The sequence below is a fragment of the Ensifer sp. SSB1 genome (genome assembly GCF_016652895.1).
Classification (GTDB): domain Bacteria; phylum Pseudomonadota; class Alphaproteobacteria; order Rhizobiales; family Rhizobiaceae; genus Ensifer.
In genome coordinates this window covers 1-55,362 of record NZ_JAEPRP010000006.1, presented here as the reverse complement: position 1 = coordinate 55,362, position 55,362 = coordinate 1, and the positions used below count along the sequence as shown (strand labels likewise).

Below are 55,362 nucleotides of genomic sequence, written 5' to 3'. Positions count from 1 at the left end.
CACTTGTCTCAACCATGGCGCCGCGCAAGCCGTTAGGCCGCTCAAGGCGCTCTCTCGATTTTTCGTTGGCGCGACTGTACCAGCGCAAGCCCCATTCGCCAAACTGTTTTTGACTGTGCTGCCAAGGGTTAAGGCCAGATGAGGCCGACTCAGCGACAACGATCGCAATCAGCGCCCCCGCAATTGCACGTCAACGCCACCGCTCAGCGGCTGATACCTGGCACTAAACACACCGTCGACGCCGGCAAGCCGGTGCAAAAATCCGGCTGCCACATCGAGATCGCATTTTTTTGCCAAAAGGTATTTGCATTGGCCGCGCTTTTGTTTATAAGCCCGCCACACCGACGCAACGGGCAGCGCCCGACAGCGACCTTGGGGAATAGGTTAACGGTAGACCAGCGGACTCTGACTCCGTTAGTCCTGGTTCGAATCCAGGTTCCCCAGCCAACGGTTTTATCTCGCAGAATTGAAGAATGAACGGATCGGGCTGATCTCCGCCTTGCCGTGTGCGTGATATTGCGACTGGCTCCCCTTGATTTTCAACGGTTCCCTGAGACGCGCCGCCCGTCGACGCTATCTGCGAAATGCGCGAGCAGGCCGGTATTGCGGGCAGCCGCCGGCGCGGAGCCCTCGTGACCGATGACGGCGTCTTCACGCACACGACAAGGTATCACCTGACATCACAGATACCCTGATCGACGCGGCAGACGACGTCTTGCGAGCGATCCTGCGACGCCCATCGTTTGAGCGACACAGTCTTTCATGGCCCTGGTGGTGGCGGGGCCGTTTCCTTGCGTGGACCAGAAAAGTGGAAAACCCGGACTTAGGTCTGGCGCGTTCACGCAAAGGTCCTAGCGGCGTTGCTCGTGCCCAATTCACCGGCCATCCTCACTTAGCGCCAACCCCGAATCGGACAGCCTTCCGTCATTGGCGCCAGTGATCCCAGAGCGCACGCCCCATACGCTCTGGGGTCCACCCCAGATGGGCCCTACCGCGCACTCACACCAGCACTATTGCGCCTAGCGGCCTCAAAGGAGGACCTAACATGACTGAAAACATCCGCCGCCATATGGAGCCCAGTGAAATTCCCACCTTCGTAGACGAGGTGATTGAATCCGGGTGCGACATCACCGCCGTGGGGCACGACAGCTACGTGATTGGGGATGCAGGCGAACAGGATAGCGCGATCGAGGCGCTTGACCGCATTCAAGAGAAGTACGGCAACCCCGATCCCCTGAAGCTGGAGATTGTGAATTACCTCTGGTCGGTTGGGCGATTTTTGGAGCTTGCGTCAGAGAACAGCCGGCACTAGTGGGCGAGGAGCGGCGACGAGGCCTATTCATCGCGGTGGAGAAAGGACGTCCAAAGCCCTTCGAGGATTGTCAGGGCGTGATACAGCGCGAGAAGACCGAGTACCGCGCTGACGGCCAAAAACCCAAAACCGACGATCCACACGCAGCCTTCCGTCGTGCAGGGATCATTGTTTTCGAGGTGCCACCACGCCGCCGGTACAAGCACCAGAACGGCCAGGATGATCGCCAATCTGTATCTGGTCGGCAAGGGGCTGCGCTCCATCACGGGGTCTCGTAGGAGCAGACCTCAACTAATTCCATCGGAAGGCAGCCAAATTGCCTCATCCGCGATGTATGACACCGCGGACCAGCAACAGGAAGACAACCCAGGCGCGCAAGCCTATGCGCTGGCCGACCAGATGGAAAGGCCGCTGTTGGCCATGTGCGGACGATGCTTCCTGGCTGCCCAAAGTCCGGCAACAGGCGCATAATCTCGCTCCATCCAAGCGATCAAGCGGAGGACGGCTCATGTTCGATGCTGGCAGAAAGACGGATGCTGAGTATGCAATCGAGTACATCCAGGAAAACCCGGAAGCCGGTCTTTGTTGCGAGGATCGGCACTGGTGGATTACGCCGAATGCGAACGAGACCGATCAGCAGGTCCTGTTCCTCGACGCCTCAGAAGCGGAACGACTGAAAGACGATGCACGCCTTCAAATCGTGCCCGACATCGCCCATCCGGGCCGGGCTCTCTGGATCATGCGGAAGATGACGTAGGCGACCGCTGGCCGCGCTAGAGCAGGCCGCGCCTCGCCAGATTGCGCATCAACGACGCCGCGCCGAAGCTCCAGGGCGCGCATTCGGTCGAAAGCCTGACGGTGTTGGTCAACCGGCCGAGTTCGGCGTTGGCGATCGTCACCACGTCGCCGAGCCTGTGGGTAAAGCCCTGCCCCGGTTCGTCGCGGTCTTCGACAGGGGCAAAGAGCGTGCCCATGAACAGCATCACGCCATCGGGATATTGGTGGTGCGGGCCGATGGTCTGGGCGACGAGATCGAGCGGGTCGCGGCTGATTTCCGTCATCGAACTCCGGCCCGTGAGACGGTAGCCGTCCTCGCCTTCGACGACCAGGGTGAGCTCGGCTTTGCGCACATCGTCGATCGTGTACGTTTCGTCGAGGAGACGGATGAAGGGGCCGATGGCGCAGGAGGCGTTGTTGTCCTTGGCCTTCCCGAGAAGCAGCGCGGAGCGGCCCTCGATGTCGCGCAGGTTGACGTCGTTGCCGAGGGTGGCGCCTTTGACCTGGCCGCTCGATGAAACTGCGAGCACAATCTCCGGCTCCGGATTGTTCCAGCGCGAGGCGGGGTGCAGGCCGACATCGGCGCCGGGACCTACCGCCGAGAGCACCTGGGCCTTGGTGAAGACTTCGGCATCCGGGCCGATGCCCACCTCCAGATATTGCGACCACACGCCCTCCTCCTGGAGCGCTGCCTTGACGCGGGCTGCTTCTTGAGATCCGGGCTTCAGGTTGCGCAGGCTGTCGCCGATGACGGCAGTGACGCGGCTGCGGATCGCTTCGGCCCGGGACGCATCGCCCGCCGCCCGCTCCTCGATGACGCGCTCGATCATCGAACGCGCGAAGGTTACCCCGCAGGCCTTCACCGCCTGCAGGTCGCAGGGCGCGATGAGATGCAGGATCGATGCGCCGGCCTTTTGCTCGATACACGCGTCAAGCGGGGCGAGACGCGCGCCGGACACGGAGCGCAAATACGCAACCGGATCCGGCAGCTCAAGCAGGTCGCGCACGGTCGGCGTCTCTTTCGAGGTGATGTCGACGAGAGCGCCGTCGCGGATCGTGACAAGCGACGGCCCGCCAAGATCGGGGCGCCAGACGCGGCCGACAAAAGTGCCCTTGCTAAACGCTGTATCGCTCATGCCGCCTCATCCTCCATGCGCGCTCTATTTCTTGCAGCCGAAACCATGGCTGTAAAGCCGACGGCCGCGCGCAAACGTCCCTTGGGTTGTAACGACCGGAACATTGCAAATTTTCACGCGTTTACGGTTATGTCACGCGCCCTCCGGGCGCCCTTGTCGCTTCGCGACGGCGCGAAATCCGCTGCCCACGGCTGCCCGGGAAGGTTCAGGAGCAGCCGCCTGAGGCCAGGAGGACGCCAAGAAAAGGATGAACGCAATGAACCAGCACGAAGAGTTCAAGGACAAGCCGGTGATCGATCCCGTGACCGGGCAGCCTCTGCCGCAGACGCCAACGCCGATGAGCGATGTGCCTCCGGCCCGTTCGCGCAGCAACTGGCCGATCGTCATCATCCTGCTCGCCGGCCTGGTGCTGGCGCTGATCGCATGGTTGCCGGCTGAACTGAGCCGCGATACGGCCAATACCGCAGCGCCGCCGCCGACAACGGATCAGCCGGCGACCGGCCAGGCAACGCCGGATACGACGGCACCGGGTACCGCGACACCGGGCACGACGAACCAGGCAACGCCTCCTGCGGATAACAGCGCGGCACCTTCCGGCGCAACGACCACCCAGCCGGCACCCGAATCGACGCCGCAGCCGGCACCGGAGACGCAAGGCTCGACCCCGAACTCTACACCCGGTACCACGCCCAGCATGACCCAGCCGGCACAGTAACGGCTAGCTGACGCCAATGGCTGGAGGGATTTCTGCTGGCCCTTGGCGGTCAAGACAGTCGCTCAGGTTCGCTTGATCGATGCCGCGATCATGGCGTCCCAGCCGGCGGCGGCGCAGTCGGCGATCGCCAGCAAGGTTTCTCGCGTCGCCCCGTCGCGGGCTTCGATCGACATGCCGTGCTGGAGCGAGGCGACATAGGCCGCGATTGACGCGCACGGCGTGCCCTCGGGCAGATCGCCCTCCGCAACAGCGCGCACGAAGCGCTGCTCCAACGCGACCTGCTTCTCAAGCCGGCGCAGCTTTAACGCCTCGCAGACCTCCGCATCCCCACCCGCCATCTGCGGCGCCGAGAGCACGACCATGCAGCCGCGCGGTTCGCCGCCGCGGGTGAAATTGTCGGCGGTTCGTCTCAAGAGGTCATGTACCGCTGCCTTGGCAGTCGGCATCGTTTCCAACTCATCCCAGATGCCGGCGCCGTCTGTCCGGCCATAGAGATCGACCGCCTCGATGAAGAGCTGCGCCTTGCTGCCGAAGGCGGCGTAGAGGCTTGGCGGCTTCAACCCCATCGCCTGGGTCAGATCGGTCAGCGACGTGTTGTCGTAGCCCTTGTCCCAGAAAAGCTGCATGGCGCTCGCGCGCGCCTCCTCTCGGGAAAAATTGCGTGGACGGCCGCGGGACATGGAGGCAACTTCCTTTCTGTATCGATCAATACATAAATCGCTTGACAGCGGCTGGCAAGTCGTCTCTCCATATATGTATCGATCACTACAAATATGGAGAGACCTGTGACGAGTTTGAAAAACAAGGTGGCCCTGGTAACGGGCGGCAGCCGCGGCATCGGCGCGGCGATCGCAAGGCGCCTGGCGGATGAAGGCGCAACCGTCGCGGTGACCTACAGCCAGTCCAAGGAGAAGGCCGAGGCGCTGGTGGCGGAAATCACCAAGGCCGGCGGCAGCGCGCTGGCAGTCCAGGCGGACAACCGCGATCCGGGCGCGGTCGAGGCCGCTGTCGGCGCGATTGCCGAGAAACACGGCCGCATCGACATCCTCGTCAACAATGCCGGCGTGTTCGACGCCGGAACGGTGACGGAGGTGACCGCAGAGGATTTTGACCGGACGATCGACATCAACGTGAAGGCAGTGTTTCTGGCGACGCGCGCCGCAGCCGCCCATATGCCAGAGGGCGGACGTGTCGTCTCGATCGGCAGCAACCTCGCCGCCCGCGTTCCCTGGCCGGGCATGAGCCTCTATGTGCTCAGCAAGAGCGCCCTTATCGGATTTACAAAGGCGGTGGCGCGCGACCTCGGGCCAAGAGGGATTACCGTGAATGTCGTCCATCCCGGCTCGACGGATACGGACATGAACCCTGCCGATGGTGAACACGCTGGTCCGCAGCGTGGGCTGATGGCGATCCCACGCTTCAACGAGGCAAGTGACGTCGCGGGCGTGGTCGCCTGGCTTGTAGGCCCTGACGGCCGCAGCGTCACCGGCGCCGAGTTCACCATCGATGGCGGCACCAACGCCTGAGACGATCTGCCAGAAAATGAAACGGCCGGAAACGATGCTTCCGGCCTTTTCACCTACTTGATCTTGAGGTGATGCATGTGCTTCAGGCCAGGAAGCGCTCGGGGCGATAGGGCGCGATATCGATGACCGTCTTTTCTCCGGTCATGGCTTCCGCCAGTGCCCGGCCGGTCACCGGACCGAGCGTCATGCCGTGATGCGCATGGCCAAAGGCAAGCCACAGGCCCTCGTGGCGCGGCGCCTTGCCGATAACAGGCATCATGTCCGGCGTGCAGGGACGCGCGCCCATCCACGGTTCCTCGTCGCGGCGTTCGGCAAGCGGGAAGAACTCACGCGCCACCCGCTCGGCTCGCGTCAATTGCACCGGCGTCTTCGGTGCGTCGCGCCAAGCAAATTCGGCACCGGTCGTGAGCCGGACACCACGCAGCATCGGCGCCAGGAAGTAACCCCTCTCGGCGTCGAGCACCCAGTTGTTGAGCTTAGCGCCCTCCTGCATGCCATAATGCATGTGGTAGCCGCGCTTGACTGCGAGCGGGAAATGATAGCCGAGCTTGCGGGTAACCGTGTCGGCCCAGGGACCGAGCGCCACGACGACCTCACGGGTTTCCAGCGGCCCCTCCGGTGTGGCGACGCGCCAGCCGGGACCTTCGAGCACATGTTCCGTCGTGGCGGCATCGCCGGAAACCAACCGTCCGCCGAGCGACTGGAAATAGGCAAGGTAGGCTTTGTTGAGGCTGTGCGGGTCACGGATCGACCAGGGGTCGCTCCAGCGCAGGCCACCGACGAGATCGGCCCGGATCGACGGTTCGATCGTCTTCAGTTCGCTGGTCGAGAGCTTCTGGTGGTTGACGCCGAAGCCGGCCGAGAGCTTTTCCGCTTCCTTGTAGGCGGCATCCCGTTGCTTCTCCGTGCGGAACACCTTCATCCAGCCGTCCTTGCGGATCAACTCGCCCGCGCCGGACGCCTCGATCAGGTCCTGGTGCTCGGTGATCGAGTGCTCGATCAGCGGCGCATAGAGATGGGCGATGCGCTGGTGTTGGGTAAATCCGGAGTGCCACCAGTAGCGCGCCAGGAACGGCACCAGTCCTGGCAGGGCACGGAAGTGGTAGTGGGCGTCGATGGTATTGTTCAACGCGTAGCGAAACAGCGCGCCGAAATCATGCGGGAAGCCATAGGGAAACACACCCTCGCGCTGGATCAGACCGGCGTTGCCATAGGAAGTTTCCTCACCGGCGCCGCGGCGGTCGAGAAGCACCACCGATTTGCCGCGCCGCGCCAGATGGATGGCGGTGGAAATGCCGACGATGCCGGCGCCGAGAACCACTACGTCAGTCTTCATATGCGGCTGCCCCGTTTTCCGATCAAGACAAGCCGCGGCTTCGCTCAAGCCACGGCGCCAAACGTCACTTCTTCTTCAGCGCATTCATGATCTGCTCGAGATAGCCGAGCAGTACGGCGGAGACGACGAAGGCGAGATGCATGATCGTCGCCCACATCAATTGTTCGCTCGAATATTGCTGCGTGTTCAGGAAGATCTGCAGCAGATGGATCGAAGAGATGGCGACGATCGAAGAGGCTACCTTGATCTTGAGGCTGCCGGCATCGAGCTTGCCAAGGAACGACACCTCGGCATCGCCCTCGTCAAAGCGGCTGACGAAATTCTCGTAGCCGGAAATCATCACCATGACGATCAGGCTCGCGACCAGCGCGGCGTCGATCAGCCCGAGCATCGCCAGGATCATCTGGGCATCATCGTAGACGAAGACCATGCTCGCGATTTTCAGGAACTTGTAGATGAAGGAGACGCCGTAAAGCGCAAGTGCCGCGACAAGACCGAGATAGAAAATGACGAGGAGCCAGCGGCTGGAGAGGATGATCCGCTCGACGAGCAGTTCCAGCGATTTCATGATGTTCGGTATCCTCAAGGCAAAAGCTGCGATTTCGGCATCAATAGCCAAGCGGACCTGCAAGGGCAAGCAAGACGACGCCTCGCGCCGAAGCAAGAAGGGCGACGTTGCCGCCGCCCGTGTCGAACCATTTAGGTTTGCGACCGCTCCTGTCAGCCTCGACGCACGAGACCAGCGACCAGCGAAATCACCAGGAAGGCGAGAAAGAGGAAGAAAAGGATCTGGGCGATACCCGCGGACGTACCCGCAATGCCGCCAAAGCCAAGTACACCCGCTATGATTGCCACAACGAGGAAGACAAGCACATAGTATAACATAGCAATTCTCCTTGCCTGCATTACTGCAAAGCAAACGCCACAACTATCACTTTGTTCCAAATTGCGTATGAGACGCGACCGGCGAGATTCTTCATTTCCACGGACCGGTAAGGAATTATTTACCACGATAGACAAAAGAGTCCCGAATCGGGACGATTTGTACCGGAAACGCCCGGAACCTTCGCGATACTCTGACGTTCTTCCCCCATGGAATACGCAGGGTCGAAATGAAGATGCCGACAGCACATATCTGGAAAACTGCGGTTGAGGCGGGCCGGGAGCGAACGGATCTCCCGGATGGAAATCTTCACATCGGTAAGACGATGCGCGATCTTTACGTCAACAATGGCGAGGGCCAGAGCTCGAAACTCGAGTATCTTCTCGAAGAACTTCGCCGGCGCGAACAGATGGCACAGAAGAAATAGCCAAAATCCGCAAAACAATTGAAAAGCCGCCGCGGCCAAGGCCGGGCGGCTTTTCTTGTTCGAACGTCTTCTTTATTTGGTCGACACTTCGCACGGGCCGGACGTTACACTCTGTCCTGTTGCCAGGCTTCCCTAGCGCCGCGACATCCACTCATCGATCTGACGCTCAGCTTCGTCACGAGCGACGCCGTAGCGGGCCTGAATACGGCCAGCGAGTTCCTGCCGGCGACCATCGATGACGTCGAGGTCGTCGTTGGTGAGCTTGCCCCATTGCGCCTGGACCTTGCCTTTCAGTTCGTGCCATTTGCCTTCGACGATATCCCAATTCATTGTTTTGCCTTTCGGTTGGTGGGGCCGCCACACACGGGCGGTCAGTAAACTCAGTTGCGGATGTTCGCATCGCCGTCGTGGCGCGCGGCGACGGCGTAGCTGCCGTCGTCGGCCTGCACCTTGACCTGCAAACGGCCCGGAGGGGTGACGTGCCATTCAATGGTCGCGTCCTCGACAAACAGAGCCGGGTCGACCTCGGCGCAGGCACCATAGGCGTGCTTGAAGGCCCCGGCGGTCGCCTCGATCGCCGGCGAAAGCAATTCGCGGCATTCGTCGACGGTCTCGAACGCCTCGGTCGGCGCCGGCACTTCGCGGCAAGCGTCTGTGGCCTGCATGCAACCGACCAGGACCATGATGGCAGCGATATGTTCCATGGGCATGCTCCCCAACATCAAACTCGAGAACGGCAAACGGAGACGCATGCCCTTGTGTTCCGCCGGCCGAGATCAAAATTTTGTTGGAACCTTTTGCCCGGGCAATGCGTTCGCTGCGCCCTAATTCACTCTTTTGGGCGCGGACGAACGTCCCCGCTGCCGCCGTCACCGCCGCGCCAGGGTGTGATCATTCAACACAACTGCCGCCGAGAGATGCAATGCCCGAGCGGCGGCTATGGAACAAAACGCCGCAGTCGTCGTTTTCGCAACGATAACAAGTGCTGCGACTGCGGCGGAGCGATGGAGGATACGCTGGGAGGCAAGGACACACCACACCGAGCTCGCTCATTGCGAGCAAGTCAAAGCTGGCCAATGACGCGGCACGGGGTGCGACAGATGCCTCATTGTCGTCATTCTGTTCGTCATCAGTCCCGGCAAATCAAATTTCGAGCAACCGATTCTACGTTCAACAGAGCAACCTTCAGATAGGAACGCGTCATGAAAAAGATACTGATCGTAGCAAGCCTCATCCTCCCGCTGGCCGCCTGCACGCAAACAGAAAAGGGTGCAGCAATCGGCGCAACCGGTGGCGCCATCATCGGCGGCGCAGCAACGGGCAATGTCAGAGGCGCAGCCGTGGGTGCCGCGATCGGCGGTGTCGCCGGTGCGCTCATCGGCCACGCCAACGAGCCGGGCCGCTGCATCTATCGCGACCGCTACGGCCGCCGCTATGAGGCCGCCTGCTGATCGGCACGAACAATGGAGAAACGGGCCAAGGCCCGTTTCTCTCGTTAAAGCTAACACAGCTCAGGACGCGCGCTCAGCCGCCGCCGCTTCCGCCTTATCCAGCTTTTCAAGAAGATCGATGAAGAGGTCAGGGACAGGCTCCTGTTCCAAGGCCTGGTAGAGCGCCTTCAATCTGGCGCCGATCAGCCCACGGGCATCCGAGCCTTCGGCGACCGCATCCAATCCCCTGCCCGGCTCATGCGCTCCTTCGATCCCGTCATCCATGTTCTGCATCCACCGCCGCTTGCCGTCTTCCCGTTGATGTCCACCCACCCGCACAGAAGACCGCATCGCGAGTTTGCCGAATTTGCTCTAGGCTGCAAAACGTGTTCAAAACCATTCACGTATTCAGCCCGATCTCCCCTATCCTCAGAAAACAAACGAATCGTATTGCACCTAAGGAAGTCGTTGATGTCCCTTTCGACCCGGATCGCGCCACACCTGCCCTTTCTGCGCCGCTACGCCCGCGCCGTCACCGGTTCGCAAGCTGCAGGCGACGGATATGTGGCCGCCGTCCTCGAGGCTCTCATCGAAGACATCAGCCTCTTTCCGGATACGTCGAATGACCGAATCAGCCTCTACAAGCTATTCTGCTCGCAGTTCGAGAAGATTTCGATCGATCGAACCGAAAACGCCTCGCCTTTTGCCTGGGAACAACAGGCGGCTGCCAACCTCTCGCTGATCGCCCCTGCCCCGCGCCAGGCTTTCCTGCTCGTTTCCGTCGAAGGTTTCTCGATCGCCGATGCGGCGGAGATCATGGGGCTGAGCCAGGGCGAGTTCTCGAAGTTGCTGACGATCGCGTCGGAAGATATCTCGCGCCAGGTTGCAACCGACGTGCTGATCATCGAGGACGAGCCGCTGATCGCGCTCGACATCGAAGACATGGTGATAAGCCTCGGCCACCGGGTCACCGGTATCGCCCGCACCCATACGGAAGCGCTGGATCTCTATCGCAAGACATCGCCCAAAATGGTGCTCGCCGATATCCAGCTTGCCGATGGCAGCTCGGGCATCGATGCCGTCAACGAAATCCTCACCCAGGCGGCGGTGCCGGTAATCTTCATCACCGCCTTCCCTGAACGGCTGCTCACCGGCAAGCGGCCGGAACCGGCCTTTCTCGTCACCAAGCCGTTCAATCCCGACATGGTGAAAGCTCTGATCAGCCAGGCCCTGTTCTTCGACGAGCACGCACGGTCGGCCCGACGCTGATTTCTCCTTAGACCTGCCTATCCGGGGAGCTGGCGTTCCGGTGGCTGCTCGCCGATCTCTTCGACGATCGCCAGCACGATGAGCGAGAGCGGTAGTGCCAGCATGGCGCCGACCGCGCCCCACATCCAGGTCCAGAAGACAATGGCAATGAACACGAGGAACGGGTTCACCTCGAGCTCGTTGCCGAGGACGGCTGGAATCGCGAGGTTCTCCATCGCAAGGTGAACGACGAAAAAGGCTAGGGCCGGTGCCAATGCCAGCCACAGGACCTCATGTGTCATCAGCCCTGCCACGAGCAGGCTGAGCGTCATGACCGTCACGCCGAGATAGGGAATGAAGCTCGATACGAAGGCAAACAGGCCCCAGAGCGGCGGCATGGCAAGACCGCCCACGAGCGCAATGATCATGGTCACCGTTCCGAGCGCCAGATAGATCAGGCTGGCGATGGAGAAGTAACGCGCGAGCGCATCCTCTATGCCGTTCATGATGCGGATGGCGCTCAGCCGCCGCTCACGACTGGCGAAAGCGAGAATCACGGCCTTGCGTAGTTGCAGTCGGCCGAGCAGAAACAAACCGAGCGCCGCCAGGAAAATCAGGGTCTGCACGAGGGCCGGCGTTAGCCCCGCTGCGGTGGTGGCGAGCATGGGGCCGGCATTCTTCATGACGGTATCGGCAATCGCATCGTTGCCGACGCCGCGCGCCACTGCCAGCCGCAACCATTCATACCGCTCGATAAACGGCATGACGCGTGCAACGACGCTTTCGGCAAGCTTCGGAGCCTCGGAGGCAAGCGCCGTCAAGGGGCCGAGCAGCGCATCCACGAGCCAGGACAGACCGGTGACAAAAATCATCGCCAGAAGAAGGCCACCGAAAATCGGAGGAAGGCCGTAACGCGCCAGTCCGTCGGCCGTTCGCCCGAGAACGATGCCGACAACGATCGCGAGCGTGATCGGCAGCAGGATCGTCTCCATGGCGTAGACCGCGGCGCACGCCGCTATCACGAAGAGGCCGATAATGCTCCAGGCGACCATGAGGTCGATACCGTCGCGACGCGGTTCCGTCGACGGCGCCGCGGTCGCGACCGCCGCCTCCTCTTCGACGACGCGCCTGGCGCGTTTTTTCTCATAGGAGGCACCGGCTCGCCGCAAGGTGTCCACGATCATTCCTCGCTTTCCTTCAGCCAGGCCAGCGCGAAATGCTTCCGCGTTTCCGGACAAGAGATGGGGGCGCCGGGGCGGTCGCTCCGGTTGCGAATGCGATTCACCGTTTGGATCATGCTCGATCAATGTCGTTCGGGCGGAAAGACGTGCAGCGTCAGCGACAGCAGGCCGAGCCCCAGTATGATGACGAGCAAGGTATGAGCGACACCCGCGGCCGTGTACGGAACGAGACCGAAGCCGATCAGGACGACTGCGAAAAGAAGGACACAGACCCTTGGCAGCCAATAGAGCATAGACAGTCCTCCCAATTGAGTTGGCCCGATTTTTTGGCCGGTTTGTTGGATCGGACAATTAACGTGCGGGCTGGTCGATTGGTTCCCCGCGCGCTCCTGCAGCACAACGAATAACGCCGCCGGACGGGAGCCGGCGGCGCAGAAAGAAAGCGACGGGTAAACCCGTACCGCGGGCCTTAGGCGGCAGCGGCGACGACGATGACTTCGACGAGGTATTCCGGGGTCGCGAGCTTGGCTTCGCCGGTGGCGCGGGCCGGGGTGTGGCCCTGCGGTGCCCAGGCGTCCCAGACCGAGTTCATCTTCGGGAAGTCAGCCATGTCGGCGAGCCAGATGGTGGCCGAGAGGATGCGGGTCTTGTCGGTGCCTGCGAGCGCCAGCAGACGGTCGACTTCGGCAAGCGCCTGCTTGGTCTGCGTCACGACATCGTCACCGGCATTGCCGACCTGGCCGGCGAGGTAGACGGTGTTGTTGTAGACCACGGCCTGGCTCATACGGGGGCCGGTTTCGAAACGCTTGATTTCCATGATCGTGTTCCTGAGGTTGGGCCGAACGGTCGTCGGCCGAAAAGCGGCTGCCCGCCGCCCAGAGGCGAGAAGTGAAGGCGGCGCGACACCTCTACACTATCGCGCCCTCAAGTCAAAGAAGCCGGACAGTGGGCTGCCCGGCTTCCATTTTTTTCATTTGAGCGGCGAAGGATCAGGCCGCCTGCTTCTTGGCGAGGCGAGCCTTGATGCTCTCTACGTCCGCACGCGGCGTCGCTGCAAACAGCGTCTTGGTATAGCTGTGCTTCGGATCCGCAAAGACCTCGTCGCGGCTGCCATATTCGACGGCTTCGCCGAAATACATCACCATGACGTCGTCGGCGATGTAGCGCACGACCGAGAGGTCGTGGCTGATGAAGACGTAGGTCAGCTTGAACTCGTCCTGCAGGTCGGCGAGCAGGTTCAAGACCTGTGCCTGAACCGAAAGGTCGAGTGCCGATACCGGCTCGTCCAGCACCAGCAGCTTCGGGTTCAGCATCAGCGCGCGCGCAATGGCGATACGCTGGCGCTGGCCGCCGGAGAACATGTGCGGATAGCGGTTGAAGTGCAGTTCGGTGAGACCGACCTTCTTCAGCATCGCCATTGCCCGCTCCCGACGCTCGTCGGCCGGCGTGTTGGTGTTGATCACCAACGGCTCCATCAGGATGTCGCCGATCTTCTGGCGCGGATTGAGCGAACCGTAGGGGTTCTGGAAGACGATCTGCACCTTGCGGCGCATCTCCGAGGTCATGTCGCCCTTGGCGATGTCGATCTTCTTGCCTTCGATCAAAAGATCGCCCGACGTCGCCGGATCGATCAGGGTGAGAATACGGCCAAGGGTTGACTTGCCGCAGCCGCTCTCGCCGACGATCGCCAGCGTCTTGCCCTGTTCGACGCTGAAGCTCACGCCCTTCAGCGCGTGAACCGTCTTCGCCTTCTTCATGAGGCCGCCGGGGATATGGTAGTCGCGCACCAGATTGCGCGCTTCGAGGATCACGCTCATTGGGCCGCTCCTTCGTCCACGAAGAGTTCCGAGATCGTCGGCAGACGATCGCCGGTCGCATTGTCAGGCAAGGCCGCCAGAAGTGCGCGCGTGTAGTTGCTCTTCGGGTTTTCGAAGAGCGTCAGCACGTCGGCCTCTTCCATCTTGCGGCCCTTGTACTGCACGACCACCCGGTCGGCGGTTTCCGCAACCACGCCCATGTTGTGCGTGATCATGATCAGGCCCATCTTGTGCTCGGCCTGCAGCTTCATCAGCAGGTCGAGGATCTGCTTCTGGATCGTCACGTCGAGCGCGGTGGTCGGCTCGTCGGCGATGAGAAGCTTCGGATTGCAGGCGATCGCGATCGCGATCATCACGCGCTGGCACTGGCCGCCCGACATCTGGTGCGGGAAATGGCTGAGCCGCTCGGCCGGATCCGGGATGCCGACCGCTTCGAAGAGTTCGATCGCGCGCTTGCGGCGACCGGCCTTGTCGAGACCCATGTGGATGCGCAGCACTTCCTCGATCTGGAAGCCGACGGTGAAACACGGGTTGAGGCTGGCAATCGGCTCCTGGAAGATCATGGCAATGTCCTTGCCGACGATCTTGCGCCGCTCATTGGCCGACATGCCAAGCAGGTCGCGACCGTTGAAGGTGAGCTTGTCGGCGGTGACCTTTGCCGTCCAGGGCAAAAGGCCCATGGCGGCCAGCATCGACACGGACTTGCCCGAGCCGCTCTCGCCGACGATCGCCAGAACCTCGCCTTCGTGAACCTTCATCGAGACGCCGTTGACGGCACGGAAGGGACCGGAGGCCGTCTGGAATTCGACGACCAGGTTTTCGATTTCGAGAAGCGCCATGATCAGGACCTCTTCAGCTTGGGATCGAGCGCATCGCGCAGGCCATCACCCATCAGGTTGATCGCCAGCACCGTGATCAGGATCGCGATACCCGGAAGCGTGACCACCCACCAATGGCTGCTGATGAACTCGCGGGCTTCGGCGAGCATCGTGCCCCATTCCGGTGTCGGCGGCTGAGCACCCATGCCGAGGAAGCCGAGGGCTGCAGCGTCGAGGATCGCGCTCGAGAAGGAAAGCGTCGCCTGGACGATCAGCGGCGCCATGCAGTTCGGCAGGATCGTCTTGAACATCAGGCGGCCGTGGCCGGCACCGGCAACCTTGGCGGCGACGACGTAGTCACGGGTCTTTTCGCTCATGACGGCAGCGCGGGTCAGGCGCACGAAGTGCGGCTGGAAGACGAGCGCGATCGCGATCATGGCGTTGACCAGGCCCGGGCCGAGAACCGCCACCAGCACCAGGGCGAGCAGCAGCGACGGGAAGGCGAGGATGATGTCCATCACGCGCATGATGACGGTGTCGACCCAGCCACGGAAGTAGCCGGCGATGACGCCGAGCGCGATGCCGCCGACGAGCGACAGGGTCGTGACGATGACACCGACGAACAGCGAGAAGCGCGTGCCGTAGATCAGGCGGGACAGCATGTCACGGCCGACGGCGTCGGTGCCGAGAAGGAAGCCGGCGCGGCCGCCCTCCTGCCAGATCGGCGGGACCAGAACCGCATCACGGTACTGCGCCACCGGATCATGGGGTGCGACCCACGGCGCAAAGATCGCCAGCAGGACGAGGAGCAGGAAGAACACGAGGCCGATGACGGCGCCGCGGTTCTCGGAGAAATAATACCAGAATTCGGCCAAACGCGCCCGGCGGGACGGATCGGTCGAAACGGTGCTTGTTGCAGCAGCTTGAGACATGACGCCCTCCTTAGTGCCGGATGCGCGGATTGATGAGACCGTAGAGCAGGTCAACGATCAGGTTGACCAGCATGATCACCGCGGCGATGACCAGGAGGCCACCCTGGATAACGGCGTAGTCGCGACGCGACACCGAATCCACCATCCACTTGCCGATGCCCGGCCAGGAGAAGATCGTTTCGGTCAGGATCGCACCGGCGAGCATGACGCCCACCTGCAGGCCGATGGTGGTGACCACCGGGATCATCGCATTGCGCAGCGCATGGACGCCGACGACCCGGAAGGTCGAAAGCCCCTTGGCACGTGCCGTGCGCACGTAATCTTCGGAGAGGACTTCCAGCATCGCCGAGCGTGTCTGGCGCGCGATGACCGCAAGCGGAATGGTGCCGAGAACGATCGTCGGAAGGATCAGGTGACTGACCGCCGACTTGAACGCGCCCGCCTGACCCGACAACAGCGAGTCCACCAGCATGAAGCCCGTGACCGGCGGGAAGAAGTACATCAGCGAGATACGACCCGAGACCGGAGTCCACTGCAGCATGCCGGAAACCAGCATGATGAGCAGCAGGCCCCACCAGAAGATCGGCATGGAAAAGCCGACGAGAGCGGTTCCCATCATCGCCTGGTCTACGGCCGAACCGCGCTTGATCGCAGCGATGACGCCGGCAGGAATGCCGAGGATGACCGCAAACAGGATCGCGCAGAGCGAAAGCTCGACGGTCGCCGGGAACAGATCGAAGAACTGGTCGATGACCGGCTTCTTGGTCACGATCGAAGTGCCGAAATCACCATGGAGCACGCCCCAGAGGTAATCGAGATATTGCACCACGATCGGCCGGTCGAAGCCGAGTGCGTGTGAGATTTCCGCATGTCGCTCCGGCGACATGACGCGCTCGCCCGAAAGCAGCGCGACCGGATCGCCCGGAAGAAGGCGAATGAAGGAGAAGGCGATGATGGAGACCCCGACGAAAGTCGGAATCAGGACAGCCAGTCGCCCCAAGAGAAATCGGAACATTTTAAACCCCGCGCCATGTTGCCGCGGCATTGTATCCCGCCGCTGGCACCACTGCATGCTTTCCCACTCAACGGCGAAGCGTGCAGCAAGTCGAAATGCCACAGCGACCTTTTGCGCTCCAGCTGGAACTCGGGTCGCTATAGTGGATGCAAAGAGGGGCGCTTGCCTTCGGCAAACGCCCCCTTAAGGATCAGTTAACTAAATTACTCGGTGATGTCCACGCCGTCGAAGGCAAAATCACCAAGCGGGCTCTGAACGAAGCCCTCGACGTTCTTGCGCATCGGTACGACCGAGAGCGAGTGGTCGATCGTCGCCCACGGCGCTTCGCGCTTGAAGACGACCTGCGCCTCTTCGTAGAGCTTGGTGCGCTCTGCGGGGTCAGAGGTTTCCTTCGCCTTCTTCACGAGAGCGTCGAATTCCGGGTTGCACCACTGTGCACGGTTGTTGCCGCCGACAGCGTTGCAGCCGAGAAGCGTGTCGAGGAAGTTGTCCGGGTCGCCGTTGTCGCCGGTCCAGCCGAGGATGACGGCACCGTCACGATCCTTGGCCTTGGACTTGTCGAGGTATTCGGCCCATTCGTAGGAGACGATCTCGACCTTGACGCCGATCTTGGCGAAGTCCGACTGCATCAGTTCAGCTGCACGGCGAGCGTTCAGCATGTACGGACGCGATACCGGCATTGCCCAGAGCTTCATCGACAGGTCCTTGACGCCTGCGTCTTCAAGCATCTTCTTAGCGACTTCAGGCTCGTAGGTGTCGTCTTCGATCTTGTCGTTGTAGGACCACATCGTCGGCGGGATCGGGTTGACAGCCGGCTGGGCTGCGCCCTGGAAGACGGCATCGACGATTGCCTGCTTGTTGATTGCCTTGTTCAGCGCCTTGCGCACTTCCGGCTTGTCGAACGGAGCCTGGGTCGTGTTGTAGGCGAGGTAGGAGACGTTGAGGCCAGCCTGTTCCATCACCTTCAGGTTCGGGTCAGCCTTCATCTTCGAGACGTCGGCAGCGTTCGGGAACGGCATCAGGTGGCATTCGCCGGCCTGCAGCTTCTGGTAGCGGACCGAAGCGTCGGTGGTGATTGCGAAGACGAGGTCATCGATCTTCTGCTTGCCACCCCAGTAATCCGGGTTTGCCTTGTAGCGGATGACCGCATCCTGCTGGTAGGCGACGAAAGCAAACGGACCGGTGCCGAGCGGCATCTGGTTCATCTGTTCCATCTTGCCCTCGGCCTGCAGCTTGTCGGCATATTCCTTCGACAGGATCGAAGCGAACGGCATCGCGATGTTGGCGAGGAACGGAGCTTCCTTGCGCGTCAGGGTGAACTTGACCGTTAGGTCGTCAACCTTCTCGACCGACTTGATGACTTCCGGGAAGCCCATGCCGGCGGCATATTCCCACGAAGTGCCGGTGATGTACTTGTTCCACGGGTTATCAGCCTTCAGCTGGCGCTCATAAGAGAACACCACGTCATCGGCGGTGAGCTCGCGGGTCGGCGTGAAGAACTCGGTCGTCTGGAACTTGACGCCCGGACGCAGCTTGAAGGTGTACACAAGACCGTCGTCGGAGATGGTCCAGCTCTCGGCGAGGCCCGGCTCGACTTCGGTCGTGCCCTTCTTGAACTCGAGCAGGCGGTTGTAGACCGTGTGCGCAGCCGCGTCGAACGTCGTGCCGGCGGTGTACAGGCCCGGGTCAAAACCCTCAGGCGAACCTTCCGAGCAATAGACGAACGTCTTCGACCAGGCAGAGCCGGCCATCAGCGTGGCAAGCGCCGTCGCTGCAAAGAGAGTAGTGAGCTTTTTCATGAGCTTTGCTTCCCAGATTTGTTTTTGTTCTCGTGTTTTCCTGACGCGGAATGCCGTTGCCCCCCGGTCAAGGCCGGATGGAACGACATTTGGCGTCGCATTGCAATAAGTCGCCGCATAAATTTGTCCATGCGAAAAATTCACCCGCAAGTAGAGCCGGGATAGCTGTCCACTGTTTTAGAATTGACTGACGAATCAATGCGCCGCGACAGCTTCGAACGAAGCCTTTCCGGCTGCTTCCGCGAGGTTTGCCACACGCCCTATCAGTACCTCCAGCGGGGCTTCGATCGCCCCGGATGCCCGTTCACATTCTAGCGCGAATGGTTGGCTGGAGAAATATGAGAACATTGACCGCACGGGCCTGCGATTCGGCCCCGACAGGTTTCCGTCAATCCCAAGATACTATGGTAGAAATCACCATCGGGATTGTGCAATAAAATGTATACAAAATTCGGGGGAGACAATCGACGTGCCCAGACGTCCTTGGGAGGGACCGGCAGCCGCCTTTCGCAATTCGCCGTCTTCCGGCTGGTGCGCCGAGGGACGGGTATGACCTTTGCTGCCAGCAATGCCGGCGCCGATCTTGGCCGGTTGATCGCTCCGGTGTGTCGGATAGACTGCCGAGCGACGACAGGGGGATAGCCATTCCGTGGCGGCTTTGCTGGAAAATCACAGGCGGTACGATCTTCGCGACGAGCTCGAGAAAGCGCTGAACCGCGTCGACTTCTTTCGCATCTTCCACACCATGGCGCTCCGGTTCGGCTTCAGCCATTTCGGCATTCTGCAGCTCGGCAACGAGAACGACGCCTGCATGCTTTCCACCCGTCTGGTGCTGCATGACCTCCCGTCGGGGCTTGCCGAGGAATACGACAAGCGCCACCGCTTCGGTGACTCGCTTTTCTACAAGACGCTGCACAGGTCGGCGATTTCCTCCGTCTGGCGGACGGACGACCCTGGGTTCGGCAACGGCCAGAATTTGCTCGTGCAACTTGGCTTCGATCTGCTTCTCAGCGTGCCCGTGCACGCAGCCGCGACCGGCGCGCGCTACGCCGTGCTTTTTCTCGGCGATGGCGACGACATCGGCCGCGCCGAACATGTCGAAGTTGCCTACGACGCGGTCTCAGCCTTCGACTATTTCCACCGCATCGCGCTGGCCAACAAGGCCGGAATGGGCCTGACGCCGCGCGAGACCGAAATCCTCAAATGGATCTCGCACGGCAAGACGGCAAGCGAGATCGCCCTCATCGTTTCCGTGTCGGAGCACACAGTGAATTCTCACACCGCGACGATCCTGAAGAAACTCGACGTCGTCAATCGCACGCAGATGGTGGCGAAAGCGATCCGGGAACAGATCATCCAGTGACAGCCGATGCGTGGCATCCCATGATGCCACGCCCAATGAACAGGACGCCTGCAAATCAGCAAGGGTATCGGTCATGACGCGAAAAGCTCACATCCTGCTCGTTGACGACGATCCGACGGAGAACCTGATCCTGCGTGCGCTGATCCGCAAGGTGAGCAACGTCGAGATCGAGCTGCACTATTGCCAGACGATGGAAGGCGCGCTTGCGTTCTTGCGCTCGGGCAAGCCGGTGTCGATGATCCTGCTGGACAACCGCCTTCAGCCGCAACTCGATTTCCGCGAGACGGTACCGGCGCTCCGGCACCAGGGCTACATCGGACCGATCGGGGTGATTTCAGGGTCGCTGGCCGATCCCTATTTTCAGAATCTGGAGGAATACGGCGCCGATTTCCGTATCGACAAGGCGGAAATCGACCCGACCGCGATCGATTTCATATTGCGGGAATATCTGCCGCAGGCGTGAGACCCAGCGATCTCCGCTACAGCGCCGCGCGACTTATCAGACACGCAAAAGTCGCTGTAGCACTTTGATTTGCGGCATGCCTTTGTCCTTAAATCGAGGTCGCTTTAAGGAGACATACAGTCGTTCCGGGATTGTCAGGCGGCAGTCGTCTGCGGACGCTTGGTCTCTTCGAGGCCGAGGAGGAAGTTGATCTGCGGACGCGCCTTGACGAGGTCGTCGATCGTGTAGCCTTGAAGCACTTCGAAGAAGGCGTTGAGCGCCTTGCGGAGCGCCGCGTTCAAGCCGCAGCTATCGACGAGCGGACAATCGATTTCACCCGCCTCAAAGCACTCAGCCATCGCGAAGCTGTCTTCCGTGACCCTGACGACATCAAACAGCGTGATGGCCGATGCCGGCTTCGGGAGACGTACGCCACCGTTGCGGCCACGAACCGTCTCGACCAGGCCAGCCTTGGTCAGCGGCTGCAAAATCTTGAAGAGAAACAACTCCGAAACGCCGTAGGCCCTGGCGATTTCGGGAATGCGGCTGAGCTTTTCTCCGTTGGCGGCGCAGTACATCAACATGCGAACCGCGTAGTTCGTTTGCTTCGTCAGACGCATCATTCACTCCGGCATCGAGAGGTTCACGAGTTCATCATATAGGACGGATCGTAGTTTGGAACAATTCCAAAAAGCTCGAAAAATCACTTCTTCTTGAGCATTAACCGTTTCCCGATTGACTGTTTACGGCGCTGCGGTCAGAAAGATGAGCGATTTTGTTAACTTAACGCAAACAAGAAAATGGAGGAAGCGATGTCCGTTTCAAGAGCAGCGATGGGCGTTTTGTCCCTGACGGCAACCCTGCTTACGACGAGCGCCGCCTGGGCAGATGGTGAAGTCAATATCTACTCCTATCGGCAGCCCGATCTGATCAAACCGTTGCTCGACGCCTTCACCAAGGAAACCGGCATCACCACCAACGTGCTCTTCCTCGACAAGGGCCTCGTGGAACGCATCCAGGCCGAAGGCGCAAACTCCCCGGCCGACGTGATCCTGACCGTCGACATCAGCCGCCTGACCGAAGCCAAGGATGCGGGCGTCACCCAGCCGGTCGTCAACGAGACGATCAACAAGGACATCCCGGCGCATTTCCGCGATCCTGAGGGCAACTGGTTCGGCCTCACCACCCGCGGTCGCGTCGTCTATGCGTCCAAGGAGCGCGTCGCCCAGGACGACATCACCTATGAGGAACTTGCCGATCCGAAGTGGAAGGGGAAGATCTGCACGCGTGACGGCCAGCACTCCTACAATATCGGCCTGTTCGCCTCGATGATCGCCCACCACGGCGAAGCCGAGACCGAGAAGTGGCTGACGGGCCTCAAGAACAACCTCGCGAAGAAGCCGGATGGCGGCGACCGCGACCAGGCCAAGGCGATCCTCGCCGGCGAATGCGATCTGGCACTCGGCAACACCTACTATGTCGGTCTGATGATGACCAACGAGAAGGAGCCGGAACAGAAGGAATGGGCGGCCGCCATCAAGGTGCTCTTCCCCAATGCGAAGGATCGCGGCACGCACGTCAACATCTCGGGCATGGCGCTCGCCAAGAATGCCCCGAACAAGGACAACGCGCTGAAGCTGATGGAATACCTGTCGGAAGGCGAAGCCCAGAAGATCTATGCCGAGCAGGTATTCGAATATCCGGTCCTGCCGGGCGCCGAACCGTCTGACGTCGTGAAGTCCTTCGGCACGATCAAGCCGGACGAACTGCCGCTCGCCGACATCGCGGCGAACCGCAAGAAGGCGTCGGAACTGGTCGACAAGGTCGGTTACAACGACGGTCCGCAGGACTGATCAACAAGCCGGATCACAAGACAGGAACAGCGGGCCAGGGCCCGCTGTTTTCGTTTCGAGATGCCGCATGCCCGGCAAGCGCCAGAAGTTACTGCGCCTTGGCGCGCAACTCCGCAGCGTAATCGAGGATCGCCTGGCGTCGTTCCGGCGTACCGGGATGGGTCGACAGGATGTTGGTGCTGCCGCGATCGCCGAGCTTGTCTTCGAGCAGGTCGAAAAAGCGCGCGGCGGCCGTCGGGTCTCGCCCTGCCTTCTGCATCAGTTCGACCGAGTGCCTGTCTGCTGCACTTTCAGCACCGCGCGAATAGGATAGCGAAAGCAGACCGGCGCCCTGTACCAGGACATCCTCGACACCCGAACCAATATCGCCGCCGATCATCATGATGAGACCGGCAACGCCGGCCGCCCGATAGATCTGGCGCAGACTATGCTCGAGTTCGACATGGCCGATCTCGTGCGCCAGCACGCCGACGATCATCTCGGTGTCGTCGCCAACAAGCTCGGTGAGTTCGTCGGTGACGACCAGAGTGCCGTCCGGAAGCGCAAACGCATTTGGCCCGACCACCCCGCCCTTGCGGAAATTGAGCGTATATCCGGCTTCGCCGCGGCTTGACTGCATGGCAATCGCCCTGAAGCCGTCGCGGATCCTGTCCTGCCGCTCGCTCGTCAGCTGTGTCTTGTCGAACAGCGTCCGATCCATCGTTTCCATCGTGCCCTTCGACATGATCTCCGGCACGATCGGAGGGGTCACGAGGACCGCGACCTCGACGAGCGCAGGCACCGCGTAGCGGTAGATGGCCATGCCGCAAAGCACGGTGGCGGCGACGACGGCGAGGAGACGCGGACGGAAGCGTTCCCATTCATGGATGTGGTCGACCCTGCCTTTCAGCCTCAGAAAATTATCGACCGCTTCGTTATCCGGTGTTTCGAACAACGAACCGTCCGCAAATGCGACGCGACGAGGAACCGCTCCGACGCGGTCGGAAATATCGACGGCAGCAAAGGCACCACTTGCGAGTTCGGTGCTCGCGTCGTCCACAGCCCTAAGGCTGCCGCCCTCTTCCAGGAGTCGCGAGGGCACCGATCGGCTCGAACCGGCCGGATGCCACTCGCCACGGGCGATCTCGATGCTGCTAGAAGCCAAAATCGAACCCTTCGAAATCCATGAATTCCGCGCCAACCGCCGACGCTTGCGCCTCGATATCGCTCATCAAAGTTCCGACGGCACCAAAGACGGTCACGCCCGTCAGGGTCCATTTGTAGCGCGCCATGCGGACAACCGCCCAAGGCCGCAGCAGGCCCAGCGTCAGGATGGTGACGACGAAATTTGAAATGGCGATCCACGTGTAGCGGCCCCGGGAAAGGCCGCTGAGGAATCGATGTTTCCCGTCAAAAATCGTCGATCCCCAGACGGCGTTGCGCACGGCTGCACTGTAGAACAATGCGACGATCGCATAGAAAGACATCGTTCCCACGTAGCCCGCGCCCACGATTACCCATTGCCACATTCGGACGTCACCGGAGTCTGCCAAGACTGAAGCGAACAGATCAGGTGCGGCGCGAAAGGTTCCCGTCACAATCGCCATGACAAGGAGGCCAAGCGCCAGCGCAAGTCCCACGCCCAGGAACATGCCGCGATAGAGCGGGCCAAATGGGGGATTGGTCTCAAAGGCCCTGCCGCCAAAGCGCAAGTTCGTTCCGACGTAGCGCCCGACCCACCGGCTCGCGAGCGGCGTCAGCAGACCCAAGGTAACAACGGAAAGGAACCCGCCCAGGATGAACGCCTTGAAGGCACCCCCGGTCGTGCCGACAAAGTCGAAGCGGACGTTGCGGTAGCTCGTCACCCGCGCGCTGAAGCGCAATCCGCGTGCGGCCAACCAGGGAACGAAGAAGAGCGAAAGCAGGAAGAGGACGATGCCGACGATCGGAACGAATGTCAGCAGGAGATTGTAGAGGATCAGATAGCCGAAAACGATCACCCGCCCGATCAGGATCTGCTTGCCTTTGGCATGGTATTCAAAGGCTCGACCGAGCAGAACCGTATTTCCGTAAAAATACCTATTGCGCCGAACCTTCGCCCAGGCGGAATAAATGCCAACCGTGACGATCGTCAAAAACACGTTGACGATCCAGATGCCGAAATATTCCTTGGCGCTGCCCATGAATGAGAAGCGGTGAAAATCGATCGACACGTCGCGCGTCGGCGCTGCTTCAAGCGCCGTCGTTTCAGACACGACCATGATGGCCCCCCCCTCTGACCACTCCTTGTGCACCGGCCGCGCCGCAACGGCACTCCGGCTGCACATGATCCAACACAATTCGTCTGGTGCGCCCCCGCCCACCAAGCTGCCGTTGGAGCAGCGGTCAATTCACGACCCTTGCCCACGACTCGCAAATTAGTTGTGCCGTATCGCCGAATGCAACAAAAAAGGGCCTCCCGAAGGAGGCCCCGAGGCGGGAGGATATCGTGTCCCGTTACTTCATCGTCGGCATGACGAACTCGGCACCGTCCTTGATGCCCGAGGGCCAGCGCTCGGTGATGGTCTTCGTACGGGTCCAGAACTTGATCGAGTCCGTGCCGTGCTGGTTGAGATCGCCGAAGGACGAGGACTTCCAGCCGCCGAAGGAATGGTAGGCGAGCGGAACCGGGATCGGAACGTTGACGCCGACCATGCCGATGTTGATGCGCGATGCGAAGTCGCGGGCAGCGTCGCCGTCGCGGGTGTAGATCGCAACGCCGTTGCCGTATTCGTGCTTCATCGGCAGGTCGAGGGCTTCCTCGTAGTTCTTGGCGCGAACGACCGAGAGAACCGGTCCGAAGATTTCCGTCTTGTAGATGTCCATGTCGGGCGTGACATGGTCGAACAGGCAGCCGCCGATGAAGTGGCCGTTTTCATAGCCCTGGAGCTTGAAATCGCGGCCGTCGACCACGAGTTTCGCGCCCTGCTCGACACCACTGTCGATCAGGCTCCGGATGCGCTGTTCGGCTTCCTTGGTGACAACCGGGCCCATGTCGGCCTTTTCGTCGGTGTAGGGGCCGATGCGCAGGCTTTCGACCATCGGGGTCAGCTTCTGGATCAGGCGGTTGGCCGTTTCTTCACCGACCGGTACGGCAACCGAGATCGCCATGCAGCGCTCGCCGGCCGAACCGTAGCCGGCGCCCATCAGCGCGTTGGCGGCCTGGTCGAGATCGGCGTCGGGCATGATGATCATGTGGTTCTTGGCGCCGCCGAAGCACTGGGCGCGCTTGCCGTTCATCGCCGCCGTGCCATAGACGTAGCGGGCGATCGGCGTCGAGCCGACGAAGGAAACGGCGGCAATATCCGGGTGGGTGAGGATGGCGTCGACCGCGCCCTTGTCGCCGTTGACGACGTTGAGGATGCCGGCCGGCAGGCCGGCTTCGATCATCAGTTCAGCGAGGCGGATCGGAACCGACGGGTCACGCTCGGACGGCTTCAGGATGAAGGCGTTGCCGCAGGCGATCGCCGGAGCAAACATCCACATCGGGATCATCGCCGGGAAGTTGAACGGCGTAATGCCCGCGCCGACGCCGACGGCCTGGCGGATTGAGTACATGTCGATGCCCGGGCCGGCACCTTCGGTGAATTCGCTCTTCTGCAGATGCGGAATGCCGATGACGAATTCGCAGACTTCCAGGCCGCGGACGAGGTCACCCTTGGCGTCTTCGACAGTCTTGCCGTGTTCGCGCGAGAGGATCTCGGCAAGCTCGTTCATGTGCGTGTTCAGGAGTTCGACGAACTTCATGAAGACGCGAGCGCGGCGCTGCGGGTTGGTGGCAGCCCACTTCGGCTGCGCCGCCTTGGCGCTTGCGACCGCTGCCGCCAGCTCCGCGTCGCTGGCGAGCGCTACCGTGCCCTGCACTTCGCCGGTTGCCGGATTGAAGATGTTGCTGACGCGGCCGCTGGTGCCGGCAACGCGCTTGCCATCGATGAAATGACCGATTTCGTACATGGTTGGTTCCTCCAGACCTTGATTGTGGCGGCATGATCGCACTACGATTTCAACAAATCAATTTCCGATATTCAGCAACCGTTGTGCAAAAATCAAAGTCCACGGCTGCAGACCGAGGTCTCGACACTATGAACTGGGACGATGTCAGAATGTTTCTAGCCGTGGCGCGCACCGGACAGATCCTTGCGGCGTCAAAACGGCTTGGCGTCAACCATGCCACCCTCAGCCGCCGGGTGACGGCGCTTGAGGAAACACTGAAAACGCGGCTTCTCGTGCGCCGGCCGAACGGCTGCGAATTGACGGCTGAAGGAGAGATCTTCCTGGCGGCAGCCGAACGGATGGAGACCGAGATGCTGGCGGCGCAGTCGCAGATCGGCCGGATCGACACGGCGATCGCCGGCACCGTCCGCATCGGCGCGCCCGACGGTTTTGGTGTTTCCTTCCTGGCGCCACGCCTTGGGCGGCTGACGGCCCGCTATCCGGAACTAAAACTGCAGCTGGTGCCGGTGCCGCGCTCCTTCTCGCTGTCGCAGCGCGAGGCCGACATCGCGATCACCATCGAGCGCCCGGAACAGGGACGCCTCGTCTCCTCGAAGCTTACCGATTACACCCTCGGCCTTTATGCCTCGTCGGCCTATCTTGAGAAACATGGCACGCCGCAAACGATCGACGATCTCAGGGAGCATCGCCGCATCGGCTATGTCGAAGACCTTATCTTCACCCCGTCGCTGAATTTTTCCGCGGAGATCATGCGAAGCTGGGATGCCTCCTTCGAGATCTCCAGCGCCACCGGGCAGACGGAAGCGGTGCGTTCCAGCGCCGGCATCGGCATCCTGCACAACTACATCGCCCGCCACACACCGGAACTCCAGCGCATCCTCCCGGAGACGACCATCCGCCGCGCCTACTGGACGACCTATCACGAAAGCGCCCGCGACCTCGTTCGCGTGCGCACCGTGGTTGCCTTCCTGCAGGAACTGGTGACGGCAGAACACCAGATTTTCGTCTGACAGACAGGTTTCGAAAGCTGGTGGCTAGAGGGAGATGCCGGCGTCCCGCAAACCATCGGCGAGCCGGCCGAGCACGCCGGGATCACGATAGGGCATGGCCCGCTTGAGGTGCTCGATCGAGAAATCCGGGTTAACCTCGAATACCTCGTGCCAGTAGCGTCGCGCATCCTCATGCCGCCCGGTTCGACCATAGAGGCAGGCGAGATAAAACCGCGTCATGTCCGATCGCGGCGCCAGCGTCAGACGCCGCTTGAAAGCAATCTCCGCCTCATCGAACCGGCCGAGATTGAGCAGCGTCCGCCCCAGAAAATGCAGCGAAAGGTCGAACTGCGGGTCAAGCCTATGGGCCCGGGTGTAGAACGGCAGCGCGGCTTCGAACTGCCCCTGGAAATCCCTGATCGTACCGAGCGCGGTGTGCCCGCTTGCGGAATTGGGGTCGAGTTCGATCACCCGCTGCGCTGCCCGCTCGGCTTCATCGAAACTCCTCTGCCAGCAGAGCGCGAGCGAGAGCGCGTGATAGCCATGTGGCTCGTTGTCATCGATATCGACGGCCTTCTGTGCCAGCTCCAAGGCCCGCGCGACGTTGTCGACGGTGCCGCCGTTCCACCGATTGATGTAATCCGTAAGTGCAATGATCGAGAGGGAGGCGTAGGCTGCGGCCAAACCCGGGTCGATGGCGATGGCACGCTGCAGCATGTTGCGTGCGTCGGCAGATGAGGCAGCCTCGAACCGCAGAATGGCCTGTCGCGACCGCACGAGCATGTCATAGGCTTGCGGATCGACCTTGTTGCGGCTCTCGCGTCGCTCTTCCTCGCCGGCCGTCAGCTTCACTTTCAGCGCGGTGACGATGGTGCGGGTCACTTCGTCCTGAACTTCGAAGATGTCTTCGATGCCGCGGTCGTAGCGCTCGGCCCAGAGATGGCCGCCCGTCGTGCCGTCAATCATCTGGGCGTTGATGCGGATGCGGTTGGCGGCGCGGCGCACGCTGCCTTCAAGCACGTAGCGAACGCCGAGATCGCGGCTCACCTGACGGATATCCGGCGACTTGCCCTTGTAGGCGAAGGAGGAATTGCGGGCGATGACGAAGAGACCGGAGACTTTCGAAAGGTCTGTGATGATGTCCTCGGTGATGCCGTCGGCAAAGTAGCCCTGTTCCGGATCGCCGGACATGTTGTCGAACGGCAGCACGGCGATGGAGGGCCGACTCGGGATCTGCGGCGGCGCCTCGGGAACAACCCTCACGGGCACATCTGCATATTCGTCCGGCGACCAGCTCCAGATGTGCACCGGGCGTTCGATATTCTTGACTTCATGGTGGCCGCTATCGATGAAATCGAGGTCGATGCGGCCCTGCACATATTCGTGCACCCCGTCCGAAATCGCCACGCCGCCGGGTCTGGCGAGCGCTTCGATCCGCGCCGCGACGTTGACGCCATCGCCATAAAGGTCGCTGTCGGCGACCATGATGTCGCCCATGTTGACCCCGACGCGCAGCACGATCGCCTGTTCCGCCGGAACGTCCCTGTTTGCAGCCGTCATGGCCCGCTGGAGTGCTGCGGCACATTCGACGGCATTGACGGCGCTGGAAAACTCGACGAGCACGCCGTCGCCCGTCGTTTTGAAGACCCGCCCCCGATGGGTGGCGACAAGCGGCTCCAGCACCTCTTTCCAGCGTGCCATAAGCTGTCTGTAGGTATTCTTCTCGTCACGCTCCATCAGCCGGCTGTAGCCGACGACGTCAGCAGCCAGGATGGCGGCGAGCCTGCGCATGATGGATTCGTTGGCCATGGATTGCGGCGCCTTCCGAGAATCCCTTCTCGAAATTTTATCGATGGATGGCCCTGATGTCTATTCAGACTGAAGGCAGCCGGCAGCAGTCTTCACACCCGAGGAGAATGGGCGGTTCCCTCCCCGGCGCACCTTAGAGAGTTCGCGCAACCGGACTGGCTCTCGTCCGGCTGCCAGCCGGGCCGAATAACCCGATATGGGTATCGGCGCCGCAGGAACAGAGCGCAGTGTCTCGGCGTTTCTGCTCGATGGGAGAACCCCGTGCGTTGACTGCGGACGGCCGCAACCAACAGATGGCCCGCCCCGCAGACGCTTCGCACTCGGATTCGAGGAAGGAGGATGGAACGATGCTTGTCGCTGTTACGGGCAGGCCAATCCTGCCGGGTGAATTCATCAAGATCGAAGACGTCTTCAAGGATGCGATACGCGAGAGAAATCTCCCGCGCCGCTCATCTGAGGCGACGGCGCTGGCAGTGCGGCTGATCGAGCTCTACCAGAACGGCGTAGAGGACGCGGTGGCGTTGAGGGCGATGGCCAAGCTGTTTTGAGAGCGCGCGTGGTTCGCGCCGAACGTTTGGCAAAATGCCCCGACATCAATGAGATAGGGAAGAAATGGTACGGTTGGTGGGAATCGAACCTACGACCTCAGGTGCCACAAACCTGCGCTCTAACCAACTGAGCTACAACCGCACTGCTAGCGACTTGTGTGTCGCTTGGCGGCTCACATACGGAGACTTCCGTCGCTTTGCAAGCCTTAACTTGAGATTATCCCGCAAAAAGACCGGATGGCAACCCATCCGGTCTTTTTGAATTTCGGCGCACCCGCCGGTCCCAGGGGCAACAGCGATCTGTCGCCGCCAGCCTGCGGGCGCGATCGGTCGAGTTAGACCTTCTTGAAGGACGACATTGCCTTTTCGGCAGCTTCCTTGCCCGGCTTTGCGACGTTCTCGGCAACCTTCTTGGTGGCTTCCTGCATCGTCTTGGCCTGCTCGACAGCGAGCTCGGCCTGCTTGCGGATGAAGCCGGTCTGCAGTTCGACGAGTTCGGAGAGCGACTTCACGCCAAGCAGCGCTTCCATGTGCGAGAGCGAGTTTTCAGCATTGGTGCGCAGTGCATCGATCGCCTTGAGGCCGAGTTCGACGGTGCCGGTCTGAGCGCTTTCAAGCGTGGCTTCGACGGTCTTCGTCGCCTCTTCGGCAGCGGTCTTCATCTTGGCATAGGCTTCCTTCGACTGGACGGCACCCTTTTCCGCGAAATCGCGGAAGCTGTCGGTGAACTTCGCCGGGTCGAACGAGGAAAGGGAAAATACGTCGTCGGTCTTCTTGGTAGCCATGAAAGCGCTCCTTGGTGTCAGGCCCTCTTTTGAGGCGCCGTTGCTTGATGCGCCCTATATAGTCGAGTTCCTTGTGCATTGCAATAAAATTGTGCAGCGCACAAAAATCCCGAGCATTAACCTTGCGCGGTGAAAGCCGTGACGAAGCTTCGGGCGTCGCTGGACCCTCGCGGGTCCGCCGGGTATTAATAGAGTGTTAACCCGTAAGTGATCCGTCAATAGGCCAGTCCATGCCCGCGAGACAGTATCCCTTCATCGATATCGCCGTGCATGCACGGGTGCGAGAGCATTTCGCGCGCGGCGATGCGGCGATCCTGTTTTCGCGGGATTTCGCACGTATTCTCTGGGCCAACGATCAGGGCGCCGCTTTCTTCGGCGCCGCGTCGATCTATGACTTCATCGATGCAGGGCCGGAACAGAACGATATTTCGCTGCGCCAGCTACGCGCTGCGGCCGCACAGCTCGCGCGCGTCGGCGATCGCCGCCAGCTTTCGATCCGCAAGTACTCAGGCTTCCGCGGAACACCGCTCAATGTCGCCGTCGAGATGATCCGCGTTCGGCCGGACGAGGACGCCGTGCTCTTTACCGCGCCGCATGCCGGCGCACCGCTTTCGATTGAGGATCGGGCCGCGCGCATGATTGCCGGCCTTGACGGTCCCGACACCCACATGGCGGTGCTCGATGGCGAAGGCGCCATCGTCGCCCATTCGCCGGGCTTCCCCGACCTTGGCATGTCGGAAGAGACCCGCAAGCAACTCATCGTCGCCGTCTCGCGCGATCACGACTGGCTGATCAAGCGCCCGGTTGCCACCCGCAAGGGGCATCTGCCGGCGGCCGTCGGCAAGATCGCCGATGATCCGTCGCTGCATCTGCTCTTTGCCGTCGAGACCATTCTCGGCACCCTCGATCCCGAGGAGGATTCTCCTGCTGCCGAGCAGGTTCCGGTGCTGCCGCCCGTCGAGGATCAGCATCCGGACGAAAGCGGGGTCGCGGCCGACACCGAACTGGCAACTGACGAGATGGGCGACGAACCGGCAGCAAGCCTTGCGCCCGACGAGCCATACGAAACGGAAGACGAACCGGAGGCATCGGCCGTTGAGCCACAGGCCGAGGTCGCCGAGGTCGCCGAGGTCGCCGAGGTCGCCGAGGTCGCCGACGAAGCGGGCATTGCAGAGGCCGTCGTCGTCAAGCCCGAGCCGTCCAGCACCACCGCTGATGCGATAATTGCGCCGTCCGAGGACAAGGCCGACGGCGAAGACCTGAACGGCGAGACCACAGGGACCGCCGCCCAAGCCGCTGTCCCCGAGGAGGCCCAAGCCCCAGCGGAGGCCCAGGCCCCAGGGGAGGTCCAGGCAGAAGGCGAGACGAGCGAAATCGGCGAAGAGGACACGGCTCTCGCGGAGCAGACAGACTTCGTCTTCGCGCCCGGCGGTCGTGCAGTGCGTTTCGTCTGGAAGATCGATGCCGAGGGGCGCTTCAGCGAAATCTCCGAGGAATTCGCGACCGCGGTCGGCCCGCGCTCGGCCGATGTGATCGGCGCGAGCTTCACCGATGTTGCGGCGCGCTACGATCTCGACCGCGACCACAAGATCGGCACGCTGCTGCAGCGTCGCGACACCTGGTCCGGCAAGACGATCTTCTGGCCGGTTGAAGGCACTAGCCTCAAGGTTCCAGTTGACCTTGCGGCTTTACCCACCTATTCCCGCTCGCGCGAATTCGATGGCTTCCGCGGTTTCGGCATCGTGCGCCTTGCCGATGCCGTCGAGGACGAAAATGCCAACGGCCTGACGCTCGGCCCCCGCGCCGCGGCAAACTCGCTCGCGAACGACGCCGTGGACGCCCCATTGCCGCAACGGGGTGAGAGCGAAGGTCCGACCGAGGAGGTAGAGGGCGAAAGCCGGGTTGCGGACGAACCGCAGGTGCAGGAAGAAGCGCCGCCGGCAGCCGCGGCGGAGCCTGTCGCGGGTGAAGGCAACGAGGACGAAGCCGTAGACCTGCAGCTGTTCTCATCCGAGCCGGAAGCCACCGCCGACCTTCCAGCCGAAGACGGCGTTGCCGAAGAGCCCGCCTCCACCACGGATTCCTTCCAGGGCGAACGTCCGGCCCTGCGCGTCATCGAGACGCCGGGCAGGAGAACCTCCGACAAGGTCATCGAACTGGAGCAGCACCGCGCATCGAGCGGGCTGACGCGTGGCGAACAGGCGGCTTTTCGCGAGATCGCCCGGCAACTTGGCGATTTCGGCAAACCGGCTGAAGAGGAAGAAGCCGCGCCGGAAAGCGCCGTAACAGTGAACGCGACAACGGCCGAGCACCTCCCCCCGAACGAGAGCGACGGCACCGCTTCGCAGCAGCCCCCGTTGGGTGAGCCGGAGATCGAGGACGCAGCGCCTGTCGAGGCAAGCGAAGGCGAAACCGAGCCTGACGCGGAGACACACGCACACGCCGGCGAGAGGGACGTCCAGCAGCAAACGGCCGATATCGGTCTCAGCGGCGAGATCCTCGACAGCCTGCCGATCGGCATGCTCGTCCATCGCGGCGACCAATTGCTGCACGCCAATCCGGAGTTCCTGCGGCTTACGGCCTATGGCGATCTCGACGCGTTCGCCGACGAAGGCGGTATAGATGCGCTTTTTGCCAACGGCGAGGAAGCAATCGACGGCGAGCCCGACGGCACGCTGACGCTGATCCGCAAGGACGGCCAGTTGCGACCGGTCACCGCCCGCCTGCACTCGATCCGCTGGGACGGCAAGAGCGCGCTGATGCTGGCGTTGACCGCGGCAAGCGCACCAAACGCCCAACCGGCCAAGGATGACGAAGCGCTCGCAGCCGGCGAACAGGTCGACCGCCTGAAGACGGAAATCGACGAACTCAAGTCCATTTTGGAAACGGCCACCGATGGCGTGGTCGTTCTCGGCCATGACGGCGATATCCGCTCGGTGAACCGTTCGGCGAGCGCGCTTTTCAACTATGACGAGGGTGAGATCCGCGGCAAGCCGTTTGCGGCGCTCTTTGCCCATGAGAGCCAGAAGGCTGTCATCGACTACCTGCACGGCCTTTCCGGCCACGGCGTCGCTAGCGTGTTGAACGACGGTCGCGAAGTGATCGGGCGAGAAGCCAATGGCGGCTTCATTCCGCTCTTCATGACCATCGGCAGGCTTTCCGCATCGAACGGCTTCTGCGCCGTGATCCGCGACATCACCCAGTGGAAGCGGACGGAGGAAGAACTCCGCAACGCCAAGCGCGCAGCGGAGACGGCAAACGCCCACAAGACCGAGTTCCTCGCGCGCGTCAGCCACGAGATTCGCACGCCGCTGAACGCGATCATCGGCTTTTCCGACATGATGGCAAGCGAGCATTTCGGTCCGGTCGGTCACCCGCGCTATATCGAATATGCTGGCGATATCGGCCGATCCGGTCGCCACGTGCTCGATATCGTCAACGATCTCCTGGATATCTCGAAGATCGAAGCCGGCGAGATGGAGCTGGATTTCGGCGCAGTCGAGATCAACGATGCGGTTTCAGAGGCCGTGTCTCTCGTCCAGCCGCAGGCCAACAGCCAGCGCGTCATCATCCGCACCTCGCTTTCGGCAGCCGTGCCGAACGTCGTCGCCGATGGTCGGTCGATCAAGCAGATCGCGCTCAACATCCTCGCCAACGCCATCCGCTTCACGCCCTCGGGCGGGCAAATCGTCGTCTCGACCTCCTACGAGGCGAACGGCAGCGTGATCCTGAGGATCCGTGACACCGGCGTCGGCATGACGCGCAGCGAGCTGGACCAGGCGATGAAGCCTTTCCGGCAGGTGACGACGGGCGCGCGCAAGCGCGGCGACGGCACCGGGCTCGGTCTGCCGCTGACCAAGGCGATGGCGGAAGCGAACCGGGCGCACTTCTCGATCACCTCCGCGCCGAACGAAGGTACGCTGGTGGAAATCTCCTTCCCGTCACAACGCGTCTTGGCGAACTGAGACCGGATGTTATAAGGAAATGTTGACTTGCGGCGGCCAGTTTGCTGGCCGCCGGTTGGCTTTCCTGCCGTCTCGCTTCGGAATCGATCGATTGCAGTCCACCACTCAGAGAACAAAGCGGCGTCTTGCACGTGCAGGGACCGGTCTTTCCCATCCACTCCTGGCGACCTGGGCCGGCCTGACGTCGGTAATCGTGCTGATGCCGATCATCGCGATCGCGTGGCTCGCCGTATCAGGCGGAGGCGGCAACTGGCCGCATCTCATGGAGAACGTCATTCCGCGGGCGACCGGGCGAACGCTGCTCCTGGTTTCGCTGACCGGTACCGTCACAGCGGTTGTCGGCATCCTGACCGCCTGGCTGGCCGCAAGCTGCGAGTTTCCGCTTCGCCGATTTCTGTCCGCCGCCCTGGTACTGCCGCTCGCCATTCCCGCCTATCTCGCGGCATATGCTTTCGGTGAGCTCTTCACATTTACCGGACCGGTGCAGAGCCTGATCCGCTTCATTTTCGGCTTCAAGACAAGCCGCGACTACTGGTTTCCGGATATCCGCTCGCTCGGCGGCGCGGTGCTGGTGCTGAGCTCCGTGCTCTACCCTTACATCTATCTCGCCTGCCGCTCGATGTTCCTGATGCAGGGACGAGCGGCTGCGGACGTCGCGCGCACACTCGGCGCCGGTCCGCTGAAGGTGTTCTTCCGCATCCAGATCCCGATGGCCCGTCCGGCGATCATGATCGGCCTGACGCTGGTGGCGATGGAGACCCTCAACGACATCGGCGCCGTCGAGTTCCTCGGCGTGCAGACGCTGACCTTCTCGATATTCGATACCTGGCTCAATCGCGGCAGTCTCGCGGGCGCTGCACAGATCGCCTGCATCATGCTTGTCTTCGTCATCGGCCTGATGATGATCGAGCGGGCCGCACGCCGCCGCCAGCGCTTTTCGAGCCAGAAGACGACCTCGGCCGTGCATGACGCTGTCCGGCTGTCGCTCACCGGGTGGAAGAAATGGGCGGCAATGTTCGCCTGCCTCCTGCCCGTCCTCTCCGGTTTTGCGGTGCCGTTCTTCATCCTCGGGAACTTTGCCCTGAAGCGAATCGACCAGTTCCTGGAGCCTCGTCTTCTGAACGCGCTCTTCCACAGCATCCTGGTTTCGGGTGCGACGGCGATGGTCACGGTGCTGCTCGGCTTCGTGCTGGCCTATGCGGCCCGCACCGGGCATTCCAGGGTATCCGACACGGCCGGGCGGCTCGCCTCCTTCGGCTACGGTGTGCCCGGCACGGTGCTGGCGATCGGCGTGCTCTTTCCGCTCGCCGCCCTCGACAATGCGATCGACGCCGGCATGCGGGAGACCTTCGGCATTTCGACCGGCCTGATGATGACGGGTACGGGCTTTGCCATCATCTACGCCTGCAGCGTGCGCTTCCTCACCATGGCGGAAGGCTCGCTCGAAGCCGGCTTCCAGAAGCTCTCTCCGCATCTCGACATGGCCGCGCGCGCGCTCGGGCGCACGGGCGGACAGACCTTGCGCACCGTGCTCCTGCCAATGATGCGTCCCGCCGTTCTGACGGCGGCGTTGCTCGTCTTCATCGAAACGATGAAGGAGCTTTCGGCGACAATCATGCTGCGCCCCTTCAACTTCAACACGCTCGCCACCCTCGTCTACGAGGACGCGTCGCGGGCGAAGGTCGAGGATGCCTCGGTTGCCGCGATGATCATCGTCATCGCCGGCATGATCCCGGTCATCGCCGTTTCGCGGTCCCTCGAAGGGCGATCCTGATCGACTGGCGAGGCCTGCTCCGCTCTCTTCCGACGGCAGCAACGGCACAAAAAAAAGGTGGCTGGGAGGCCACCTCGATAGTCGAATGCTAAACCAACAAGTGCTCGAGAAGGGATGACATCATGTCAGCGGCGGCATCGCTGCCAAGCGCCGAACTACATCGACCGGCCTCAAGTTGACATGACCATGCGCCCCTAATTCTTAACAAGACCTTACCAGGCGACTCCGCAATTTTAGTGATTTTTCAGCAAGTCTGAAGGCTTGGTTAATTCCGGGAGCGCCAAGAAGTTAACGCGCCCTCAATTCTTAAGGGCCTCGAGCCCGGCAAAAAGGTCGAGCGCTTCGGGGTTGGCGAGCGCCTCCTTGTTCTTCACCGGACGGCCGTGCACGACATCACGAACGGCGAGCTCGACGATCTTGCCCGACTTGGTGCGGGGAATATCGGTGACCGCGATCACCTTCGCTGGCACGTGGCGCGGCGACGCGCCGATGCGGATGCGGTTCTTGATCGCCTTCGTCAGATCATCGGTGAGTGCGAGGCCCGATGCGAGGCGGACGAACAGAACGACGCGCACATCGTCTTCCCAATCCTGCCCGATGCAGAGGGCTTCTGCGACCTCTTCCATCTGCTCGACCTGATTGTAGATCTCGGCGGTGCCGATGCGCACGCCACCCGGGTTCAACGTCGCGTCGGACCGACCGTGAATGACAATGCCGCCATGTTCAGTCCATTCGGCAAAGTCGCCATGGCACCAGACGTTGTCGAAGCGCTCGAAATAGGCGGCGCGATACTTGGCGCCGTCCGGGTCGTTCCAGAACATCACCGGCATCGACGGAAACGCCTTGGTGCAGACGAGCTCGCCCTTTTCGCCGCGCACGGACTGCCCCTCATCATTCCAGACGTCGACCGCCAATCCGAGGCCGGGTCCCTGGATCTCGCCGCGCCATACCGGCTTCAGGGGATTGCCGAGCACGAAACAGGAGACGATATCCGTGCCGCCGGAGATCGAAGCGAGCTGGACGTCCGACTTGATGCCTTCATAGACGAAGGAGAAACCTTCCGGCGACAAGGGCGAACCGGTGGAGGTGAGCAGCCGCAGGGTCGAGAGGTCATGCGTTTTCGCCGGCACGAAGCCACCCTTGCGGACCGCATCGATATACTTGGCCGACGTGCCAAACACGGCAAACTTCTCGGCAGCAGCGTAGTCGAAGAGCACGTTGCCGTCGGGATAGAAAGGCGAGCCGTCAAAGAGGCAGAGCGTGGCGCCAACCGCCAGGCCTGAGACCAGCCAGTTCCACATCATCCAGCCACAGGTGGTGAAGTAGAAGAGCTTTTCGCCACGGCGAAGACCGCAATGGAAACGGTGTTCCTTCAGGTGCTGCAGCAGGGTGCCGCCGGCCGAATGAACGATACACTTGGGAACACCCGTCGTGCCCGATGAAAACAGCACGTAGAGCGGATGGCTGAAAGGCAGCCGTTCGAAGGTCAGGGCCTTGGCCGCGAAGGGCGCTATGAAAGCCTCAAGGGTCCGGCCGTTCTCAACCGAGGCGGCGAGCGCGGCGCTGTCGCCGGCATAGGGGACGATCAGCGCCGGCACCGACAGGGCCCTGGAAACGGCGCCCACCTTCGCATCGACGTCCTGACGCTTGCCGTTGTACCAGTAGCCGTCGCAGGCAATGAAGAGTTTTGGCGCGATCTGGCCGAACCGGTCGAGAACCCCCTGTTCGCCGAAATCGGGAGAGCAGGAGGACCAGATCGCTCCGATCGAGGCTGTCGCCAGCATCAGCGCGATGGTTTCCGGCATGTTCGGCATCATTGCCGCGACACGGTCGCCGGGACCGATATCCAGCGCCTTCAGCGCCTGCTGCAGGCGCGAGACCAGGGCGCGCAAGTCATCCCAGGACCAACGGTAGCTGACCTTGTCCTCGCCACGGAAGACGAGCGCGTCGCCGCTACCGGTTTCGCGAAGCAGGTTTTCGGCGAAGTTCAGTTTTGCTTCGGGGAAGAAGCGCGCGTCGAGCATCCGGTCGCCGTTGACGAGGGCCGTCACGCCGCGTTCGCCGATGACGCCGCAATGGTCCCAGACAGCAGTCCAGAAATCGCCGCGCTCGGCCACCGACCAGGCATGGAACGCGTCATAATCCGCAAAGGTCAGGCCGAAGCGTTCGCTGCACCAGGCGATGAATTCGGCCATGGGGCTGTGTTCACGGATTTCGGGACTCGGAACCCACAACGGCTGCTCTGCTTGCATGCTTTCCTCCACTCCTGCTCCACGCCCTCTATACCATGCTGCATCGCAAAATAAACAGCACCCGCGGTCGCATCGGCATCGCGCTGGCGACATTTACCTGTCTGTTTCCTGTCTGTCGCATTTGATTTCTGAGGACCGAAGGCCTATCCAACATGCGTGATCCAAGCGACGGCGACCAGGCAGACATGATACGGAATTTCCTGCATACGATGCGCGACGCACGCCTGTGGTCGCGGCTGAGGCGCCGTCATTTCCTTTGGCCCGCCGCGCTCGGCGTCGGGCTTGCCGTGGGCTACAATGCCGCCCTGCCCCTGCTGATTTCGACCACCGATGTGCGTCCGACGATGGAGCACATGCTCGACGCCTGGTCCGGCGGGAAAACTCGCATCGAAGGCAAGCCCGAGATCCGCTTCTGGCCACACCCGACCCTCACCCTGCGTTCGGCGACCATCGAGACCGCGGACGGCACTGCGCGCAAGCTCGCGCATATCGGCAGCATCACTGCCTCCTTCAGCCTGCTTTCCGCCATCGATGGCGACCCGGAGCTCGAGGACATCCGCCTGATCGAGCCGGTCGTGACGCTGGAAAGACGGACGGATGGCACGCTCAACTGGCAACGCCCACGCTGGCTGGATAAAACGGAGAAGCCGACCTCCGGCGACGATACCCCCTTCGGTGACGTCACGGTCGAAAGCGGACGCCTGCAGGTCATCGACCTCATCACCAATCGGACGCATGAATTTTCCGGCATATCCGGTACGGTCAAGTGGCCGTCCTTCTCCGAACGCCTGAGCGCGCAGCTCTCGGGCAGCCTTGGCGGTCAGCTGGTGAGCTGGACGCTCGACTGCAACGAACCGCTGGCGCTGCTTGCCGGCCGCGATACGACACTCAGGACATCGCTTGCCTCTATTCCGCTGAACCTTTCATTCGAAGGCATTGGCAGCCTGTCGCAGAAGCCGATCAATTCGGGCCGGCTCCAGCTTTCGACCGCGTCCTTGCAAACGCTTGTCGCGTGGTATCAGGGGAAGTCCGACCCTGCCCTGCCGGACAGCAGCCTCAACCTCAGTGCCAGCGTCACGGCCAGTGACCACTCGCTGAAATTCGATGAGCTGCAGGTGGCCCTGGGCGGCGCCAACGCGACCGGTGTTCTCGACATCTCGACGCCTGCGAACGACACGCCTCGGATCGAAGGCACGCTCGCCTTCGACCACATTGCACTCAACGGCTTGCAACCCATCATCGACCAGTTGCCGTCGGAACCCGACGACATTGCAAAGCAGCTTCGCGACGTTTTCGTGCGGACCTGGCGTGCCGATGTCCGCCTGTCGGCGCAAGAAGCCCTGGTCGGTCCGTTGCGGCTGGTGGACCTGGCCGCCGGCATCATCATCGACCATGGGCGCGCCTCCATCGACATTGCCGACAGCACCTATGCCAATGGCCGGCTTAGCGGCCGGATCGCCGTTTCGGAAGCGGGATTGGCGAAAGGCGGCAAGCTGGAGCTTGTGCTGAAGAATGCCGACCTCGCGGCAGCGCTTGCGGATTTCGGATTTACCGGACCGATTCCAACCGGCCGAGGCAACGTCAATTTCGATCTGGTGACTGATCGTCCGTTCTGGACCGAGCAGGCCGCCGAGGCTTCGGGCCGCATCAGGCTTTCGCTTGCCAACGGCAGCCTCACCGGCTTTGACGCAAACGCCTTCGCGGACCTGGTGAGGGCGGGCGAGTTCTTCTCGCTGGCTCAGGCGAGCGATGGTAGCTTCTCTTTCCAGACGGCAGACATCGAAGCCAGCTTCGGCCAGGGGTCGGCGCGCCTGAACCAGGCGCTCTTCACCGGCCAGACCGGCAGCCTTTCGGTCAACGGCGTCATTCCCTATCGCAGCGGCAGCCTCGCGCTCGCCGGAACCTTCATCGACACGCTCAATGCCGGACAGAGGCTGCGCTTCTTCGTCGGCGGCTCCTGGCCGAATGCTGTGATCTCGCCCCTGTCGGTGCTCGGCGAACCCAACTGAAACGGCCGGCGTCAGGGACACCGGCCGTTGGCTTGAAAATCAGGACGAACGCAAAGCAATCTTCCGCCAGGCGCAGAGCCGCATCGGTTCAGGATTGGGCAAAGGCGGCCCGTTCGTCACGCTCGCGCTGTACCTCGCGCTGCTTGGTGACGATGGAGGCGACGACCACCCCGATCGCGACGACACCGATCAGGATCGTGCAGATCGCGTTGATTTCCGGCGTCACGCCAAGCCGCACCTGACTGTAGATCTTCATAGGCAGCGTGGTTGCACCCGGTCCGGTCGTGAAGCTCGAGATCACGAGATCATCCAGCGACAAGGTGAAGGCCAGCACCCAGCCGGAAAACACCGCCGGCGCAATGACCGGCAAGGTGATCGCGAAGAAGGTCGCAACCGGGGTCGCCCCAAGATCGAGTGCTGCCTCTTCGATCGACCGGTCGAAGCTCAGGAGCCGCGACTGCACGACCACGGCAACGAAGCACATGGTGAAAGTGATGTGCGCCAGCGTGATCGTCCAGAAGCCGCGGTCGAGACCGATGGCCACGAACAGCAGCAGCAGCGACAGGCCGGTGATCACCTCGGGCATGACGAGTGGCGCATAGACCATGCCGGAGAACAGCATGCGACCGCGAAAGCGCGTGTAGCGAACGAGCGCGATCGCTGCAAGCGTTCCAAGCACGGTTGCACAGGTCGCCGAGATCAACGCGACGCGAATCGTCACCCAGGCAGCATCGAGCAGCGCCTGATTGTGCCAGAGTTGCGTGTACCACTTGGTCGAAAAGCCGGCCCAGACCGTGACGAGCTTCGATTCGTTGAAGGAGAAGATAATCAGAAGCACGATCGGCAGGTACAGGAACCCGAAGCCGAGAACGATCGAGGCGATGTTGAAACGTGACCAGGTGCCCATGACCTACCTCCCCTCGCCATCGGCTTTCGCCTGCGCGTTCTGGAAATAGACGATCGGCAGCACCAGGATCAGCAACAGGATCGTCGCCACGGCCGAGGAAACCGGCCAGTCGCGGTTGGCGTTGAACTCGTTCCAAAGCGTCTTGCCGATCATCAGCGTCTCCGAACCGCCGAGCAGATCGGGGATGACGAACTCGCCGACCGCAGGAATGAAGACAAGCAGGCAGCCGGCGACCACGCCCGCCAGCGACAATGGGAACGTCACCCGCCAGAAGGCGGTGAACGGCGTGCAGCCGAGATCGAGCGCCGCTTCGGTCAGCGAGTGGTCCATCTTCTCCAGTGAGGAGTAGATCGGCAGCACCATGAAGGGCAGGTATGAATAGACGATGCCGATATAGATCGCCCAATTGGTGTTGAGGATGATCAGCGGCTGGTCGATGACGTTGATGCTCATCAGGAACTGGTTGAGCAGACCCTCGGGCTTGAGGATCGCGATCCAGGCGTAGACGCGGATCAGGAAGCTCGTCCAGAACGGCAGGATCACCAACATCAAGAGCGTCGGCCGAATGGTCTTCGGCGCCTTCGCCATGCCGTAGGCGACCGGATAGGCGATCAGCAGCGTCAGCACGGTCGAAACCGCCGCAATGATGACGCTCGACACATAGGCATTGAAGTAGAGGACATCCTCCGTCAGCCAGACATAGTTGTCGAACGAGAATTCTCTCGCCTTTTCAACGATGCCGGACAGGCCGCCAAAGAGATCGAAGACCGGCGTATAGGGCGGCATCGCCACTGCCGTCTGCGACAGCGAGATACGGAAGACGATGAAGAAGGGGATGAGGAAGAAAAACAGTAACCAGGCATAGGGGATGATGATGACGAGGCGGCTGAAGAGAGCGGAGGCGACACGTGTCATGGTCTCAATCCTTCAGAACGACGCCGGCGTCTTCGCCGAAGGAAACCCACACTTCCTGATCGTAGCCGAGCGGATCCTCGACGGCGCGCACCGCATTCAGCGACGACGCCTTGATCACGCGTCCGTCCTTCAGACGCACGTGGAAAACGGTCATGTCGCCGAGATAGCCGATATCCCAGATCTCACCCTGCACCGTGTTGACGGGGGCGTGGGCCGGCGGCTGCCGGCTGACGCGGATCTTTTCCGGACGGACGGCGACGGCAGATTTTCTGCCGGCAGCCGGCGTTTCGGGGGACGCCATGCGGATGGGAAAGCCATTGGTGCCTTCGAGGCGCACATAGCCACCCTCTGCTCCGGAGACGGCTCCTTCGAAGATGTTGACGTCGCCGATGAAGTCCGCGACGAAACGGGAATTGGGCGCCTCATAGATTTCGGCCGGGGTCGCAACCTGGATGACCTTGCCGTGGCTCATGACGGCGATGCGGTCCGCCATGGTCATCGCCTCCTCCTGGTCGTGGGTCACGACGACGAAGGTGAGACCGAGCTCCTGCTGCAGGTCCATCAGTTCGAACTGGGTCTCCTCGCGCAGCTTCTTGTCGAGCGCGCCGAGCGGTTCGTCGAGCAGCAGCACCTTCGGCCGCTTGGCGAGCGAGCGGGCGAGTGCCACGCGCTGGCGCTGGCCACCGGAAAGCTGGTGCGGCTTGCGCTGGGCAAACTTCTCGAGCTTCACCAGCTTCAGCATCTGCGCCACGCGCGCTGCGATGTCCGCCTTCGGCATACCGTCCTGCTTCAGTCCGAAGGCGATGTTGTTCTCCACCGTCATGTGCGGAAAGAGCGCGTAGGACTGGAACATCATGTTGACGGGCCGCCGGTAGGGCGGGATGCCGGCCAGGCTCTGGCCGTCGAGAATGATCTCGCCCGACGTTGGCTGCTCGAAGCCGGCGAGCATGCGCAGAAGCGTCGATTTTCCGCAGCCCGAGGCGCCGAGGAGCGCAAAGAACTCGCGCGTGTAGATGTCCAGCGAAAGGTCGTCGACAGCGGTAAAGTCGCCGAACCGCTTCGTCACGTTCTTGAAGGAAATGAATGGCTTGGAAGCGGGATCCGCCCAAGGGGCAAAGGACCGCCGGATACTGCCGAGAGACTTCATCATCTATCCCCGAATGATACAGCCGATGGGCACTCTCGTTTTCCCCGGTGCCCCCTTAAGAAAATTGCCCGGATTTTGAGGTCCGGGCAATTCGTTTTCCGCTCTTACTGGCCGGTTACGACCTTTGTCCAGAGTCGGGTCAATACCCTCTGTTCTTTCGCCTCGAAGGGCGTCACCGTGAACAGTTTCTGCATCACCTCGTCCGACGGATAAATGGCGCTGTCTTCCAGAACGGCCTTGTCGAGGAACTGCTGCGAGGCCTTGTTGCCGTTAGCATAGAAGACATAGTTCGATGCCTTGGCCACGACTTCGGGCTTCATCATGTAGTTGAGGAACGCATGGGCTTCCTCGACGTGCGGTGCATCGGCAGGGATCGCAAGCATGTCGAACCACATCTGCGCGCCCTGCGAGGGGATCGCGTAGTCGACGGTCACACCGGCCTTTGCTTCGGCCGCACGGTCGCGGGCCTGGAAGACGTCGCCGGAGAAGCCGATTGCGAGGCAGATGTCGCCGTTGGCGAGCGCGTTGATGTATTCCGAGGAATGGAACTTGCGCACATAGGGACGGATGCTCGCCAGCAGCTCAGCCGCCTTTTCCAGATCGGCAGCCTCGTGGCTATCCGGATTGAGGCCGAGATAGGCGAGCGCCGAAGGCATGACGTCGGTCGGGGAATCGAGGATGTGGATGCCGCAATCCTTGAACTTCGCCGCCAGTTCCGGCTTGAAGATGACGTCCCAGTTGGGCTTCTCGTCGGTACCGAGGATCGCCTTCATCTTGTCGACATTGTAGCCGATGCCGGTGGTGCCCCACATGTAGTCGATGGCATAGTCGTTGCCCGGATCGTACTTGGCCGTACGATCCATGATCACATCCCACATATTGGAAAGGTTCGGCAGCTTCGACTTGTCGAGCTTCTGGAACACGCCGGCAGCGATCTGCCGCTGCAGGAAGGTCGCCGTCGGCACGACGACGTCGTAGCCCGAACCGCCCGCGAGCAGCTTCGTCTCCAGGATCTCGTTGGAATCGAAGACGTCGTAGACGACCTTGATGCCCGTCTCCTTGGTGAAGTCTTCCAGAATGCTGCTGTCGATGTAATCCGACCAGTTGTAGACGTTGACCACGCGCTCCTGCGCCGAGGCCAGCATGGTCGAACCGGCCAGGACGGCTGCCGCCAGGGTTGTGACGATGAGCTTGGACATACAACTCCCCTTTTGATTTTTCATATCGGGCCCGGCATGCCGGGCACCGTCTATCCGCTTCGCTCAGGCCGCGAGGTTAGGCATGTTTCTCGATAACCTCAAGCGCTTTCGTGCCAATAAAAGGCGCCGTCGCATCGGCCAACGGTTTTCACAAGTCAAGGAAAATCGGGCACTTATGGCGAAGCGCCGCACCCCTCATCAAACCGGGCGGCAGCGTCCACCGCAGTTAACCATGTCCATGCTCGACATGTACGGACCGACGTTTACAATTGATTAACCATAACCGCCGTGCGATTTTCGCTCCGGTTGTGCATCAAAGTACGGGTATTGCGATGGGCGAGAAGATCATTGGCGAGAAGGCCATGGGCGGGCGGAGCCGCAGGATCGACCCCAAGGAATTGAAACGCCTTTCCGTGCTCGAACCGCGAAAGGCGCTGAGCGCGATCGCCTTCGATTGGGCGATGATTTCAGCGGCAATCGCCGTCAGCGAATATGCCGGCAATCCGCTTGTCTACCTGATCGCCGTGGTGCTGATAGCCGGACGCATGCACGCGCTCGGCTGCATGATCCACGAGGCTGCGCATTATCGCATCATCCGCAACCGAAAACTCAGCGACTGGATGAGCGATCTCCTGCTCGCCTGGCCGGTGCTTGCGACTGTCGACGGCTACCGCCAGAACCATCTCGCCCATCATCAGCACGCCAATACCGACGCGGATCCGGACTGGACCGCAAAGCTCGGCATGCCGCAATTCACCTTTCCGCAGAAGCTTGCGCGCGGAGTCACCCAGTTGTTTGGCTATCTCGTCGCGGTCAACTCGCTGCGCGACATGCTGCATATGGCCAAGCGCATGGGAAAGAACGACCGCTCGACGCTTCAATACAAGGTCCTGCGCATCGGTTTCTATGTGGCCGCGGCGGCGATCTTCACGCTGCTCGGTATCTGGCGGGAAGTGGCGCTCTACTGGGTGGTGCCGTTCCTTACGTTCTTCTGCCTGTTTCTCTATATACGCAGCGTCGCCGAACACTTCGGCAGCATGGACTACAGCGACGAATTGACGAGCTCTCGCACGGTCTATCCGCATGCCTGGGAGAAGCTGTTCTTCGCCCCCCACCACATCAACTACCACCTCGAGCACCATCTCTATCCCGGTGTGCCGTTCTACAATCTGCCGGAGCTGCACGCGATCCTGATGCGCGACAGGACCTATGCAGACAAGGCGCACATTACCCGGGGCTACACGACCGGACTGCCGGCGGAATGCTTCGCGCCGAACGCACCGCTGCTGCCGAACCAGCACCCCGTCAGCTACTGAAAATCAAAGACACTGAGGCCGGTCGCCATCTCATCGAGACCGAGCGGCCGCGTGACCGGCGGTTCGGCACGCGCGAGGCAGCCCTGCCGCTCGCAGAGCCGACAGGCAGCACCAATCGCGACCGCCGGCGGCAGCGTCGAACCGTAGACCACCTCATCAGCGAAGGATGCTTCGCAACCGAGCAGCAGGGTCGTGCGCCGGACCCGCTCCTGGAACGCCGCCTGCGGGCCGTCCAGTGTGCGTGCCACCGTCAGAAACGCAGCGCCATCGGGCATTTCGACACGATCGACCAGAACCTGCCCGGGCACCGAGAATGCGGCATGGATATTGAGCTTCGGACAGCCGCCGCCGAATTTCGCCTGCGGGAAGCCTGATGCACCGGCCCGCCGCAGGCGGTGGCCGGCATTGTCGATCTCCATCAGGAAGAACGGCACGCCCTGCGCTCCGGGGCGCTGCAGCATGGTCAGCCGGTTGGCGGCCTGCTCGAAGGAGACCTGAAAGCGGGCGCGCAACATATCGACATCATATTTCGCGCGCTGCGCCGCGGCGAGGAAGGCGGCATAGGGCATCATCAGCGCATGCGCGCCATAGCGCGCAAGCTCGAAGCGAGCGATACGGCGCGCCTCCGCAGTCGAGAAACGCAAGGGCTCGAGTTCCGCGATGATCGCGTCGTGGCAGGCGATCGATACCGCCTCCATGGCGATCTCGCGCAACTGGTCATAGGGCGACAGCCGTTCGGAGATGAAAAGGCGCATGGAATGGCGGTCAAAGCGCCGGCGCAGGTTGGGCATCGCATGCACCGGCAGGCTGCGCACCACCAGGCCATGCTCCTTCTTCAACCAAGTCTTCAGAGCGCCCACAAGGTCATCGCCAGGCGACAGCGCCTCATGGAAGGCTTCTGCTGCCGCCTCGATTGCAGCAAAATGATTGGGCCGGGCTTCGAATGTCTCGCGCACCTCGTCCATCGGCAGCCGCGTGCCCGAAAGCGCTTCCATGTGCCCCTGCCCCGCCAGGAGATCGGCGAGGTCCTTGAGGCGAGCCGCCTGCTCGCGATAGGCGCGGTAGAGCTTGACGACACCGCCGGCGGCATTGGGGGCGGCTTCCGCCACCTCGATCAGTTCCTGCTCTCCCGGCAGTTCCGCCGAGAGAAGCGGATCGGCGAAAACCTCGCGCAACTGCGCGAGGTTGCCGCCGGTTTCCCCCTGCAACTCGTCGAGATCGACCTTGTAGACCGAGGCGAGTTTCAAAAGCAGCTGCACCGTCAAGGGCCGCTGATTGCGCTCGATCAGATTGAGGTAGGACGGCGAGATCCCGAGCGCATCGGCCATGGCCGTCTGTGTCAGCGACAGGCCATTGCGGATACGCCTGACCCGCGGCCCGGCAAAGATCTTGTTTTCGGCCATTTGTAATTACCTTTACAAGTTCTGCCGCACAACACGATTTACACTTTTTACAAATTTACTTCGCACTTCTGTCAAAAGCAAGACAAGATAACCTTTTTGATCTCACCATTTCTCTGTTTCCATTAGCCGAATGTCGCAGCGCAATGTAAAAACTGTCACATGAACTCGAAACGAAAAGCACCGAACGACAAAAGTCGAATGGATGCCCGGTTTTGACGGGAGGATATAATGACTGATTTTTACAAGCTTGTTCCGAGCGCGCCGCAAGGCCGCTTCGATGGCATCGAACGCCCCTATGGTGCAGAGGCCGTGAAGCGGCTGCGCGGGTCGGTCGAGATCCGCCATTCGCTGGCCGAAATGGGCGCGAACCGCTTGTGGAAACTCATTCACGAGGATGACTTCGTCAACGCTCTCGGCGCGCTCTCGGGCAACCAGGCCATGCAGATGGTCCGCGCCGGCCTGAAGGCGATCTATCTATCCGGCTGGCAGGTTGCTGCCGACGCCAACACCGCTTCGGCCATGTATCCGGACCAGTCGCTCTATCCGGCCAATGCCGCACCCGAGCTTGCCAAGCGAATCAACCGCACGCTGCAGCGCGCCGACCAGATCGAGACCTCCGAAGGCAACGGCCTTTCGGTCGACACCTGGTTCGCGCCGATCGTCGCCGATGCCGAAGCCGGCTTCGGCGGTCCGCTCAACGCCTTCGAGATCATGAAGGCTTTCATCGAAGCGGGTGCCGCGGGTGTCCACTACGAGGACCAGCTCGCTTCGGAAAAGAAGTGCGGTCACCTCGGCGGCAAGGTTCTGATCCCGACGGCGGCCCATATCCGCAACCTGAATGCGGCGCGGCTTGCTGCCGACGTCATGGGCACACCGACGCTGGTCATCGCCCGCACCGACGCGGAAGCGGCCAAGCTCTTGACCTCCGACATCGACGAGCGCGACCGTCCCTTCGTTGATTACGATGCCGGCCGCACAGTCGAAGGCTTCTATCAGGTGAAGAACGGGCTCGAGCCCTGCATCGCCCGCGCGGTGGCTTATGCGCCGCATTGCGACCTGATCTGGTGCGAAACATCGAAGCCGGACCTGGAGCAAGCCCGCAAGTTTGCCGAGGGCGTGCACAAGGTGCATCCGGGCAAGCTGCTCGCCTACAACTGCTCGCCGTCGTTCAATTGGAAGAAGAACCTCGACGACGCAACGATCGCCAAGTTCCAGCGGGAGCTGGGCGCGATGGGCTACAAGTTCCAGTTCATCACGCTTGCCGGCTTCCATCAGCTGAACTTCGGCATGTTCGAGCTGGCGCGCGGCTACAAGGCGCGGCAGATGGCCGCCTATTCGGAGCTGCAGGAGGCGGAGTTCGCAGCCGAGGCCAACGGCTACACCGCCACCAAGCACCAGCGTGAGGTGGGCACCGGCTACTTCGACGCCGTTTCGATGGCGATCACCGGCGGCCAATCCTCGACGACCGCCATGAAAGAATCGACCGAACACGATCAGTTCCGCCCGGCCGCAGAGTGAAAGCCCGGCGGGAGCGCGGCAATCCCTGCCCGCTGCGCTCCTGCCGATCCCCAGAAATTGGGGCGGGATGCGGACGGAACCCGCATCCCATTCCAGCCTCGAACCTCAAGGAGAAGTCCAATGACAGTCCAGACACGCGTCAAGGAACGGGCCGAGGAGCAGTCTTCGGCAATGACCCCGGACCAGCAGGCTGCGATCCGCATGGTCGCCAACGACCTGCACCGCCTCAACCAGTCCGTCATGAAAGCCGTCGACGCCGGCGTATCGGTCGAGCTCGTTCGCTCGGCCCGCCACCACGGCGGCGAAGGCAACTGGGGCGATCTTCTGATCCCCGTCATCGTTACACAGGGCCGGCCGTGATGCTGATCGCGATGATGCTTGCGATGGCCCTGCTTTCGTCAATTTCATTTCAGCCGCTGGCCGCAATCAGAGCGACGAAAGCAATTTCAGGTTGATTTTTACGTCTATCAAAGCGACGATATGACGTTGCACGAGATCGGAATGGCCGGCGAGAATGCCGGCCATTCATGGTTGCAACACTGAATCGTGATTCAACGCTTGCCTTTGAACTGCCATTTCAAGTTGATCGGTCGCCTTGCAGCGGGTTACATTAGCCTAGCCTATTTGAGCTAGGGGCAAGCATGTATCGATCGACGAAAGCTGCCGATACGGCCGAACTGACGGAGCTGATCTACGGCGCCGCCTTTGGCGACTGCAGCTGGCAGGACTTTCTCGACCGGCTGACGACGACCATGCCCGACGGGCGCTCGGCACTGCACTACCACGATCTGACATCGCCAGCCGCCTGCGTGCCCTACGTCTCCGGCTTTACCCCTGATGCGATCGACCAATTCAACAACCACTTCGCGGCGATCAACCCGTGGATTCCGAAGTCGGTGCTCGTGCCGGTGGGGCGGGGTCTCTCCGGCGAACACATCGTCTCGCGCGCGGACCTCATCAAATCGGAGTTCTACAATGATTGGCTGAAGAGCCAGACCGGCTGCGAGACCACTGTGGGCGTGACGATCGTGCGCAGCCCGACCCGCACATTGCTGGTATCGACCTGCACATCGTCGACGGACGAAGAGGTCAACCAGCGGGCAGCCGATCAATACACCCAGCTTGCTCCCCATCTGAAGCGCGCCTTCGACTTCCTGCGGCGGCGTGACCTGATGATAGCCGAACAGCATGAGGGCCGGACGCTGCTGGATACGATCGGCGTCGGCGTCATCTATGTCGGCGACAATCTCCGCATCCGTTCGATGAACGACAATGCCGAACAGATGGCGGCCAAGGGCTCTCCGTTTCGCGTCACGCACAACGGGCGCCTGTTCATGGACGAGCCGGAAACCAATGCGACGCTGGAGCTGCTGGCCTCACCGGTCGGCGCCGCGGCGCAGCCGCAGGTTCGCATCGTCACGACCGCGGAGGATGGCGCTTTCCGGATCACCCTGGTCCGGCGAAGCGCCAACATCTTTACCGAACTTCTGGATGGCCCCACGGTCGCGGTGCTGATCGAGCCGGCGACGTCACTCGTTTGCGACCAACGCCTCGACCATCTTAAGGACAGCTACGGCCTCACGCCGGCCGAAATCCGCATCGCCTCCGGCGTCGCCGCCGGCCTGACGCTGAAGGAAATGTCGCACGCCAACGGCGTCAGCTACGAGACGATCCGCACCCAACTGAAAAGCATCTACGCCAAGACCCGGGTCAATTCCCAGGCTGCCCTCGTCAAACTCCTGATGCGTTGAACAAGCGCCAAGATTTCCAATCTAACAGCTAAGCGCGCGGCCTGGATGCCGGCTGGGTGCCCTCCTGTTCAGCCGCGACGCGGTCGTTTTCCGGCAAAGACGTCGGCATGGCTGCGCAACAGCTTCGTCATGCGGTCGACCACCGTGCGGATTTCCCTTCGGTGCCGGTCCTCGTTGTTCATCACGATCCATTGCCGGTGCCGCAGCGCCGGGATCTCCTCGCCGGCGCGTTCCAGCATCGGGTCGAGATCACCGACGAAACAGGGCAGCACAGCGCAACCGGCGCCGGCGCGGGCGAGATCCAAAAGCGAGCGCGGCCGCGTGATCGTCGCGACGATCCGGCCGTCTGCCTGCTGGTGCGGCCAACGAAGATAGGCCGAGATCGCCTCCTCTTCGCCCACCGCCACCCACCGGGAGCTGACAGCCGAAGGCGCGTTCTTCTGGCGGTAGGCGGCATAGGCGACGTCACCGACCGGGCTCGCCGCCAGATAGGTCTCCTCGGGCTCGAATGCGCGGATGCCGATGTCGGTCTCGCGATAGGCAAGGCTGGCCCGCGTCTCGCCGACGGTTATCGCCAGGTTGAAGCCGTCCCTCTCGCTGCAGAGCGCCGGGAAGTTCTCGGCAAGTAGCCAGGCGATCCAGGTGCCGACGGTGATGCGGACGGTCGCGCCTTCACCCTCGCGCCGCCAGCTCTCGACCCGGCGCGCGGCGGCTTCCATCTCCTGGAGCTGCTCGAAAAGAAGCTCGCCATCGCCCGTGAGCTGGTAGCCGGTCTGGCTGCGCAGGAACAGGGCGCGCCCGGTTCGCTCCTCGAGCTCCAGCATCCGCCGCCCGACAGTGGCGGGGCTCGAGCCGAGCGTTTGCGCCGCTCCGGTCAGGCCGCCCGTGCGTGCCACGCTCATGAAACAGCGGTAGATATCCCAATCCAGGTTTTTCATGGCTGAAAAATATAGGCCGTTATCCGGTGTATGTAAAACTGCTTTTGATGCATAAAAGAGGTGATGCCCACCACATGAGGAGCATCACGATGGAAATGATGGCAATGGTCTATATCGCCGACATGGCCCTGAAAAACAGGCGTTGGGACGAAGACTTCGATCCGAAGCCGCTGGGATATTTTCGGCGCCTGTTCAACGCCTTGACCGCCAGGATCGCAGAGCGACGCATGAGGCGCGTCGGCGCTGAAAAAAAGAGCACCGCGGAGCCCTGCGGCCACGCGGTGCAATGTTAGCCCCTGCCGTTGTTATGTCGCACGGCGATTCCGGTTTGCCGTGCCTTCGCCGGAAGACGGAACGTCCGCCGTCAGCGAATTCGATAGCCGGTCGCCTCAGGCGGCCCGGTAGTTGTACTCGTCTGCTTCCGGCTCCAGGCGGAACTGCTCGACAAGCATCATCAGCGTGTCCGCCTGGTGCGCGAGCGACCGGCTCGTCGCCGTCGCTTCCTCGACCATGGATGCGTTCTGCTGTGTCATCTGGTCCATCTGGTTGACCGAGCCGTTGACCTCGTTCAAGGCCACGGCCTGATCGCGGCTTGCGGTCGCGATCATCTCGACGTGCTGGCTGACGGTGACGATCTGCGCGCTGATCGATGCCAGCACTTCGCCGGTTTCCTTGACCAGGTGCGAACCCGCATTGACCTCGGTCGTCGACTTGTTGATGAGGCCCTTGATTTCGCGCGCGGCCTCTGCCGAACGCTGTGCCAGTTCACGCACTTCCTGGGCGACAACGGCAAAACCCTTACCCGCTTCACCCGCACGCGCCGCCTCGATGCCGGCGTTCAGCGCCAGGAGGTTCGTCTGGAAGGCGATGTCGTCGATCACCTCGATGATCTGCTCGATCTGGCGCGAGGCGTCCTCGATGCGTCCCATGGCGGCGATCGCGTTGGTGACGACGGTGGCCGAACTGTCGGCGCTGCGCTTCGTCTGGATCACAGCATGGTTGGCTTCTCCGGCGCGTTCGGCCGACGAGCGAACGGTCACGGTGATCTGGTCGACGGCGGCGGCGGTTTCTTCGAGCGATGCGGCTTGCGCTTCGGTCCGCTTCGACAGCGAGTCCGCGGCATGGTGCATGCTGGAGCCGCTTTCCTGGATCGCCTGCGCATTGGCACGGATCTGCGAGAGCGTATCCTGCAGGCGGATCAGCGAGCCGTTGAAGTCTTCGCGCAACTGTTCGAGACGTCCGTGGAAGGGAACCTCGATCTGGCGCGAGAGGTCGCCCTGCGCCAGGCGACCGAGGCCGGCCGCAAGCTCGCTGACGGCCAGATCGATCTGGCGATCGAGTTCGCGCTTTTCCTGGTCGTTGCGGCTGCGCTCCATATCGGCGCGTGTCCGCTGCTCTTCGCTCTCGGCCTCGATGCGCACCTTGGAAAGCGCGTTCTCCTTGAACACGCCGAGCGCACGCGCCATGTCGCCGATTTCGTCGCGACGGGCATCGCCGTCGATTGCGGTGTCGAGGCGACCATCTGCGAGGCGACGCATGGCAGCGGTGATCTGGCCGATCGGCTTCTTCAGCGTCAGCGTCAGCGCAATGCCGGCCAGCAGCGCGATGACGACGCCGGCGACGGTTGCAGCGACCGAGATCTGATTTGCTTCCTGGCGCTCCGTTCCCGCAGCCACCTTCTGCTGCTCGGCAAAGCCGGTGAGATCGCCCCAGATCTGGTCGATCGACTGGCCGGCGGCGTCGAAGTCCGAGGTGCGCTTAACGGTGATTTCGACGAGTGCTGCGGCATCCTTCTTCATCGCCGTCAGGATCGGCATCAGCGTATCGGCAATCTTGTCGAAGGAAGCGCCATCGCTGGCAACGCCACGCAGCGTCGCCATGTTCTGCTGAACGGCAAGTGACTTGTCGAGCAGCTTCTGGCGGTTCTCTTCGTTCGTCTGCCCCATGAAGGTCGCAGCGGAGATCTGGATGTCCGTGATCGACGCGGCGAGCCGGCGGGTTGCGGTCAACACCGATTCCGTCGTGACGATCTGCTCGTCGAGCTCGGCGAAAATGCGCGTCGCATCACGCATCTTGCCGACCGATGCTGCCTCCAGGCGGAAGCTCGCGGTGCGGAAACGGTCGACGTACTTGGAGATACCGGCAAGCGTTTCCGGACCGGCCGGCGCCTTTAGCAGCGAGCCGATCTCGCTCGAGGCCGAGGTGATCGTTTCGGTGAGCGACTTCTCGTCCTTCGGCAAAAGGCGGAAGATGTCGCGCTCGGTGCGGCCGATCATCGGGAAACGTTCCTTGACGGCCTTCAGCTTGTCGTCGACGGTGATCGCCTTGCTGACTTCGGTGCCGAATTCATTGAAGAAGCGGCTGGCGCGCATCAGCTTCTCGGCTTCGCGCAGCATGGTCTTGGCGGCGTTTTCGTTCTTCCGCACGGCGTATTGCAGCCGGTTCGATTCCTCGTTGATCTTGGAGCGCTCGATCAGCAGTGCGTCGAGGTTCGCCGCCATCGCGGCGCGCAGCTCCTGTTCACCGACATGCAGCTTCCAGAGGCCGTCAATACGCGCCTCGATGTCGTTTGTCGCGGCGATTGCGGCCGTCAGCTCGTCCTGGCCGCTCTGGCCGGCGACCTGCGCGGCCGTCGCGGCAAGCACATCCTTCTGGGCCGAAATCTTCGACTGGACCGCTTGCCTGGTTTCCTCGGTCGTCGAATGCAGGAAGGCGTTCATGCCCGCATAGACATCCTTGAAGCCGCTCAATGTCTGCAGCACGCTGTTGGAAATCTCCATGCGGCCCTGAAGCAGGCCGGATGCATAGAGGCCGGTGATACCGACGGCACAGATGCTGACGACGAAAGGCAGGATGAAAAAGAGCACCTTCGTCTGGATCTTGAAACGGGCAAGAATTCTATCAATGAACATTGAAAACACCTTGGCTCGCAGCTCGCATTCGCCTCCCCCGACGGCTCGAGACGTCTGCGCGTTCCACGACAGGGCGTGAAGGCGCGAACGATCGAGAGCCACCCGATGCGCAAACAGGCTGATGTTTTTCGGAAAATCATACGGCGCACGCCGCAAGTCCGTCGGCAATCATTGCGGATCCGCGCCACCCCTCCAGGCAGCGCGAACCTGACGAAACTCACATCGTCGTACTATTCAATTTGAACGATTAAAAATTATATAAGCGCAATCGCCTGCGGCGGAAAATCCGAAGGGGCGCGGGGGCGCTTACGCTGCGCCCCATGGAACCGGCCGCTAGGGCCGGTCGCCGGTGATCAGAACCAAAGGGCCGGAATGGCTGCGAGCGCGGCTACGGCGAAGAAGGCGATCAGTGCGAGGCGCGTGACAGCGGCCTTCTGCTGACGGCTTTCGTCGGTACGGGCAATCGCGATGGCGCGGGAACGGCGGCGTGGTTCGTTCATGGCATCCTGTCCTTGTCACATCGACCAGCAACCATCGGCCCGGATGAACCGGCTTGCCAGTCACACACATATTGCAGCCATGCCGTGGCGGAGGAAAGTCAAAAAATAGGAAACAGTGTTATTTCCGTTTATGTGACAATCCGATCTCACCAACCGTCGGCTGTGCCGACGAAAATAAAGGTTTGATCAAATCCGTTAACAATTGCTGAAGCGCGACCCACCAAAAGCAGGGAGATCAGGCGTCCTGCCCGGCAGCTAAACCCGATGCCCAGGCCCATTGGAAATTGTAGCCGCCAAGCCACCCGGTCACATCGACGCATTCGCCGATGAAGTAGAGGCCCGGCACCGCCTTCGCCTGCATCGTCTTGGAATCGAGCCCATTGGTGTCGACGCCGCCGAGTGTGACTTCAGCGGTGCGATAGCCCTCCGATCCGGCTGGCTTGATCGTCCAGGCCTGGATCGAGGCCGCAAGCTGATTGAGCGACTTGTCCGAGAGGTCGGCCAGCTGACGGCCGGTGAGCTTCGCGCCATCGGCGAAGAACTGTGCGAGCCGGCGTGGCAGGATGTCACCAAGCGCCGTCTGCACCGCCTGCTTCCCATGGCTGCGGCGGATTTCTTTCAGGATCGCGGCGATGTCGATGTCCGGCATCAGCCGCAACTCGATCTCCTGTCCTTCGCGCCAATAGGAGGAGATCTGAAGGATCGCCGGGCCGCTCAGGCCACGGTGGGTAATCAGCACCGCT

Annotated in this window: 56 protein-coding genes and 2 tRNA genes (1 of these 58 only partly in view); 23 read left to right on the top strand and 35 right to left on the bottom strand. The window is 61.8% G+C overall.

Annotated elements, in window-relative coordinates; translation table 11 throughout:
* Nucleotides 1-3: the 5' end (the start) of a Ppx/GppA phosphatase family protein gene (locus I8N66_RS02635; RefSeq protein WP_291149330.1), read on the bottom strand. Its footprint begins 1,590 nt before the window's first position; only the first 3 of its 1,593 coding nucleotides appear in the window; the start codon lies at nt 1-3; the stop codon falls past the left edge of the window.
* Between the two features lie 370 nt (nt 4-373).
* Between I8N66_RS02635 and I8N66_RS02630 the strand changes: the two genes are divergently transcribed.
* Both I8N66_RS02630 and I8N66_RS02625 read left to right on the top strand, forming a co-directional pair.
* Nucleotides 374-447 (top strand) — tRNA-Gln (locus tag I8N66_RS02630).
* Nucleotides 448-1,045: 598 nt separating this feature from the next.
* A complete protein-coding gene (locus tag I8N66_RS02625) occupies nt 1,046-1,312 on the top strand; it encodes a hypothetical protein (RefSeq protein ID WP_291149327.1) in 267 nt (88 codons plus the stop codon).
* A gap of 23 nt (nt 1,313-1,335) precedes the next feature.
* On the opposite strand, the gene I8N66_RS02620 is transcribed toward I8N66_RS02625, so the two are convergent.
* A complete protein-coding gene (locus I8N66_RS02620; RefSeq protein ID WP_113536345.1) occupies nt 1,336-1,542 on the bottom strand; it encodes a hypothetical protein in 207 nt (68 codons plus the stop codon).
* Here I8N66_RS02620 and I8N66_RS02615 point away from each other — a divergent pair.
* Together I8N66_RS02615 and I8N66_RS02610 are read left to right on the top strand one after the other, a co-directional pair.
* Nucleotides 1,532-1,783 (top strand): hypothetical protein, encoded by a 252-nt coding sequence (locus I8N66_RS02615; RefSeq protein ID WP_291149323.1) that lies wholly within the window; start codon nt 1,532-1,534, stop codon nt 1,781-1,783. The two genes, I8N66_RS02620 and I8N66_RS02615, sit on opposite strands and share 11 nt — an antisense overlap.
* Before the next feature lie 37 nt (nt 1,784-1,820).
* A complete protein-coding gene (locus I8N66_RS02610; RefSeq protein ID WP_113536749.1) occupies nt 1,821-2,069 on the top strand; it encodes a hypothetical protein in 249 nt (82 codons plus the stop codon).
* A 16-nt stretch (nt 2,070-2,085) separates the two neighbouring features.
* On the opposite strand, the gene I8N66_RS02605 is transcribed toward I8N66_RS02610, so the two are convergent.
* Nucleotides 2,086-3,225: a fumarylacetoacetate hydrolase family protein gene (locus I8N66_RS02605; protein WP_113536346.1), complete on the bottom strand. Its 1,140-nt coding sequence runs from the start codon at nt 3,223-3,225 to the stop codon at nt 2,086-2,088.
* Nucleotides 3,226-3,481: 256 nt separating this feature from the next.
* Here I8N66_RS02605 and I8N66_RS02600 point away from each other — a divergent pair, with 256 nt between their 5' ends.
* A complete protein-coding gene (locus tag I8N66_RS02600) occupies nt 3,482-3,940 on the top strand; it encodes a hypothetical protein (protein ID WP_365886692.1) in 459 nt (152 codons plus the stop codon).
* A 62-nt stretch (nt 3,941-4,002) separates the two neighbouring features.
* On the opposite strand, the gene I8N66_RS02595 is transcribed toward I8N66_RS02600, so the two are convergent.
* The gene (locus I8N66_RS02595) at nt 4,003-4,620 is read right to left on the bottom strand and encodes a TetR/AcrR family transcriptional regulator (RefSeq protein WP_291149317.1); all 618 of its coding nucleotides are present in this window, start codon (nt 4,618-4,620) and stop codon (nt 4,003-4,005) included.
* 105 nt (nt 4,621-4,725) lie between these two features.
* Between I8N66_RS02595 and I8N66_RS02590 the strand changes: the two genes are divergently transcribed.
* Nucleotides 4,726-5,466: a 3-oxoacyl-ACP reductase family protein gene (locus I8N66_RS02590; RefSeq protein ID WP_162768672.1), complete on the top strand. Its 741-nt coding sequence runs from the start codon at nt 4,726-4,728 to the stop codon at nt 5,464-5,466.
* Nucleotides 5,467-5,548: 82 nt separating this feature from the next.
* On the opposite strand, the gene I8N66_RS02585 is transcribed toward I8N66_RS02590, so the two are convergent.
* From I8N66_RS02585 to I8N66_RS02575, 3 genes are all read right to left on the bottom strand, one after another.
* Nucleotides 5,549-6,802 (bottom strand): FAD-binding oxidoreductase, encoded by a 1,254-nt coding sequence (locus tag I8N66_RS02585; RefSeq protein WP_113536350.1) that lies wholly within the window; start codon nt 6,800-6,802, stop codon nt 5,549-5,551.
* Nucleotides 6,803-6,866: 64 nt separating this feature from the next.
* Nucleotides 6,867-7,370, bottom strand: a complete 504-nt coding sequence (locus I8N66_RS02580; RefSeq protein WP_113536351.1) for a TIGR00645 family protein — start codon at nt 7,368-7,370, stop codon at nt 6,867-6,869.
* 152 nt (nt 7,371-7,522) lie between these two features.
* Nucleotides 7,523-7,687, bottom strand: a complete 165-nt coding sequence (locus I8N66_RS02575) for a DUF1328 domain-containing protein (protein WP_291149313.1) — start codon at nt 7,685-7,687, stop codon at nt 7,523-7,525.
* A 233-nt stretch (nt 7,688-7,920) separates the two neighbouring features.
* On the opposite strand from I8N66_RS02575, the gene I8N66_RS02570 reads away from it, so the two are divergent.
* Nucleotides 7,921-8,112, top strand: a complete 192-nt coding sequence (locus I8N66_RS02570; RefSeq protein ID WP_291149310.1) for a hypothetical protein — start codon at nt 7,921-7,923, stop codon at nt 8,110-8,112.
* Between the two features lie 132 nt (nt 8,113-8,244).
* On the opposite strand, the gene I8N66_RS02565 is transcribed toward I8N66_RS02570, so the two are convergent.
* The gene (locus tag I8N66_RS02565; protein WP_057250941.1) at nt 8,245-8,442 is read right to left on the bottom strand and encodes a CsbD family protein; all 198 of its coding nucleotides are present in this window, start codon (nt 8,440-8,442) and stop codon (nt 8,245-8,247) included.
* A gap of 50 nt (nt 8,443-8,492) precedes the next feature.
* Complete coding sequence (locus I8N66_RS02560; protein WP_291149305.1) at nt 8,493-8,816, bottom strand: hypothetical protein; 324 nt, start codon at nt 8,814-8,816, stop codon at nt 8,493-8,495.
* 498 nt (nt 8,817-9,314) lie between these two features.
* Between I8N66_RS02560 and I8N66_RS02555 the strand changes: the two genes are divergently transcribed.
* Entirely contained in the window at nt 9,315-9,563 is a 249-nt protein-coding gene (locus tag I8N66_RS02555) for a glycine zipper domain-containing protein (RefSeq protein ID WP_113536355.1), read from the top strand.
* A gap of 60 nt (nt 9,564-9,623) precedes the next feature.
* On the opposite strand, the gene I8N66_RS02550 is transcribed toward I8N66_RS02555, so the two are convergent.
* On the bottom strand, nt 9,624-9,827 hold the full coding sequence (locus I8N66_RS02550; protein ID WP_162768673.1) for a NepR family anti-sigma factor: 204 nt from the start codon (nt 9,825-9,827) through the stop codon (nt 9,624-9,626).
* A 186-nt stretch (nt 9,828-10,013) separates the two neighbouring features.
* On the opposite strand from I8N66_RS02550, the gene I8N66_RS02545 reads away from it, so the two are divergent.
* The gene (locus I8N66_RS02545; protein ID WP_113536357.1) at nt 10,014-10,811 is read left to right on the top strand and encodes a response regulator; all 798 of its coding nucleotides are present in this window, start codon (nt 10,014-10,016) and stop codon (nt 10,809-10,811) included.
* A 17-nt stretch (nt 10,812-10,828) separates the two neighbouring features.
* Here the strand turns inward: I8N66_RS02545 and I8N66_RS02540 are convergent, their stop codons facing one another.
* The 8 genes from I8N66_RS02540 to I8N66_RS02505 all read right to left on the bottom strand — a co-directional run bounded on the left by I8N66_RS02540 (nt 10,829) and on the right by I8N66_RS02505 (nt 18,352).
* Nucleotides 10,829-11,959, bottom strand: coding sequence for an AI-2E family transporter (locus I8N66_RS02540; protein WP_162768688.1), 1,131 nt, complete (start codon nt 11,957-11,959; stop codon nt 10,829-10,831).
* Nucleotides 11,960-12,093: 134 nt separating this feature from the next.
* Nucleotides 12,094-12,264, bottom strand: a complete 171-nt coding sequence (locus I8N66_RS02535; protein WP_223726471.1) for a hypothetical protein — start codon at nt 12,262-12,264, stop codon at nt 12,094-12,096.
* Between the two features lie 176 nt (nt 12,265-12,440).
* Nucleotides 12,441-12,788, bottom strand: a complete 348-nt coding sequence (locus I8N66_RS02530) for a RidA family protein (RefSeq protein ID WP_060516475.1) — start codon at nt 12,786-12,788, stop codon at nt 12,441-12,443.
* A gap of 172 nt (nt 12,789-12,960) precedes the next feature.
* On the bottom strand, nt 12,961-13,788 hold the full coding sequence (locus tag I8N66_RS02525; RefSeq protein WP_113536360.1) for a dipeptide ABC transporter ATP-binding protein: 828 nt from the start codon (nt 13,786-13,788) through the stop codon (nt 12,961-12,963).
* Nucleotides 13,785-14,627 carry an ABC transporter ATP-binding protein gene (locus I8N66_RS02520; RefSeq protein WP_113536361.1) on the bottom strand — a complete coding sequence of 281 codons (843 nt, stop codon included), beginning with the start codon at nt 14,625-14,627 and terminating at the stop codon, nt 13,785-13,787. Before I8N66_RS02520 ends, I8N66_RS02525 begins: the two co-directional genes overlap by 4 nt.
* Nucleotides 14,628-14,629: 2 nt before the next feature.
* The gene (locus I8N66_RS02515) at nt 14,630-15,538 is read right to left on the bottom strand and encodes an ABC transporter permease subunit (RefSeq protein WP_113536362.1); all 909 of its coding nucleotides are present in this window, start codon (nt 15,536-15,538) and stop codon (nt 14,630-14,632) included.
* Nucleotides 15,539-15,548: 10 nt separating this feature from the next.
* The gene (locus tag I8N66_RS02510; protein ID WP_077962292.1) at nt 15,549-16,553 is read right to left on the bottom strand and encodes an ABC transporter permease subunit; all 1,005 of its coding nucleotides are present in this window, start codon (nt 16,551-16,553) and stop codon (nt 15,549-15,551) included.
* Nucleotides 16,554-16,756: 203 nt separating this feature from the next.
* Nucleotides 16,757-18,352 carry an ABC transporter substrate-binding protein gene (locus I8N66_RS02505; RefSeq protein WP_113536363.1) on the bottom strand — a complete coding sequence of 532 codons (1,596 nt, stop codon included), beginning with the start codon at nt 18,350-18,352 and terminating at the stop codon, nt 16,757-16,759.
* 649 nt (nt 18,353-19,001) lie between these two features.
* Here I8N66_RS02505 and I8N66_RS02500 point away from each other — a divergent pair.
* Both I8N66_RS02500 and I8N66_RS02495 read left to right on the top strand, forming a co-directional pair.
* Entirely contained in the window at nt 19,002-19,715 is a 714-nt protein-coding gene (locus I8N66_RS02500) for a helix-turn-helix transcriptional regulator (protein WP_113536364.1), read from the top strand.
* Nucleotides 19,716-19,788: 73 nt separating this feature from the next.
* On the top strand, nt 19,789-20,178 hold the full coding sequence (locus I8N66_RS02495) for a response regulator (protein WP_113536365.1): 390 nt from the start codon (nt 19,789-19,791) through the stop codon (nt 20,176-20,178).
* A 134-nt stretch (nt 20,179-20,312) separates the two neighbouring features.
* Here the strand turns inward: I8N66_RS02495 and rirA are convergent, their stop codons facing one another.
* Nucleotides 20,313-20,777, bottom strand: coding sequence for an iron-responsive transcriptional regulator RirA (gene rirA, locus I8N66_RS02490; RefSeq protein WP_113536750.1), 465 nt, complete (start codon nt 20,775-20,777; stop codon nt 20,313-20,315).
* A gap of 192 nt (nt 20,778-20,969) precedes the next feature.
* Between rirA and I8N66_RS02485 the strand changes: the two genes are divergently transcribed.
* Complete coding sequence (locus tag I8N66_RS02485; RefSeq protein ID WP_113536366.1) at nt 20,970-22,010, top strand: Fe(3+) ABC transporter substrate-binding protein; 1,041 nt, start codon at nt 20,970-20,972, stop codon at nt 22,008-22,010.
* Between the two features lie 88 nt (nt 22,011-22,098).
* Here I8N66_RS02485 and I8N66_RS02480 read toward each other — a convergent pair whose 3' ends face one another.
* From I8N66_RS02480 to I8N66_RS02470, 3 genes are all read right to left on the bottom strand, one after another.
* Nucleotides 22,099-23,154 carry a M48 family metallopeptidase gene (locus I8N66_RS02480; RefSeq protein WP_291149284.1) on the bottom strand — a complete coding sequence of 352 codons (1,056 nt, stop codon included), beginning with the start codon at nt 23,152-23,154 and terminating at the stop codon, nt 22,099-22,101.
* Nucleotides 23,144-24,250, bottom strand: a complete 1,107-nt coding sequence (locus I8N66_RS02475) for a DUF898 family protein (protein WP_291149281.1) — start codon at nt 24,248-24,250, stop codon at nt 23,144-23,146. The genes I8N66_RS02480 and I8N66_RS02475 overlap by 11 nt, the downstream gene beginning before the upstream one ends.
* 235 nt (nt 24,251-24,485) lie before the next feature.
* Nucleotides 24,486-25,982: a CoA-acylating methylmalonate-semialdehyde dehydrogenase gene (locus tag I8N66_RS02470; RefSeq protein ID WP_113536369.1), complete on the bottom strand. Its 1,497-nt coding sequence runs from the start codon at nt 25,980-25,982 to the stop codon at nt 24,486-24,488.
* 128 nt (nt 25,983-26,110) lie between these two features.
* Between I8N66_RS02470 and I8N66_RS02465 the strand changes: the two genes are divergently transcribed.
* Complete coding sequence (locus I8N66_RS02465) at nt 26,111-26,992, top strand: LysR family transcriptional regulator (protein ID WP_113536370.1); 882 nt, start codon at nt 26,111-26,113, stop codon at nt 26,990-26,992.
* A 24-nt stretch (nt 26,993-27,016) separates the two neighbouring features.
* On the opposite strand, the gene I8N66_RS02460 is transcribed toward I8N66_RS02465, so the two are convergent.
* Nucleotides 27,017-28,780 (bottom strand): adenylate/guanylate cyclase domain-containing protein, encoded by a 1,764-nt coding sequence (locus tag I8N66_RS02460; RefSeq protein WP_113536371.1) that lies wholly within the window; start codon nt 28,778-28,780, stop codon nt 27,017-27,019.
* A gap of 347 nt (nt 28,781-29,127) precedes the next feature.
* Here I8N66_RS02460 and I8N66_RS02455 point away from each other — a divergent pair, with 347 nt between their 5' ends.
* A complete protein-coding gene (locus I8N66_RS02455) occupies nt 29,128-29,328 on the top strand; it encodes a hypothetical protein (RefSeq protein WP_162768674.1) in 201 nt (66 codons plus the stop codon).
* A gap of 65 nt (nt 29,329-29,393) precedes the next feature.
* Here I8N66_RS02455 and I8N66_RS02450 read toward each other — a convergent pair.
* Together I8N66_RS02450 and I8N66_RS02445 are read right to left on the bottom strand one after the other, a co-directional pair.
* A tRNA-His gene (locus tag I8N66_RS02450) sits at nt 29,394-29,470 on the bottom strand.
* 193 nt (nt 29,471-29,663) lie between these two features.
* Nucleotides 29,664-30,113, bottom strand: a complete 450-nt coding sequence (locus I8N66_RS02445) for a phasin (RefSeq protein WP_113536373.1) — start codon at nt 30,111-30,113, stop codon at nt 29,664-29,666.
* Nucleotides 30,114-30,343: 230 nt separating this feature from the next.
* On the opposite strand from I8N66_RS02445, the gene I8N66_RS02440 reads away from it, so the two are divergent.
* Nucleotides 30,344-34,078: a PAS domain S-box protein gene (locus I8N66_RS02440; RefSeq protein ID WP_291149273.1), complete on the top strand. Its 3,735-nt coding sequence runs from the start codon at nt 30,344-30,346 to the stop codon at nt 34,076-34,078.
* 91 nt (nt 34,079-34,169) lie between these two features.
* Nucleotides 34,170-35,852: an iron ABC transporter permease gene (locus I8N66_RS02435; protein ID WP_291149272.1), complete on the top strand. Its 1,683-nt coding sequence runs from the start codon at nt 34,170-34,172 to the stop codon at nt 35,850-35,852.
* Between the two features lie 299 nt (nt 35,853-36,151).
* Here the strand turns inward: I8N66_RS02435 and I8N66_RS02430 are convergent, their stop codons facing one another.
* Nucleotides 36,152-38,104, bottom strand: coding sequence for an acetoacetate--CoA ligase (locus I8N66_RS02430; protein ID WP_291149269.1), 1,953 nt, complete (start codon nt 38,102-38,104; stop codon nt 36,152-36,154).
* 152 nt (nt 38,105-38,256) lie between these two features.
* Here I8N66_RS02430 and I8N66_RS02425 point away from each other — a divergent pair, with 152 nt between their 5' ends.
* Nucleotides 38,257-40,113: an AsmA family protein gene (locus tag I8N66_RS02425; protein ID WP_291149266.1), complete on the top strand. Its 1,857-nt coding sequence runs from the start codon at nt 38,257-38,259 to the stop codon at nt 40,111-40,113.
* An 88-nt stretch (nt 40,114-40,201) separates the two neighbouring features.
* On the opposite strand, the gene I8N66_RS02420 is transcribed toward I8N66_RS02425, so the two are convergent.
* From I8N66_RS02420 to I8N66_RS02405, 4 genes are all read right to left on the bottom strand, one after another.
* Nucleotides 40,202-41,020: an ABC transporter permease subunit gene (locus I8N66_RS02420; protein WP_291149263.1), complete on the bottom strand. Its 819-nt coding sequence runs from the start codon at nt 41,018-41,020 to the stop codon at nt 40,202-40,204.
* Between the two features lie 3 nt (nt 41,021-41,023).
* On the bottom strand, nt 41,024-41,935 hold the full coding sequence (locus I8N66_RS02415) for an ABC transporter permease subunit (protein ID WP_113536378.1): 912 nt from the start codon (nt 41,933-41,935) through the stop codon (nt 41,024-41,026).
* A 4-nt stretch (nt 41,936-41,939) separates the two neighbouring features.
* Nucleotides 41,940-43,082: an ABC transporter ATP-binding protein gene (locus tag I8N66_RS02410; RefSeq protein ID WP_162768676.1), complete on the bottom strand. Its 1,143-nt coding sequence runs from the start codon at nt 43,080-43,082 to the stop codon at nt 41,940-41,942.
* 104 nt (nt 43,083-43,186) lie between these two features.
* On the bottom strand, nt 43,187-44,227 hold the full coding sequence (locus I8N66_RS02405; RefSeq protein WP_365886704.1) for a polyamine ABC transporter substrate-binding protein: 1,041 nt from the start codon (nt 44,225-44,227) through the stop codon (nt 43,187-43,189).
* A 136-nt stretch (nt 44,228-44,363) separates the two neighbouring features.
* Here I8N66_RS02405 and I8N66_RS02400 point away from each other — a divergent pair, with 136 nt between their 5' ends.
* Nucleotides 44,364-44,558: a hypothetical protein gene (locus I8N66_RS02400; protein WP_291149255.1), complete on the top strand. Its 195-nt coding sequence runs from the start codon at nt 44,364-44,366 to the stop codon at nt 44,556-44,558.
* A gap of 55 nt (nt 44,559-44,613) precedes the next feature.
* Nucleotides 44,614-45,597, top strand: a complete 984-nt coding sequence (locus I8N66_RS02395) for a fatty acid desaturase family protein (RefSeq protein WP_291149252.1) — start codon at nt 44,614-44,616, stop codon at nt 45,595-45,597.
* On the opposite strand, the gene I8N66_RS02390 is transcribed toward I8N66_RS02395, so the two are convergent.
* Nucleotides 45,591-47,000, bottom strand: a complete 1,410-nt coding sequence (locus I8N66_RS02390) for an XRE family transcriptional regulator (RefSeq protein WP_291149250.1) — start codon at nt 46,998-47,000, stop codon at nt 45,591-45,593. The genes I8N66_RS02395 and I8N66_RS02390 overlap by 7 nt on opposite strands.
* Before the next feature lie 228 nt (nt 47,001-47,228).
* Here I8N66_RS02390 and aceA point away from each other — a divergent pair, with 228 nt between their 5' ends.
* From aceA to I8N66_RS02375, 3 genes are all read left to right on the top strand, one after another.
* Nucleotides 47,229-48,518, top strand: a complete 1,290-nt coding sequence (gene aceA, locus I8N66_RS02385; RefSeq protein WP_291149247.1) for an isocitrate lyase — start codon at nt 47,229-47,231, stop codon at nt 48,516-48,518.
* A gap of 120 nt (nt 48,519-48,638) precedes the next feature.
* Nucleotides 48,639-48,878 (top strand): hypothetical protein, encoded by a 240-nt coding sequence (locus I8N66_RS02380; RefSeq protein ID WP_034800815.1) that lies wholly within the window; start codon nt 48,639-48,641, stop codon nt 48,876-48,878.
* 281 nt (nt 48,879-49,159) lie between these two features.
* Entirely contained in the window at nt 49,160-50,269 is a 1,110-nt protein-coding gene (locus I8N66_RS02375) for a LuxR C-terminal-related transcriptional regulator (protein WP_291149238.1), read from the top strand.
* Between the two features lie 68 nt (nt 50,270-50,337).
* Here I8N66_RS02375 and I8N66_RS02370 read toward each other — a convergent pair whose 3' ends face one another.
* The gene (locus tag I8N66_RS02370; protein WP_113536385.1) at nt 50,338-51,207 is read right to left on the bottom strand and encodes a LysR family transcriptional regulator; all 870 of its coding nucleotides are present in this window, start codon (nt 51,205-51,207) and stop codon (nt 50,338-50,340) included.
* A 104-nt stretch (nt 51,208-51,311) separates the two neighbouring features.
* Here I8N66_RS02370 and I8N66_RS02365 point away from each other — a divergent pair, with 104 nt between their 5' ends.
* A complete protein-coding gene (locus I8N66_RS02365) occupies nt 51,312-51,500 on the top strand; it encodes a hypothetical protein (RefSeq protein ID WP_291149233.1) in 189 nt (62 codons plus the stop codon).
* Between the two features lie 96 nt (nt 51,501-51,596).
* Here the strand turns inward: I8N66_RS02365 and I8N66_RS02360 are convergent, their stop codons facing one another.
* The 3 genes from I8N66_RS02360 to I8N66_RS02350 form a co-directional block, all read right to left on the bottom strand.
* Nucleotides 51,597-54,119: a HAMP domain-containing methyl-accepting chemotaxis protein gene (locus tag I8N66_RS02360; RefSeq protein ID WP_113536387.1), complete on the bottom strand. Its 2,523-nt coding sequence runs from the start codon at nt 54,117-54,119 to the stop codon at nt 51,597-51,599.
* 353 nt (nt 54,120-54,472) lie between these two features.
* Nucleotides 54,473-54,619 (bottom strand): hypothetical protein, encoded by a 147-nt coding sequence (locus I8N66_RS02355; protein WP_223726446.1) that lies wholly within the window; start codon nt 54,617-54,619, stop codon nt 54,473-54,475.
* Between the two features lie 235 nt (nt 54,620-54,854).
* The coding region (locus I8N66_RS02350) for an NAD(P)/FAD-dependent oxidoreductase (protein WP_291149228.1) at nt 54,855-55,362 on the bottom strand (508 nt) is incomplete at its 5' end.

Coding starts and splice junctions, on each gene's coding strand:
- I8N66_RS02545 (WP_113536357.1), top strand. CDS start 10,014: ATGTCCCTTTCGACCCGGATCGCGCCACACCTGCCCTTTCTGCGCCGC.
- I8N66_RS02510 (WP_077962292.1), bottom strand. CDS start 16,553: ATGTTCCGATTTCTCTTGGGGCGACTGGCTGTCCTGATTCCGACTTTC.
- I8N66_RS02580 (WP_113536351.1), bottom strand. CDS start 7,370: ATGAAATCGCTGGAACTGCTCGTCGAGCGGATCATCCTCTCCAGCCGC.
- I8N66_RS02570 (WP_291149310.1), top strand. CDS start 7,921: ATGCCGACAGCACATATCTGGAAAACTGCGGTTGAGGCGGGCCGGGAG.
- I8N66_RS02525 (WP_113536360.1), bottom strand. CDS start 13,788: ATGAGCGTGATCCTCGAAGCGCGCAATCTGGTGCGCGACTACCATATC.
- I8N66_RS02565 (WP_057250941.1), bottom strand. CDS start 8,442: ATGAATTGGGATATCGTCGAAGGCAAATGGCACGAACTGAAAGGCAAG.
- I8N66_RS02535 (WP_223726471.1), bottom strand. CDS start 12,264: ATGCTCTATTGGCTGCCAAGGGTCTGTGTCCTTCTTTTCGCAGTCGTC.
- I8N66_RS02575 (WP_291149313.1), bottom strand. CDS start 7,687: ATGTTATACTATGTGCTTGTCTTCCTCGTTGTGGCAATCATAGCGGGT.
- I8N66_RS02470 (WP_113536369.1), bottom strand. CDS start 25,982: ATGTACGAAATCGGTCATTTCATCGATGGCAAGCGCGTTGCCGGCACC.
- I8N66_RS02430 (WP_291149269.1), bottom strand. CDS start 38,104: ATGCAAGCAGAGCAGCCGTTGTGGGTTCCGAGTCCCGAAATCCGTGAA.
- I8N66_RS02395 (WP_291149252.1), top strand. CDS start 44,614: ATGGGCGAGAAGATCATTGGCGAGAAGGCCATGGGCGGGCGGAGCCGC.
- I8N66_RS02605 (WP_113536346.1), bottom strand. CDS start 3,225: ATGAGCGATACAGCGTTTAGCAAGGGCACTTTTGTCGGCCGCGTCTGG.
- I8N66_RS02410 (WP_162768676.1), bottom strand. CDS start 43,082: ATGAAGTCTCTCGGCAGTATCCGGCGGTCCTTTGCCCCTTGGGCGGAT.
- rirA (WP_113536750.1), bottom strand. CDS start 20,777: ATGCGTCTGACGAAGCAAACGAACTACGCGGTTCGCATGTTGATGTAC.
- I8N66_RS02390 (WP_291149250.1), bottom strand. CDS start 47,000: ATGGCCGAAAACAAGATCTTTGCCGGGCCGCGGGTCAGGCGTATCCGC.
- I8N66_RS02355 (WP_223726446.1), bottom strand. CDS start 54,619: ATGAACGAACCACGCCGCCGTTCCCGCGCCATCGCGATTGCCCGTACC.
- I8N66_RS02495 (WP_113536365.1), top strand. CDS start 19,789: ATGACGCGAAAAGCTCACATCCTGCTCGTTGACGACGATCCGACGGAG.
- I8N66_RS02365 (WP_291149233.1), top strand. CDS start 51,312: ATGGTCTATATCGCCGACATGGCCCTGAAAAACAGGCGTTGGGACGAA.
- I8N66_RS02380 (WP_034800815.1), top strand. CDS start 48,639: ATGACAGTCCAGACACGCGTCAAGGAACGGGCCGAGGAGCAGTCTTCG.
- I8N66_RS02460 (WP_113536371.1), bottom strand. CDS start 28,780: ATGGCCAACGAATCCATCATGCGCAGGCTCGCCGCCATCCTGGCTGCT.
- I8N66_RS02625 (WP_291149327.1), top strand. CDS start 1,046: ATGACTGAAAACATCCGCCGCCATATGGAGCCCAGTGAAATTCCCACC.
- I8N66_RS02420 (WP_291149263.1), bottom strand. CDS start 41,020: ATGGGCACCTGGTCACGTTTCAACATCGCCTCGATCGTTCTCGGCTTC.
- I8N66_RS02445 (WP_113536373.1), bottom strand. CDS start 30,113: ATGGCTACCAAGAAGACCGACGACGTATTTTCCCTTTCCTCGTTCGAC.
- I8N66_RS02465 (WP_113536370.1), top strand. CDS start 26,111: ATGAACTGGGACGATGTCAGAATGTTTCTAGCCGTGGCGCGCACCGGA.
- I8N66_RS02520 (WP_113536361.1), bottom strand. CDS start 14,627: ATGGCGCTTCTCGAAATCGAAAACCTGGTCGTCGAATTCCAGACGGCC.
- I8N66_RS02585 (WP_113536350.1), bottom strand. CDS start 6,802: ATGAAGACTGACGTAGTGGTTCTCGGCGCCGGCATCGTCGGCATTTCC.
- I8N66_RS02600 (WP_365886692.1), top strand. CDS start 3,482: ATGAACCAGCACGAAGAGTTCAAGGACAAGCCGGTGATCGATCCCGTG.
- I8N66_RS02595 (WP_291149317.1), bottom strand. CDS start 4,620: ATGTCCCGCGGCCGTCCACGCAATTTTTCCCGAGAGGAGGCGCGCGCG.
- I8N66_RS02370 (WP_113536385.1), bottom strand. CDS start 51,207: ATGAAAAACCTGGATTGGGATATCTACCGCTGTTTCATGAGCGTGGCA.
- I8N66_RS02560 (WP_291149305.1), bottom strand. CDS start 8,816: ATGGAACATATCGCTGCCATCATGGTCCTGGTCGGTTGCATGCAGGCC.
- I8N66_RS02550 (WP_162768673.1), bottom strand. CDS start 9,827: ATGGATGACGGGATCGAAGGAGCGCATGAGCCGGGCAGGGGATTGGAT.
- I8N66_RS02485 (WP_113536366.1), top strand. CDS start 20,970: ATGTCCGTTTCAAGAGCAGCGATGGGCGTTTTGTCCCTGACGGCAACC.
- I8N66_RS02405 (WP_365886704.1), bottom strand. CDS start 44,227: ATGCTGGCCTCGGCGCAGGAGCGCGTGGTCAACGTCTACAACTGGTCG.
- I8N66_RS02455 (WP_162768674.1), top strand. CDS start 29,128: ATGCTTGTCGCTGTTACGGGCAGGCCAATCCTGCCGGGTGAATTCATC.
- I8N66_RS02610 (WP_113536749.1), top strand. CDS start 1,821: ATGTTCGATGCTGGCAGAAAGACGGATGCTGAGTATGCAATCGAGTAC.
- I8N66_RS02475 (WP_291149281.1), bottom strand. CDS start 24,250: ATGGTCGTGTCTGAAACGACGGCGCTTGAAGCAGCGCCGACGCGCGAC.
- aceA (WP_291149247.1), top strand. CDS start 47,229: ATGACTGATTTTTACAAGCTTGTTCCGAGCGCGCCGCAAGGCCGCTTC.
- I8N66_RS02440 (WP_291149273.1), top strand. CDS start 30,344: ATGCCCGCGAGACAGTATCCCTTCATCGATATCGCCGTGCATGCACGG.
- I8N66_RS02505 (WP_113536363.1), bottom strand. CDS start 18,352: ATGAAAAAGCTCACTACTCTCTTTGCAGCGACGGCGCTTGCCACGCTG.
- I8N66_RS02530 (WP_060516475.1), bottom strand. CDS start 12,788: ATGGAAATCAAGCGTTTCGAAACCGGCCCCCGTATGAGCCAGGCCGTG.
- I8N66_RS02615 (WP_291149323.1), top strand. CDS start 1,532: ATGATCGCCAATCTGTATCTGGTCGGCAAGGGGCTGCGCTCCATCACG.
- I8N66_RS02415 (WP_113536378.1), bottom strand. CDS start 41,935: ATGACACGTGTCGCCTCCGCTCTCTTCAGCCGCCTCGTCATCATCATC.
- I8N66_RS02400 (WP_291149255.1), top strand. CDS start 44,364: ATGTTTCTCGATAACCTCAAGCGCTTTCGTGCCAATAAAAGGCGCCGT.
- I8N66_RS02515 (WP_113536362.1), bottom strand. CDS start 15,538: ATGTCTCAAGCTGCTGCAACAAGCACCGTTTCGACCGATCCGTCCCGC.
- I8N66_RS02360 (WP_113536387.1), bottom strand. CDS start 54,119: ATGTTCATTGATAGAATTCTTGCCCGTTTCAAGATCCAGACGAAGGTG.
- I8N66_RS02555 (WP_113536355.1), top strand. CDS start 9,315: ATGAAAAAGATACTGATCGTAGCAAGCCTCATCCTCCCGCTGGCCGCC.
- I8N66_RS02425 (WP_291149266.1), top strand. CDS start 38,257: ATGCGTGATCCAAGCGACGGCGACCAGGCAGACATGATACGGAATTTC.
- I8N66_RS02375 (WP_291149238.1), top strand. CDS start 49,160: ATGTATCGATCGACGAAAGCTGCCGATACGGCCGAACTGACGGAGCTG.